Below are 53,742 nucleotides of genomic sequence, written 5' to 3'. Positions count from 1 at the left end.
AGGCCCTCCGCTCTGCCATGGCGCTCGCGGGCTTCCGCCCCGATGCCATCGCCGATGCCGAACTCGCGCTCGCCGAACTGATCGCCAACGCCTGGCGCCACGGCCGTACGCCCTCGCCCGTGGTCCTGGTCCTCATCCTCGGACGGACGCTCCGCGTCTCCGTCGGCGACGACTCCTCCGACCTTCCCGAGCACCGCACCCTCGTCGACCTCGCCGAATCCGGTCGGGGTCTCCAACTCGTCCAGGGCCTCACCCACCGCTGGGGCGCCGAACCCCAGAAGCTGGGCAAGCTGGTGTGGTTCGAGCTCGACCAGGCCGCGTGACCGTGCTGGGGCTGCTGATCCTCATCATCGCCGCGGCCGTCGTCGGCGCTGTCTGCCGTCTCCGGTCGGAGTTCCTCCACGACCGTCACCACGAGGACGACCCCCGCATACCCAAGTAGCCGGTCGCCCTGTCCGTGCGCGCCCGGCCTGACCGGCTGCCCGGTCGGCCAGGTCGGGGGCGCACCTCATCGTCCCCGCAGCCATGAGTCCCGTCCATCTGCCGATCGGCGGGAGCAGGCTCCTCCCCGAAGCGCAGGCGGAGCCCAGGCGGGCCGTGCTGTTAGCGTCCCGGCATGTCGAGAGCCATGAAGTACGCAGTCCCTGCGGTCGTGCTTTCCTTCTTTCTGGTGCCGCTCGGCCTATTCGCCCTGCGGGCCGTCCTCGTCGGACCCGCGCCGCCGAGCCCGGTCGGCCGGTGGGTCGGGCAGGGGGCGGACGGAACCCGGTTGGAGTTGGCGGAGGGTGGGCGGCTCGGCCCGTCCGTGATACCGGCCGCCGCCTGCCTCGAACCTGCGGCGGCCATAGGAGCGGACGACCGGTTGGAGGTGGCGAACGGCACCTGGACGGCCGGTTACGACCCGGACGCCGGGTACCTGGTGACGGTCTCCTTCGACACGCCCCGGCCGTGCAGGCTCACACTGGCAAGCGAAAGGCACCGGCTCGCCGTGAGCATGCGCACGGACCACCGCATCTGGTGGACCCTGGTCCGGCCCTGACGATAGCTCAGGACTCCGCGAGAATCTCCCGAATGACATGCCGGGCGTTCTCCGCCATCGCCGGGTTGGTCTCCCGGTAGTACGGCAGCGCGTTCAACGCCAGGGACAGCGCCCGCCCCCGCCCGCGCCGCCAGGTCGGGTCGTCCACGTCGAGGGCCGCGCGGTAGACCGCGCGCGCTTCGGCCGGCAGCAGGTTCCACGCGGGCATCAAGTCGCAGGACGGGTCGCCCGCGCCCGCGCACCCGAAGTCGATCACCGCGGTCAGCCGTCCGCCGTCGTCCACCAGCAGATTGCCCGGCATCAGGTCGGAGTGCAGCCACACCGTCCGCCCGTCCCAGGCCGGGGCGCCCAACGCGTCCTCCCAGACGGCGGTCACGGCGGCGCAGTCGACGCCCTCCTCGGGCAGCGCCCGCAATTCCCCGATCGCCGTCCTGGTCGCCTCGTCGAGCAGTTCGATCGGCCCGCCCCGGTAGGCGGGCGGGGCGTCCGGCAGGGTGAGCGACCGGATCGCGGTCACGAAGCCGGCGAGGTCCTCGGCCAGCCGCACCGGCTCGCGCAGCGCTCCCGGCCTCGGGTGGGCGCCGTCCTGCCAGCGGTACACCGACCACGGCCACGGGTACCCCTCGGCGGGGCCGCCCGCGCCGAGCACCTCCGGGACGGCGACGGGCAGGAGCGGCGCCAGCCTCGGCAGCCACTCCTGCTCCATCGCGACATCGGGTGCCCCCCAGTCCACCAGCGGCAGCCGGACCACCATCGCCTCACCCAGCCGGTACATGGCGTTGACGGTGCCGCCGGAGGGGAAGCGCGTCACCGGCAGCCCGGCCCACTGCGGGAACCGGGCGGCGACCAGGCGCCGGACGAGGTCCTCGTCGATCGGGTGCTGGCCGGGGTGCAGGTCCGCGGTGTCGCTGTTCATGGGGCACTATCCGACCGTCGTGCCGCCCGGCGGGGCAAGTGCTTTTCGACCCGCCGCCGCGCCTCAGCGGCCGGCGCCCCGCAGGGCCGACAGCGCGTCCGCCGCCGCCGGGGCCGCCCCGGCCGGTGCCGTCGGACCGCAGAGCGTCTTCACCGCGAGCGCGACGACCGCCGTCTCCAGCCCGGACTGGTCGGCGCCCTCGTACGGGTTGTACGACAGAGCCACCTGCCGCTTCCCGTCCGCCGTGCCGAACATCAGCGTCCCCCAGCCCGGCAGGCCCCCGTCGTGGCCCCACAGCGGGCCGCAGCCGAAGTCCGCCTTGGCCACGCCGAGCCCGTAGGAGCTGTGGCCCGACCCGGTCGGCACCGTGGTGGTGAGCGCGGCCTGCTCGGCCGGGCGCAGCAGCTTGCCGCCGAACAGAGCGGCGTGGAAGCGGTCGAGGTCGGTGGTGGTGGAGATGCCGTTGCCTGCCGCGTCGCCGACGGTCGGGTTCAGCCTGGTGATGTCCGCCGGCCCCTCCGGCAGCTTGGCGTAGGCGCGGACGTGCGGGCCGCGCAGCCCGGTCTCCGAGCCGGGGAACACGGTGTCGTCCAGGTGCAGCGGCCGGACGATCCGCCGCTCCACCTCGCTCTGCCAGCTGTGGCCGGTGAGCTTGTCGATCAGCATGCCGGCCAGGATGTAGTTGGTGTTCGAGTACTTCCAGCCCTGGCCCGGGGCGAAGTAGGGCGCGTGCGCGACACCGATCGCGACCAGCTGCTCCGGCCGGTAGTCCTGCCAACGGCGGTTCCCGAGCGCGTAGTCGCGCAGGCTCGCCTCGTCCTGGAAGAAGAACTGCGGGTCCTCCAGGTAGTCGTACAGGCCGCTGCTGTGGTTGAGCAGCTGGCGGACGCTGATCGCGCCGCCGTTGGGGACAACGCCCGGCAGGTGGCGCTCGATCGGGTCGTCCAGCCGCAGCCGTCCCTCCCCGGCCAGCTGCAGCAGGACCGTCGACACGAACGCCTTGGTGACACTGCCGATCCGGAACCGGCCGTCCGGCCTGACCGGCTGCCCGGTGGCCAGGTCGGACGTGCCCACCGCGTCGCGCCAGACCCGTCGGCCGTCCTCCCGGACCTCGGCGAACGCGGCCGTCGAGGAGCCGTCCGCGACGAACGCCTTCAGCTCCGCCCGCGCGTCGACCCCGCCCCGGCGGGCATCGGCCCCGGCGGGGGCGGGTGCCGCCACCGCGGCCGGGGCGAGCGTGCCGATGGCGGCGCCCGCCAGGGCGACGGCGGCCAGGCTCCTGCCCAGTCGCCGGTGCTTGCTCAACTTGCCCACAGAATACGAATTTTGACTTGACGTCATGGTGAACCCCTCCGGCCCGGACCTCGGGCCCTCCGGGTCCCAGGCTCGCAGTTGCCCCCGTCGACCCGCGTCATCCTGCGGACCGGCCTCGGCGGCCCCCGGCCGTCCGACGGGGGTAGCGGGTGCCCCGGTCGAACGGCGGGGGTCGGGGGGCGGCCGCTCGGCATCACCGGGCTTGACAGCGGGCGGCCCTGATGCGTGTCAACGCGGCTTCCACATGGGTGAGTTCGCCACTCCGGCACCCGACCGCGCGGTGGGCTACCGCAGCCGCGAGGAGGACAGGATCGAGGCCAGGTGCGCCACCACCATGCCCCAGGTGATCACCGCGATACCGGCCACCACCGCCCGGGTCGGGCCGATGCCGCCGACCGCCGCGTCCGCCACCGCCGCCGCCAGCAGCACCAGCGAGGCCTCGATGCCGTTGGTCACCCGGTGGATCTTGAACACGGACGCCAGCCGTCGCGCCGTCGCGATGCCCTGCGAACGCGGCTGCGTCGACTCCTCGTCCGCCGGAGCCAGCCCGCTGCGAGCCCGTGCCACGTCCACCAGATCGGTCGACGCCTTCAGCAGCACCACACCGAGCGCCGCCGCCAGGCCCACCGACACCCACAGCTCCGACCCGCCCCGGGCCGCCCGGACACCCGCGCCGACCATCAGCGCCGCGTCCGCCAGATACGCGCCGAGCCGGTCCACGTACACCCCGGCCGTGCTGAACTGCCGCTTCCAGCGGGCCACCTCGCCGTCGACGCAGTCGAACAGCAGGAACCCCTGGAACAGCACCGCCGCCAGCACCGCGCCCGGCAGCCCGGGGACCAGCAGCGCCGCCCCCGCCCCGACCCCGCAGACCACCATCAGCCAGGTCAGGGTGTTCGGCGACACCGAGGTCCGCACCAGCTGCCGGGTGACCCGCAGCGACACGGCGCGCATGTAGAGCCGGCCCGCCCAGTGCTCCCCGTTGCGGCTCGCCAGCTTCGCCCGCGGCTGACAGACCTCCCGCAACTCGGCCAACGCCGGCGCAGCGACCGCCATGACCCCACCCTTCCCTTCACCCGAGTCCACTGGGTCCACCTGTGTGATCGTTCCGGCCGACCGGCCCAAACGATCACACAGGCTAGAGCAGGCCGGGCGGCCCGCCCGACCCGACCCGGCCTCAGGCCAGCGCCGGAACCGCCGGCTCCGGCGCCCCGTCCCGGTACAGCCAGGCCCGCTCGGCCGCCGTCCAGGTGCTGGTGGTCAGCAGGTAGACCGCGGCCGCCAGCGGGACGAGCGCGGCGAACAGCACGGTGCCGAAGGAGAGGTACGGCAGGAGGGCGAGCGCGGGCTGCGCCTGCGCGCCCTGGGCCTGCGCCGGGGTCTGGGCCGACTGCGCGGCCTGCTTGGCCTGGGCCCGTCGGGCCCGCCGGAAGTTGACGTACCCCAGCGCCGCCAGCCCCGCGTACAGCACCGCGAACACCGCCCACTCGCCCGCACCGTGCGCCGAGCCCACGTGCAGCCCCAGCGGGGCACCGAACAGGGTGTGGCCGAGCAGATCGTTCGGCGTGGTGAACAGCCGGTACATCACCGAGAAGAACGGGATCTGCACCAGCATCGGCAGGCAGCCCGCGAACGGCGAGGCCTTCTCCTCCCGGTACAGCTCGGCGAGCGCGGCCTGGAGCTTCTCCGGACGGCCCTTGTGCTCGCGGTTCAACTCGGCGATCCGCGGCGCCAGCCGGGCCCGCGCCTTCTCGCCGCGCGAGGCCGCCCGCGCCAGCGGGTGCAGCGCCAGCCGGACGCAGACGGTGAACAGGACGATCGCGAGCGCGGTCGGGACGACCTGCGCGAACGCGGCGACGACATCGTGGGCCAGGCCGACGGCCGGGTCGAGGATTGCGAAAACGGACATGGTGGAGCGAGCCCTCCGGGGGTCTCGGGGTACGAGTGATCGACGGAGGACGGCCGCGACGGGCCGGTGGTGAAGGAATCCCCGGTGCTACGCGGCCGCCGGGACCGCTCCCGGGGCCCTCGGGCGCTGACGGCCCCGGGCATCCGGATCACGCTGCGGAAGGAAGGCCGTCCGGAACGCGCGCCTGCGCAGCACCCCGGCCCGCACACTCGCCGGCGCCCGCGCCCCCAGCGTCCGCGCGACGACCAGCGCCCCCGCGACCGCCCCGGTCACCAGCACCACGGCGGCCGCGGCCGCCACCGACGTCAGCGACCCGCCACCCTCGGCGAGCCACTCCCCACTCAGCACCCGGAGCAGCCCGAGCAGCATCGCGACCACGGCCACGTCCCTGCCTCCTCTGCGCTCCGGACCAGTACTGCTACTGATGATGCCAGACGTGGAGACCGGCCGGGCCGGGGTTTCAGGGGGTGTGGACAGCGCTGACCCACACCTGGTTCGTCCCGTCGTGCCGGGAGGCGACGCAGACCCTGGTGCCGATGTTCTTGGCCTTGCCGGGAGTGTAGAAGTCCCCGCAGGTCAGCGGAGAAGTGGTCGAGGGAGCGGGGGCGCCGATGTGTTGGAAGCCGTCGAGGTCGATCTGCGGGACGTACTTGGTGTCGGCCCACCCGGAAGCGGCGAGGGAGCCTTTGTATTCCTCCAGCTCGCCCTGTGGGATCCGGAACGCGAGAACGGCGAAGTCGTCCTGGAAGCCGTTCTGGTAGCCCCACCGGACATCCTCCGCGGACACCGGGACCGTCACGTGGGCGAACCCGGACACCTCGTCCCGGTCGACGGTCATCCAGGCACCCGGTCGCCCACTGTCGGCCTTCGGATGGCGCAGATCGTGGTCAACCCAGTAGAGCCCGGCCATCCCGGCGGCCAGGAGCAGGAGGAACACCGTGAGCAAACCGAGCAGCAGCCTTCTCCGGGAGCGTGGGGCCGCCGGGGCCAGGCGCGTCGTGGAACTCATCGGGTCTGCCTCCCGGGGTCGGTGGGACCGCCCTCGCGATCGCTGTAGCGCTCACCCGTGCCCGCCGGTACGACCGGTGCGCCGCCGCTGACTGCTCGGTCGTACGGAGTGCTCCGGCCGCTCAGGTTGTACTCCTGCGCCAGGCCGGTCTGATGGAGGCCCTGCATGTCCGAGTCCGAGACGCGCACACCGACGATGTTGGTGGTCTTGCCCGCGTCCCAGTTGTACCGGTCCCACACATTGACCTGGTACTTCATGGACACCGAGGGATTGCCGTCGGGGCCGGGCCGCACCGTGACCACGCCCGACAGCACGCATGCCTGACTGCCCACGGCGGTGAACCAGTTCGCTTGACTGCCCTCCGGGAACGTGTAGTCGTTGGTCTTGGTACGCGGAGTCTCCACGGGGACGGCGACCGGAGCGCCGCCCGAATTCTGGTAGGCGGCCAGTGCGGTCTCCCGCCACTGGGCGTCGTTCGCGGTGAGCAGGGTCGCCACATGGTCGCGGAACTGCGGGTCGTCGCGAAGCATCCGGTCCACGTCCACAGTCAGCGGCTCTCCGGTCCCGTCGAGGAAGTGCTGCAGATTGCGGGCCGCGTCCGTGCGGCCCGCGAAGGTGCCGCCGGCCATGAGCAGCCCGGCGAACGCGCGGAACGAGTGTTCGCCGATGCCGGGTTCGCGGGAGTAGAACGGGCCCGCCCCGCCGTCCGGAGCCGTCCACACATAGGTCGGGTCGAGGACCCCGGCTTCGAGCAGGCGGCCCGGTGCCAGCTCCAGCAGCTGCGCGCGGACGGCGGGGTCCACCGTCGCCCACCAGGCCGGAATGTCCTTGCGGTCCTTCGGCATGCCGACCGCGCCGATCAGATCGGCCTTGGCCGCCGCCACCGCCCCCGGCCGGGTCGCCGGGTCGACCTCGGCCGGGTCGAGGGTGCGCAGTGCCGTCGCGGCCGCCGCATCGGCCTCGGTGGCGGCCGCGACCGCCTTCCGCATCGCCTCGACGTGCTGCTGGAGCTCCTCCCACTGCCGCCGCCGGTAGGCGATCGCGTCGGGGTCGTTGCGGTCCTCGGGCGGGAGCGGGGGCAGGGTGACGGTGCCGTCGGCGGTGACGGTGGCGCCGAGGGCCTCGGCGTCGCCGATGGCGCGCAGCAGGTCCTGCTGGGCGTGGGTGAACGCGGACGCGGCGCGGCGCAGGGCGGCGGTGACGGCGAGGGCCTCGTAGTGGAAGGCGGTCAGCTCGTCGGCGAGCAGGCCGATCTCCCGGGTGGCCTCGTCGGCCGCGACACCGCTCCAGGCGCGGGCACCGGCGGTGGCGAGGGGGCTCGGCGCGGCCCCGGTGAGCGGTTGGAGGACGCCGGAGCGCACTTGGCCGGCGAGCTGTTCGGCGTGCCCGGCGAGGCCGTTCCAGGTGTCCCCGGCCCGGTCGAGCGGGGCGAGGGCGGCGTGCCGGAGCCGGTCGAAGGTCACCACGGCTCAGGGCGCCCGGAACGCGGAGGCGGCGCCGGTGTCGGCCGACCGGTAGGCGGTGGCGGTGGCCTCCAGCCGGTCGGCGGCGAGGCCGAGGCGCTGGTCGAGGCTGGTCCAGCGGGTCTTCCACCAGCCGAGGACCTGGGTGAGCGCGGCGCCGGTGGCGAAGCCGTCGGCGGTCAGGGCTCGGGCGGCGGCGCCGGTGTCCGGTTCGGCGTGGCCGACGGCCTGCCGCAGTTCGCCCTGGAGGCGGCGGGAGGCGGTGGCGGCGAGCCGGAGCGCGGGCGGTTCGACGTGGACGGGTGCGCCGGCCGAGGGGCCGTTCGCCCAGGGGCCCGGTCCGGCGGCGGGGCGCGGGATGCCGGGCGGTGGGCCGTCCTGGCCGTGGAGCCACGGATTCTGCTGTGCTTCGGCGGTCGTGTCGGCCACGGTCGGAGCCCCCCCAGCGTGATCGGTCGATGTCGTACGGTAACGCGGCGGCGGGTCCGGGGGCGGTGGATTTTCGACGGATCGGTGCGCGGGGCGTAGCCGCAGGTGCTACACGGGGCTACCTTGGAAAGCATGAAGACGATTACCCAGCGGGAGTTCCGGAACAACTCCGCCGCGGTGATGGACGCGGTGGAGGCGGGGGAGATCTTCCACATCACCAGGAACGGGGTCGAGGTCGCGGAGCTGCGGCCGGTGGCGGGGCGCCGGCGGCTCACGGCCGAGGAACTGGTGGCGCGGCACGTGAAACTGCCGCGGGTGGACTACCAGCAGATGCGCAAGGAGTCCGAGGAGTACTTCGGGCCGGAGGAGCTGGTCGGGGACGAGGACGGCGACCCGTTCGAGCGGCCGCGTGGCTGAGCGGCGGCGGGCGGCCCGGCGGCGGCCCGCCGGGGTGCTGGACACGTGTGTCTACATCGACCTGGCGCTGCTGAGCCCGGCCGATCTGCCGGCGGTGCCGGAGCTGACCGCGATCACCTTCGCGGAGCTGCAGCAGGGTGTGTCGATGGCCCGTGACCCGGTCAGCCGGGCGGCGCGGCTGGAGGTGCTGGGCGCGGCGATGGCGGACTTCGAGCCGCTGCCCTTCGACGGGGCCGCCGCCGCCCGCTACGGGACCCTGGTGACGCTGACGATCGCGTCCGGGCGGCAGCCGCGTCCGCGGCGGATCGATCTGATGATCGCCGCGATCGCCTCCGCGCACGGGCTGCCGCTGTACACGCGCAACATCTCGGACTTCAAGGGGCTGGGCTCGGCGGTCGAGGTCATCGGGATCTGAACGGCCCCGTGCCCGTGCCTGCGCCAGGGCGCGGGCACGGGCGGCCGACGGGGCCGGACGGGCTCAGGCGGGAACGGCGTCGAGCCGGACGGCGGTGCCGGTGGCGGCCGAGGCGCGGGCGGCCTCCAGCACGGTCAGGGTGGCGACGGCGTCCTGCGGGTCGACCGGCGGCGGGGTGCCGGGGGTGGCCAGGGCGGCGGCGACGCCCGCGTAGAAGGCGGGGTAGTCGCCGGGGTCGGTGGGCAGCGGGGTCGTGGACGCGTCGGTGCCGAGGGTGCCGTACTGGGCGGGGTCGTCGGCGCCCCAGGCCATGGTGCCGTCGGGGCGCAGGCCGGTCCGGAGGGCCGCCTCCTGCGGGTCCATGCCGGGCTTGACGTACCCGGCGGCGTCGCCGAGGACCCGCAGCCGGGGGCCGACGAGCGGGGCGATCGCGCTGGTCCACAGGTGGGAGCGGGTGCCGTTGGCGTGGGTGAGGGCGAGGAAGGCGTCGTCGTCGACCACCGCGCCGTCGCGCCGCACGTCGATCTCCGCGTAGACCGTGTCGACCGGTCCGAAGAGGGTGAGCGCCTGGTCGACGAGGTGGCTGCCGAGGTCGTAGAGGGTGCCGCCGACCTCGGCCGGGTCGGCGAGCTCGCGCCAGCCGGGCTTGGGCTTGGGCCGGAACCGCTCGAAGCGGGACTCGAAGCGGTGCACCCGGCCGAGCGCGCCCTCGCGGACCAGGCGGGCGGCGGTGAGGAAGTCGCCGTCCCAGCGGCGGTTCTGGAAGACGGTGAGCAGGGTGCCGCTCGATCCGGCGAGCGCGCAGAGTTCGCGCGCCTCGGCGGCGGTGGCGGCGAGCGGCTTGTCGACCACGGTGGCCAGTCCGGCCCGCAGGGCGGCGCGGGCGAGCGGGGCGTGGGTGCGGTTGGGGGAGGCGATGACGACCAGGTCGAGCGCGTCGGGGTCGGCGAGCAGCTGCTCGGGGGTGTCGACGGCGCGGGCGTCGGGGTGCTCCTGCCGCAGCTGGGCCCGGCGGTCGGGGTTGGCGGTGACCACCGCGGCGAGCCGGAGTCCGGGGGTGGTGGCGATCAGGGGGGCGTGGAAGGCGGAGCCGGCCAGGCCGTAGCCGATCAGACCGACGCGGAAGGGCGGGCGGGAGCCGGGAGCTCCGGGGGCGGCGGGGCGCGCGGAGGTGGTCATGCGCCCTACTCAACCACGATGCGCCCGGTTGGCCCCGGTTTCGGCGTCGGAGCCGGGGATTCGGAACGGGAGGGTGCGGGACCGGGAGGGTGCGGGACCGGGGCGTCCGGACCGGTGCCGGCAGTTCGGTCGTTCAGGTGTTGCCGCCGCCGCGGTGGGGGGCGCGGCGGCGGCAGACCCGGGTGGAGACCGACGGTGGTGGCCGCCGGGGCCGGTGTGGGGGACCCGGCGTGGCGCTCACGTTAACCGCGCCGGGCCGCGCCGCTGAGGGTCATCGGTGCGGTTAGGGGCGGCTTAAGGAGTCCTTGAGGAGCGGCCGGACCGGAGCGGCCGGACCGGAGCGGCCGGACCGGAGCGGCCGGACCGGAGCGGCCGGACCGCTCCGGGCGGCCGCCGCCACGGCGACGGCCCTCCCGCGCCGGAAGCGGGAGGGCCGTCGAGGTGCCGCGGGACCGAGTGTCGTTGACCGGGCCTCAGATCAGGTCGACGAGGTCCGCGATCGAGTCGACCACCTGGGTCGGCCGGTACGGGAAGCGCTCCACCTCGCTGGCCAGGGTGAGGCCGGTGAGGACCAGGAAGGTCGACATGCCGGCCTCCATGCCGGAGACGATGTCGGTGTCCATCCGGTCGCCGATCATCGCGCTCCGCTCGGAGTGGGCGCCGATGGCGTTCAGGCCGGCGCGCATCATCAGCGGGTTGGGCTTGCCGACGAAGTAGGGCTCCACACCGGTGGCCTTGGTGATGAGGGCGGCGACCGAGCCGGTGGCGGGGAGCGCGCCCTCGGCCGACGGGCCGGTCTCGTCCGGGTTGGTGGCGATGAACCGGGCGCCGGCGTTGATCAGGCGGACGGCCTTGGTCAGGGCCTCGAACGAGTACGTCCGGGTCTCGCCGAGGACGACGAAGTCGGGGTCGGTGTCGGTGAGCACGTAGTCGACGTCGTGCAGCGCGGTGGTCAGACCGGCCTCGCCGATCACGTACGCGGTGCCGTTCGGGCGCTGGTCGGAGAGGAACTTCGCGGTGGCCAGCGCGGAGGTCCAGATGTGCTCGGCGGGGACGTCCAGGCCCATCCGGGAGAGCCTGGCGTGCAGGTCGCGCTGGGTGTAGATGGAGTTGTTGGTGAGCACCAGGAACGGCTTGCCGGACTCACGCAGCCGCTTGATGAAGGCATCGGCGCCGGGGATCGGCACGCCCTCGTGGATGAGGACCCCGTCCATGTCGGTCAGCCAGGTGTCGATGGGCTTGCGGTCTGCCACGGTGGTGTCTCCTAGGTCTTGCGATGGTTCGAAAATCGCACCGGACCGGACACCAGCGGCCGGCCGGGCGCCAATGGCTGCCCCAACAGCGATCAGCCTAGTCGTCCCGGGCCGCCGCCCGTAGGGGCCGCCGACCGGTGGACCGGGGCGGTGCGTCGGGGCGGGCTGGTCTAGCCTCTGCACTGCTGTCGAGGGCCCCGCACCGGCGTTCCGGGCGGGCCCGTTCGCTGTGTGCATCGAGGAGGGGCGGATGAGCACCACGGGGGAGCTTCCGGCGGGGGCCGAGGAATCGGCGGTCGGGACGGGGGAGCGGTCGGCGGGGAGACAGCCGGACGCGAAAAGGCCGGAAGGGAATCGGCCGGACGAACGGCAGGTGGGGGAGCTGCCGGAGAAGCGGGTCACCTGGGCGGAGTTGTACTTCGACCTGATCTTCGTCTTCGCGATCACGCAGGTGTCGGGCCTGCTGCACCACCGGCACGACCCGGTCGGGATCGTGCAGGCGCTGGTGGTGTTCGTGCCGGTCTACTGGTGCTGGGTCGGCACCACCGTGCAGGCCAACATCCGCGACGTGGACACCGCGCGCGACCGGCTGGGCATCCTGGCGGTCGGGTTCACCGGGCTGGTCATGGCGCTGGCCGTGCCCGGCGCGTACGGGAACCGGGGTGTGCTGCTCGGCGCCGGGTACTGGGCGGCCCGGGTGGTGCTGCTGTTCCTGCTGGTGCGCGTCCCGGGGGTCTGGCGCGGGCCGTACGGGGTCGGTGTGCTGGTCAGTGGGCCGCTGCTGGTGGCGGGCGGGTTGCTGCCGGAGGGGCCGAGGGTCTGCCTCTGGGCGCTGGCGGCGCTCTGCGACCTGTCCGGGCCGGTGGTGTTCCGCCGCAAGCTGGCCGCCGTCGCCTACCACCCGTCGCACATGCCGGAGCGGTTCGCCCTGTTCCTGCTGGTGGCGCTCGGCGAGTCGATCGTCGGGATCGGTGCCACCGCGGCCTCGGTCCGCCTCGACGCGGCCGAACTCCTCGCGGTCACGGCCGCGTTCACCATCTCGGCCGGTCTCTGGTGGCAGTACTTCGTCTTCGCGGCCGATGCCATGCGGCACGCCGTCACCGTCGCCGACTCGCGCCGGGACATGGTCCGCCGGGTCTTCCAGTACGGGCACCTGGCGCTGGCGGCCTCGGTGATCGCGGTGGCGGTGGGCTTCGGCGAGACGGTGGCCGATCCCCGCCGGGCGCTGGGCGCGGCCACGGTGGGGCTGCTGTACGGGGGGTGCGGGCTGTATCTGCTGACCTTCGGCTACACGCGCTGGATGATGTTCCGATCGGTCGCCACCACCCGGATCGTGGCGGCGGCGGTGGTCCTGGCGCTCGCGCCCGCGATGGTGCGGTGGCCGGCGCTCGCCGCGCTGGTGACGCTCGCGGTGGTGCTGGTGGTGCTGAACGTGGTCGAGCACCGGCGGGTGAACGCGGCGGCGGCGGTCGCGGAGCGGGCCGGGGAAGCCGCCCCGGAAGCGGTCGGGGACCCGGTTGTCGGTGGGCCTGTGTAGCGTTCGGGGTGAAAGAGGGCGTACGGCGCGAGGGGCGCGATATGCCCGCAGGTCGGGGCGGTTCCGCGGTGAGCGGCCGTTCGGTGGGAGGTAGATGTCGTCGTGACGGACACGGTCGAGGCGAGCGTGGGCGGGGCCGAATCGGGAGCCGGTCTGGAGCTGCCGGAGTCCTGGCGGGAGGTGCTGGGCGCGGAGACGGAGAAGCCGTACTTCGCCGAGCTGGCGGCCTTCGTGGCGGCCCAGCGGGCGGAGCACCAGGTCTTCCCGCCGAGCGGGCAGGAGTTCTCCGCGCTGGAGGCCACGTCGTACGAGAAGGTCCGGGTGCTCGTGCTCGGGCAGGACCCGTACCACGACGACGGCCAGGCCCACGGCATGAGCTTCTCGGTGCTGCCCGGCACCAGGACGCCGCCCTCGCTGCGCAACATCTTCAAGGAGCTGGACGCCGACCTCGGCATTCCGGCGCCGGACAACGGTTACCTGATGCACTGGGCCGAGCAGGGCGTGCTGCTGCTCAACGCGGTGCTCACGGTCCGCGCGCACGAGGCCAATTCGCACAAGGCCAAGGGCTGGGAGAAGTTCACCGACGCGGTGATCCAGGCGGTGAGCGCGCGCGAGGAGCCGGTCGTCTTCGTGCTCTGGGGCAACTACGCCAAGAAGAAGCTGCCGCTGATCGACACCGAGAAGCACGTGGTGGTCCAGGGCGCGCACCCGTCGCCGCTGTCGGCCAAGCTGTTCTTCGGCAGCCGCCCGTTCTCGCAGATCGACACCGCGCTGGAGGGCTTCGGGGTCGACCCGATCGACTGGCGGATCCCGGACCTCAAGCAGGCCTGAGCCGAGCCCGGTCGCCCCGGGCCGAGCCGTCCGGACCTGGTCCGTCCTGACGGTCCGTCTCCGCGCCTCGGGCCGCCCGCCGTTCACCTTCCGGTGGACGGCGGGCGGTACCCGGTGTGCGAAGCTGGGGCCGGACCGGGTCGCCGGGCCGGATCTGGGAGGGGCGGTACGTGCGCCGAGTTGGGCGAGGGGCTGGGTTCCGGCCGGCCGTGGGGGCGGCAGTGCTGGGGCTTGTGGCGGGGGTTGCGGGCTGCGCCGGGGGGAGCCCGACGGGAGCGGTCGTTCCTGCCACCGCACCCGCGGCGGCCACCACACCCGGGGCGGCGCCGGGAGGAGCGACCGCGTCCGGACAGCCGGTGCCCGGCGCCCGGCCGCAGCTCCCCGGCCAGACCTTCTACGTCTCCGACCGGACCGCCGCCGCCCAGCAGGTGACCGCGCTGCGCGGTCAGGGCCGGACGGCGGAGGCGGACACCCTGCTGCGGATCGCCTCCCGGCCCTCCTCGCAGTGGCTGACCGACCAGTCCGCCCGGGCCACCGCCGAGCAGGTGAGCCGGCGCGCCGCCGAGGCCGACCGGACGCCGGTCTTCGTCGCGTACAACATCCCGCACCGGGACTGCGGTCTCTACTCGGCCGGCGGCGCCACCGACGCGGCCGCCTACCGGGCCTGGGTCACCGGCCTCGCGGAGGCGCTCGGTGACCGCCGGGCCTGGGTGGTGCTGGAGCCCGACGCGGTCGCGCACACCCTGGACGCCTGCGGGGTCCAGGGCGACGCCGCCGCTGAGCGCTACGGCCTGCTGGCCTTCGCCGTCCAGGAGTTGAAGAAGCGTCCGCAGGTGCGGGTCTACCTGGACGCGGGCAACCCCGGCTGGGTGCAGGACCGGGCCGCACTCGCGGAGGCCCTGCGCAAGTCCGGGATCGCCGCGGCCGACGGCTTCGCGCTGAACGTCTCCAACTTCTACGCCACCGACCGCAGTACCGCGTACGGGGCCCAGCTGTCCGCCCTGTTGGACGGCAAGCACTTCGTCGTCGACACCAGCCGCAACGGCAACGGCCCGCTGGGCGCGGAGGCGTGGTGCAACCCGCCCGGCCGCGCGCTCGGCACGCCGCCCACCGCGGAGACCGGGCAGCCCGGGGTCGACGCCTTCCTCTGGATCAAGAACCCGGGCGAGTCGGACGGCGAGTGCGGCCGGGGCGAGCCCCGGGCGGGCGAGTTCTGGCTCCCGTACGCGCTGGGCCTGGCGACGGCCGCCCCCGCCGCCGGGTAGGCCGCCGCCGGACGCCCGCAGGTACGGGAGGAACGGCCCTACCCGGTCGTGCCGAGGAAGCTCTCCCAGCCGTTGGCCGGCGCCTGCCCCACGTTGAGGGTGCGCAGCTTGCGGAGGGTGGACTGGTCCTGCACGTCCAGCCACTCGACGAACTGCTTGAACGAGACCAGCCGGACCTCGGGCTTGCCCGCGATCGTCTTGAGGGTCTCCTCGACGGCGTCCATGTAGATGCCGCCGTTCCACTGCTCGAAGTGGTTGCCGATGAAGAACGGCGCGCGGTTGCCGTTGTAGGCGCGGTCGAAGCCGGCCAGGTAGGAGTCCCTGGCCTGGGTGCGCCAGTCGTTGAACTTGGCCGGGTCCCCGTTGGTGACCTTCGACTGGTTGGCCAGGATGTTGTAGTCCATGGAGAGCACCTGGAAGGTGTGCCCGGGGAACGGGATGCTCTGCAGCGGGAGGTCCCAGACCTTCCCGTCCTGAACCTTCTGGGGCCAGATCTGCTGGCCGCCCTGGGAGCTGGCGTCGTACTTCCAGCCGAGCGCGGCGGCCGTCGGCAGCAGGGCCTTCTGCCCTTCCAGGCACGGGGTGCGGCCGCCGATCAGCTCCTTCTTGTAGTCGAAGGGCAGCGGGTCGACGTCGGTGAAGCCGGTGTTGGTCCGCCACTGGGTCACGAAGCCGACGGCCTGGTCGATCTCGCTCTGCCAGTCCTGCGGGCTCCACTTGTTGACGCCGTTGCCGTCCGAGCGGGTCGAGCAGAAGTGGCCGTTGAAGTGGGTGCCTATCTCGTGGCCGGCCAGCCAGGCCTGGCTGACGAGCTTGATGGTGTTCTTGACCGCGCCGTCCGACAGGTAGGGGATGTCGGAGGCGCCGACCGAGTGCAGCGGCGGGTGGTACAGCTCGGACCTGCCCTTCGGCAGGGTGTATATGCCGGAGAGGAAGAAGGTCATCGAGGCCTTGTGCTCCTCGGCGAGCTTGAGGAAGCGGGGGAACTGGCCGTCCTCGGTCGCTCCGGCGCCGTCCCAGGAGAACACCACGAACTGCGGCGGGCGCTCGCCGGGCTTGAGCTTCTCCGGCTTGGGCTGGTTGGGCTGCGGGCCGGTGTCGGAGGTCGAGCCGTCGCCGATCGGCTTGCCCTTGGTCGGGGTGCCGCTCGGGGTGACGCCGGTTCCGGTGCTCGCCCCGCCGGTGGTGGGAGCGGGGGCGGGGCCCGAGCCGGAGCCGGAGGCGGAGGCCGATCCCGAGCCGCCCCCGGAGCAGGCCGTCACCGCTCCGAGGGCCGCGGTCGCGGCGGTGGCTGTGAGCACGGTCCTGCGCGAGATGCTGCCCATCGTCTCCCCTGGGGTCGTTCCGGACCGGGTGCGGCCGCAGCCGTGCCCGCATCACTCAATTCGGACAATTGAGTGATTATCCGTCGTTAGGATTGCATGCGAACACACGGGTCACCAAGGAACCGGGGGTCGCCGACCATGGACACGCTCGGCACGCCTGTACGGGATGCGAAGAAATGTCTTCTGTTGCCGTCCTGTGACGCTTCGCCCGATTCGAGGGGCGTGCCGTCGCGGCGTCAGCCGAGCGGGATCCGGCGGTTGCGGCGCACGATCCGCGCGATGGCGGTGCTCACCGCGGTGGCCGCGGTGCAGGAGACCGCGAGGCTCAGCCAGGCGGTGTCGAACCAGTGGCTGTTGAGCCAGCCCAGGGTCACGATGTAGGCCGCCCAGATCATCGCGGCCAGCGCCGACCAGCGCAGGAAGCGGTGGGGGTGCGCGGGGGAGTGGCCGATGGCCAGGTCGAGAACGGTCCGCCCGGCCGGGACGAAGCGGGCGACCACGACCATCACGGCCGCCGCCCGTGTGGTGCGTGAGTCCAGCGCGTGCTGGACCCGCGCCACGCTCGCCGCGAGCTTCGGCCGGTGTTCCAGCCGCCGGTTGACCATGGGCGCGCCGCGCCGGGCCAGCTGGAGCAGCAGCAGATCGCCGAGGAAGGAGGCGGTGGCCACGCCCAGCCCGAGCAGGAGGGGCGCGCCGTCTATCTGTGCCGTCTTGAGTACGGCGAGTATGACGAGCGTCCCGCTCGGGATGAAGGGGAGGAAGGCGTCGCCGAGCACGGCGCAGAGTGCCAGGGCGCAGATCCACGAGGATCCGGCCAGTGTCGCGATGTCCATGTGCTTCCTCCCTCCAGGCTGCCCGGAGGAGCAGTGGTTGCAAGGGACAACGCTAGCGCCTCGACTTTTCATGCCATGAAGCACCCCGGCTGTGCGCCGGCTCACAGGGCCCGCGCCGCACCGGCCCGGAATGGCGCGGGCACGGGCGCCGGCCCGGAATTGGCACGAGCCCCCGGGGCGGGGTGCCGCTCCGGGGGCTCGCGGGGATCGGTCGGCGCTGGTCCAGCCCGACGACCTTGCTGTTGAGTGCGGATCCGGTTGGGTGATCCGCCGGGAACCAAGCCTGCCGGACGCCGGACACCGCCCGCGAGCCCTCCGGCTGGCGACTTCCCGCGCTGGCGTGAAGTCGCCACGGGTGTTCGTCCGCTGCCTCTGCGTCAACCGGGACCCGGGCCCCGAGGGGCCTGCGGCGACGGACGGGACGGGCGTTCGCGAACGGGTCGGCCGGGGCGCGGCCGGGCCCGGGCCGGGGAACAAGGGGGACCTCGGCCGGGGTTGACCACAGTCGGCACCGGCGGCGGCACCGGCCGACCCGGTGGCCGGCACCGGTGCACCGCACCGGCGGACGGAACGACCACGGCCAGGAGGACGGACGGTATGACGACCGAGGACAGGCGGGCGGAGCAGCGGGAGGACGGGAACGCGGCACCCGCCCCGGACGCGATCCGGGGCACGGCCCGGGGGACGGCGCCCGCCCCGCTGTCGATTCTCGACCTGGCCACCGTCGGGGTCGGCCACACCCCCTCGCAGGCACTCGCCGCGACCACCACCCTCGCCCGCAGCGCCGAGGAATGGGGCTACCACCGCTTCTGGGTGGCCGAGCACCACGGCATGCCCGGTGTCGCCAGCTCCACCCCGGCCGTCCTGCTGGCCCACCTCGGCGCCCACACCACCACCCTGCGGCTCGGCTCGGGCGGCGTGATGCTGCCCAACCACGCCCCGCTGGCGATCGCCGAGCAGTTCGGCCTGCTCGAAGCCCTCCACCCCGGCCGGATCGACCTCGGCCTCGGTCGGGCCCCCGGCACCGACGCCGCCACCGCCCGGGCGCTGCGCCGGGGCCTCGGCGAGGGCGCCGACGACTTCCCCCGCCAGCTCGCGGAGCTGACCCACTTCCTCGACGGCAGCTTCCCGGCCGAGCACGCCTACGCCCGGTTGACCGCCGTGCCGAAGGGCGAGGGGCGGCCGCCGGTCTGGCTGCTCGGCTCCTCCGGCTTCAGCGCCCAGCTGGCCGGCCGCCTGGGGCTGCCGTTCGCCTTCGCGCACCACTTCAGCAGTGTGAACACCCTCCCGGCCCTCGACCTCTACCGCTCGGAGTTCCGCCCCTCGGCGGTCCTGGACGAGCCGTACGCGCTGATCGGGGTGGGCGCGGTCGCGGCCGACGACCGGGACGCCGCCCGCCGCCTCGCCCGCTCGGCGGCCCTCGGCATGCTCCGGCTGCGCCGCGGCAACCCGGGCCCCATCCCCACGCCCGAGGAGGCCGAGTCCTACCCGTACAGCCCGATGGAGGCGGACTTCATCGACGAGTGGCTGGGCAATGTCGTGCTGGGCTCGCCGGGCGAGGTGGCCGACGGGCTGGAGGCGCTGCGCAAGCGGACCGGGGTGGAGGAGCTGATGGTGACCTCGCACATCCACGGCCACGAGGCGCGGCTGCGTTCCTACGGGCTGATCGCCGAGGCGTACGGCCTGACCGGGCCGGCCCGGACCTCGGCCGGCTGACGATCCCTAGCGGCTGTCCCGGCTGTCCCGGCCGTCCGGGCTGTCGTGCCCGTCCCGGCTGTCGCGCCCGTCCCGGTTGTCGCGGAGTATGGCCGCCACGAGTTCCGCCTCGCCCGGGCGGGCGAAGTACCAGCCCTGGGCGGTGTCGCAGCCGGTGAGCCGCAGCCGTTCGGCCTGGGCGGCGCTCTCGATGCCCTCGGCGGTCACGGTCAGGCCGAGGGTGTGGGCCAGTTGCACCATCGCGCCGACGATCTGCTCGTCCGCGTCGCTCCGCCGCGCGCCGGACCCGGGGAGCTCCGCCCGGGAGCCGGTCGGCGAGGGGTCGCGGAAGCCCTCGATGAAGGTGCCGTCCAGCTTCAGTACGTGCACCGGGAGCCGGGAGAGGTAGGCGAGGTTCGAGTAGCCCGTCCCGAAGTCGTCGATCGCGATCCGGACGCCCATGTCGGCGAGCGCCTGGAGGGCCTGGAGCGGGCGCCCGCCGGGGCCGAGCAGGGCGCTCTCGGTGATCTCCAGCTGCAGCAGCCGGGCCGGCAGCCCGGTGCGTTCGAGGGCCTGGGCGACATCGGCGACCACGTCGGAGTCCCAGATCTGGCGGGCGGCCAGATTGACGCTCACGAAGGTCTCGGTCTCGGGGAACTCGGTGAGCCAGCGCCGCGCCTGGCGGCAGGACTCCTCCAGTACCCACTTGCCGAGCGGCACGATCGCCCCGGACTCCTCGGCGAGCGGGATGAAGCGGTCCGGCGAGAGCGTCCCGTAGCGGGGGTGGCGCCATCTGACCAGGGCCTCGGCGCCGTGCACGGTGCCGTCGGCGAGGCCGACCAGCGGCTGGTACTCGATGGTGAACTCGCCGCGCTCCAGCGCCGGCCGCAGCGCGGTCGCGAGCAGCTGGCGGGTCAGCTGGTGGGCGCCCCGGTCGGGGTCGTAGAGGGTCCACCGGGCCCGGCCGTCGGCCTTGGACCAGTACAGGGTGGCGTCGGCGTCCTTGACCAGGTCGGTGGGGGTGGTCTCGCGCACCGAGCGTTCGACGACGCCGACACTGGCGGTGACCACCAGGCGGTGGCCGGCCACGTCGAAGGGCCGTTCCAGGGCTTCGAGGATCCGGGCGGCCAGGTCGGTCAGCTGGTCGCTGCCCCGGCTGTCGGTCACCAGGACGGCGAACTCGTCACCGCCCATCCGCGCCACCAGCCGGTCGCCGTGCGCGGAGAAGCCGCGCCGCAACCGGGTGGCCACGGCGATCAGCAGCTGGTCGCCGATGTGGTGGCCGAGCGTCTCGTTGATCGCGGCGAACCCGTCGAGGTCCAGGTAGCAGACGCCGACCCGGGGGCCGTCGGCCTCGTCCCCGACGGCCGGGGCGGCGGGCGCGGGCGCCGGCAGGGGCGCCGTCGACCGGTCGGCGGTGAGGCAGGCGGCGTCGAGGCGTTCGAAGAAGTACGTCCGGTTGGGCAGGCGGGTCAGCGGGTCGTGCAGGGCCTGGTACTCCAGCCGGTCGCCGAGCCGGCGCTGCTCGGTGATGTCCTCGACCAGGGCGAGCGTGTAGAGCGGCCCGCCCGAGGCGTCCCGGATCAGCGAGACGGTCAGCTTGCTCCAGACCGTCCGGCCCTCGCGGTGCTTGAGCTGCTTCTCGACCCGGAGCCGGTCGCGCTCGCCGTCGACGAGGGCCGGGAAGAGCCGGTGCGGCATGCCCTCGGGGTCGACGATCTCGTGGATGTGGGTCTGCGCGAGTTCGCCGACGCTGCGGCCGACGAGCGTGGCGAAGGCGGGGTTGACCTCGATGATCCGGTCCTCGGGGTCGATCAGGGCCATGCCGATGCCGGCGTCCCAGAAGGCGGCCCGCAGTCGGGCCTCGCTCACCCGCAGGGCGTCCAGCAGCCGGTCCTCGCCCTCGGTGGCGGCCGGTCCCGCCCCGGGGGTCCCGCCGCCGGGGCTGTCGTCCGCCGTCCGGTGGGCGTCGTCGGAGAGCGGCCGCGCGCAGGTCGGGCAGAGCAGGGCGCCGTCGGCCACGGCGGCCACGGCGTCCAGGACGGCCTGGGTGGTGCCGTTCGTGGTGCCGTTCGTGGTGCCGTTGGTGCTGCCGGGGCCGCTGCCGGCAGGGCGGACGGCGGGCGGTGGGAGGCGGTGGTGCGCCCGTGGCTCCTCGCGCCGTACGCCGGGGCGGTGAGCGTCGGCCCCCTCGTTCTGGCCCGGCACGGCATGCTCCCGTCCGCTGCTGACGCTTGACGCTGGTCCGGCCGGTCACCCGACTGCGGCGGCCGGCTCCGCACCCTGCCGGGCTCCGGGGAGGCGGGCGGCGCGGCGGAACGCTCGGGACGGAGCGGGCCGGGACGAAGCCCGTCTGAGGAACCGTGAGGAACAGGGTGCTGCGGCCGATCATAGGACGCGACGGCAACGCGCGGTGACCGCCGCCAGGGTGATTCGTCGGCTTTGGGGGCAAGTACGGCGATACATGCGGACGCCCCCGGTACACATCACATGATGTGCACCGAGGGCGCGTGCTCCGGCAGTGCGCCCTCGGGCCCCGGCGGAGCGCCGAACACGCGCCCCACCAGGGCCGAGGAACACAAGGAAAGGAGCGGAAGGACCGGACGGTCAGCCGGCCAGCGAGGCCGTGAGGGTGATGGTGGTGCCGGTCAGGGCCTGGCTCACCGGGCAGTTCGCCTTGGCGTCCTCGGCGGCGGCCACGAAACCGGCCTCGTCCAGTCCGGGCACCTCACCGGTGACGGTGAGGTGGATGCCGGTGATGCCGGTGCCCGGCTGGAAGGTGACATCGGCCTGGGTGTCGAGCTTGGTGGGCGGGGTGCCCGCGCCCGTCAGGCCGTGCGAGAGCGCCATCGAGAAGCAGGCGGAGTGCGCGGCGGCGATGAGCTCCTCCGGGCTGGTCAGCCCGTTCGGAGCCTCGGCGCGGGCCGGCCAGGACACCGGGAACTCGCCGATGCCGGACGACGCGAACGCCACCTGGCCCTTGCCGTCGACCAGGTTGCCTTCCCAAGCGGTGCGGGCGGTGCGGGTGGTTGCCACGATCTGTACCTCCAACGAATGAGGAACTGCTGGGTCGTCACGTCCGGTCATGCCGCCGCCCAGCCTACGTGCAGGTCGGGGGCCTGCCACAAGTAGCGCCTCGGTCTGCCGAGTCCGAAAATCCCTCGGAGGCCCGGGCGGGCGCGCCTTCCGGAGGCCGGGCCCGGGCAGCTCGGAGCGGCGTCCGGCGGTCGGTCCGTGTGCCGTCCATATCGTGGACCGATCGGCCAAATGGTGCGGGCCCGTGCCGGGTGCCCTGTTAGATTTGCCCGGGCCCGGGCCCGGCCGCCGGACGGCCGGGCGCAAGACCGAGAGAGCCGCGGAGCCTGCCCGATGACCGACCACCCCACGACCCCCGATGCCGGACTGCCCGAGGGGGTCGACGCCGCCGTGCGGGCCGAGCTGACCAGCCTGCGCGAGAGCATCGACAACATCGACGCCGCGGTGGTCCACATGCTGGCCGAGCGCTTCAAGGCGACCCAGCGGGTCGGCCGGCTCAAGGCCGAGCACAAGCTCCCCCCGGCCGATCCGGCCCGCGAGCGCGCCCAGATCAAGCGCCTGCGCGAGCTGGCCGCCGGTGCGCACCTGGACCCGGTGTTCGCCGAGAAGTTCCTCAACTTCATCATCGCTGAAGTGATCAGGCACCACGAGGCGATCGCCTCTAAGCCGCTGACCAGCGAGGTGAGCAGTCAACCTGAGGGCTGAAACCTCGAAACCATGATCATCTGGGGGAAATTCGGGAGATCATTTACTGAGCCTCCCAGATCCGGTCCCAGCCCAGCGCCTTCATCGTCCGCTCGTACCGCCGCTCGAAGGCGGCGAGCCGATGCCTCCGCATGGACGGCGTGGGGTGCTGGTACACGCCCTTGATCCCAGGGTACTTGTGCCCGGCTTGCTCATGCTGGAGCAGCGGGTGCACGTCCTCCTCGGCCTGCCAGGTGTCGTGGGTGTGCCGGAGTCGCCGCATCGTCAGTCCTGGGTGGAGGGGCTCCCACTCCTCGCATGCCGGCCGCCCCCTTCCGGGCGGCCGGGCAGGACGGCCGTCGGCGGCCGGGCGGATGATCTCGTACCACGCGTTGCGCCACCACCACTTGCCCTTGGCCGTGCTGAAGACGTAGTCGTACGGCCTGGCGTCCAGGTGCTGTTGGAGGAGTTCTGCGAGGAAAGGCGGCAGGTCGATGTCTCGGGCGGACTGAGGGTTCTTCAGCGGTTCGATCCCTCGGAACGCCTTCCGCTTGCCCGTCTCCGGGTCGCGCTTGGCGTACTCGGCCAGGGCGCCGATCTCGGCGTCGATCCGGATGATCGGGCAGGTGAACATGCCCCCGTGCTCGTCAGCCTCGGTGCGGGTCAGCAAGGCGTTGTCGCGGTGGAGCCCGACGAGCTCCTCCCAGCGGGGGCCGGCGAACGCAGTGGTGAGCACGTGCAGCCCGTAGAGCGGGCCGAGTCGTCGGGCGAGCCGCAGGACGGTCTCCGTGGTCGCGAACGGCACTACTGGTGGCTTGACCTCTGCAGTGGCCGCCTGGAGTCCGCGCCGCGCGCCTGAGGCAGCGTCTACACCCGTCAGGCGCCGGTTGTAGAGGTGATTGACCGGGATCCGCCGCGCGTCCACGGCGCCGGTGAGGATTCGGGAGAGCAGCCCGACCGCGTCCCGGATCGTGCTCTCCGCCACGGTGCCAGCGAGCCTGCGGGCCCAGGCCTCGACCTCGAACCAGTTGAACGCGATCAGTGCCGTGTCCCGCCATTGGGGGAGGATGTGGGACTCCAGCAAATTCCACCGGTTGTCGGTGGTCCGGCCGCGGGGGGATTGTGCCTGGAGCCACTCCAGCGCCCATTCTCCGAACCGGACTCGTCCAAGCTTCGGATCGATCCAGGTGCCGGCGCGGATGGCGGCCTCCTGCTCCTGGCCGTATTCGAGCGCGGTGTTTTTGGTGGGAAATCCCGGTTCGCTGTCCCAGCTACCGTCGGGTTTTTTGAAGCGTGCTCGCCAAGTGGCTTTTCCCTTTTTCCCCTTGGCTTGGCTCAAGCGTTTTTCTGCATACGCCACAGCGTTCCCCTCTCGTCGTCTGGCAGGCGGGGCCAGTCATGAGGATAGGGCCCCGCCGTGCCGGACGGGTGGCGCTGTGCGAACGGCCGGGCCCCAGTGATCAGCGGGTCTCCGGAGGGCCGTCCAGCCTCTGGGCCAGCAAGATTGCCTGCTCCTCCGAGTAGACGTTCTCGTCCAGCCAGACGGTGGGCTCGCTGTCCGCGCTCCTTTCGACGTAGACGTCTCCGTAGGGCATCTCCGGTACGAGCATGATCCGCATGAGGCAGCCCCTGTGCACCTGTGATGGGCGACCCCCCACTCAGGTAAACGGAATCCAATCACATGACTGGGTGTAGGCAAAGGGGATTTAAGAACCTGATTCGTCGTCAGAAAAGATCTGTCGGGCTGCCCGTTGGAGCTGGCTCCATTTCCGCAGATCTTCCCGCATCCGCTCAGGGCTGGCGGGCGGTCGGGTGGCGCCGCGCTTGAGGATCAGCACGGCCACCGAGTCGGGGTCGTCTGGAGCCAGGTCGATCACGTCACCGTCTACGACCTGCCCGCCGAGCAACGCCAGACGCACCCGCTCGGACAACTCGTCGAGGACGCTGTCGAGCTCTGGCGTCGTAGGCGGAGGGGAATGCGCGCCGACGGCGCGGTCTGGCTCGCTGCCGGCGAGCACAGCCTCCACGCTGTCCGCAGTCCATCCGACTCGCTGGGCGAGCGCGCGATGGGTCGGGGTGACCTTGCCGTATTCGTGCCCCCTCTCGATCTTCTGGACCGTCGCCCGAGCGAGGTCCAACTCGCTGGCCATCTCGCCCTGTGTCAGGCCGGCGGCCTTCCGGGCTGCGGCGAGCATGCGCCCCAGCCGAACCCAATCTCTGTCCATGGTGCTCATGATGCACCACCCTCATGCAACCAACGAGGTCCGATCCGGCCTTTTGGCCTGCGTTAAGGCTCGCATTGGGTTGCATAGAGGGCGCACGCGGTCGGATGAGCGCCGAAGCAGCCCGCAACGTGAGCATGCATGAGGATCGCAACGTAGTCATAATGACGCCAAAAAGCTTGCAACGCATGCCTGCCTGTGGTTCTGTTTACTCGTGACACCGAATGGCACGGCGATCAGGGTCATCCGTAGGGCTTGCAATGTGAGCCTGCGCCAGCTTGCGACGCGGGCTGGCCTCGACCGCTCCTTCATCTCGCGTATTGAGCGCGGTGAGTCGGGGGCGAGCGAGAGAAGCCTCCGCGAGATTGCGGCAGCTCTGGAGGTCCCCGTAGCGGCCATCAACCGAGAGGAGATGTCGTGAGCACACTCGTCAAGGCAATCAAGGCCCCGGCCAGGGCGAAGTCCAAGACCGGCACGAAGGGCGACGCGGGAGAGACGGCGCCGCTCACCGAGGCGGCCGTCCGCCACTACACCGCCGAGGAGATCGAGACGCTCCGTCTTCTGCCCTGCACGGCGCGCTGGCTGAAAAAGGAGGCGTACGCCCGTCGGGTCCCCTTCACCGGTGTCGCCGGGAAGCTCACCTGGCGCCTCGACCAGATCCTCGCCATCAGCCAGATGTTCGACTCCGCGCCGATCGGCGCCCGACGCACGGCCTGACGCGTCGCCGCAGATCACCATCAGCCCGGAAGAGAGCTCCGTTGACCAGCACCACCCTGCGCGACGCCGCTCGCGACCTCCACGCCGCCGGCCTGTGTGTCCTGCCCATCAAGGCGGACGGCAGCAAGGCACCTGCGGTCAGCAGTTGGACGCCGTACAAGACGACCCGATCCACTCCGGAGGAGCACGACCGCTGGTTCGCCCCCGGCCGGACCGCTGGCATCGCCGTCGTCTACGGCAGCGTGTCCGGCGACGTCGAAATGATCGAATTCGAGGGGCTCGCGGTCCGTGAGGGAGTCCTCGACGAGGTCACCGCGGTCATGGACGCCTCCGGCCTCGGTGAGGTCTGGGCCTCCATCCGGACGGGCTGGGCCACCGAGTCGCCGTCCGGCGGCGTCCACTACCGGGTCCGCGTCAAGGGCGCCCCGGTCCCCCCGAACACGAAGCTTGCTCAACGCTTGGCGCGCGAAGACGAGTACACCCCAGAGGAGCGCCAGCGTCTCGCCGAGAGGCCGACCAGCCGCATCGCCCGCGTGCTCATCGAGACACGCGGCGAGGGTGGATACGGACTCACCGAGCCGTCCGATGGGACTGTCCACGCCTCCGGCCAGCCGTACGTTCGGATCGGCGGAGGGCCGGCCACCATCCCTATCGTCGACGCCGACCACATGGAGGCCGTCCGTGACGTCTGCCGGATGGTCGACGCCCTGCCGAAGCCCGAGACGGCGGCAACTGCGCCGGGGGCCCGACGCCCTCCGCTTCCCCGTGGCGGCCTGCGACCCGGCGAGGACTTCGAGCAGCGCGCGTCCTGGGAGGAGATCCTGCACGGCACCTTCCGCCCGATCAGGACCAGCGGCCGCACCACCTACTGGGGATGGGCCGACGGCACCCGCGGCGCCAAGGCCACCACCGGCCGCGACCCAGCTGCTGACCGCCTGTACGTCTTCACCACCTCCAGCGAGTTCACTCCGGAGGTGCCGTACACCAAATTCGGCGCCTACGCCCTGCTCAACCACAACGGCGACCACAAGGCGGCCGCAGCCGGCCTCCGCAGCCAGGGCTACGGGTCTGAGCCGGAGCGTCGCCGTCTCGCGCCAGCCCGGCCGGTCGAGATGTGGTCCGACGGATCGGCCGCCCTCGACCCCGCGTACGAGCCGGAGGCAGGCGAGGCCCCGGAGCGGCACCTCCAAGCCGTCCCCGACCGACCGCAGCTCGACATCACCAACGAAGCCGACGGCATCGACGGCATCCTCGCGCTCATGGCTGCTGGCCGCCTGCCCGACCTCTACAAGCGCTCGTCGGGCCCGTGCTGGGTACACCTTGACGACCTGGGCGACCCCGTCGTCCACCAGCTGGCGACGGACAACCTCCGCGCCTACCTCGCGGACCACGTCACCACCTACATGGTGAAGAAGGACGCGGACGGCGTCCTGACCGAGGAACGCGAGCTCCTGATGCCGAAGAGTTGCGGCACGATCCTCGGCCGGAAGGACTGGGCGCTGCCGCCTCTGCGCGGCATCGTGACGTCCCCCGTGGTTCGGCCGGATGGCACGCTGCTCACGGACCCCGGGTACGACCCCCGGACTGGTCTCTACCTCCAGCCTCGGGTGCCGGTCCGGCGACTTCAGTCGACTGTCACCTCCGAGAGCCTGGACCGGGCCCGTCAGATCGTCCTGAGCCAGGTACTCGCCGACTTCCCATGGGTCGCCGACTCCGACCGGGCCCACTACCTGGCCGCGCTGCTGACACCCATCCTGCGCCCCTACTTCCATGGCCCCACACCCATGTTCGTCATCACCGCGACCGCATCGGGCTCCGGAAAGTCCCTGCTGAAAGACCTGCTGGGGCACTGCTACGGGGTCGCGGGCACTCCCTGGCCCGAGAACGACACCGAGCTTCGGAAGTCCATCACGACGCAGCTCTACACCACCGGCCAGCCCGTGGTGGCGTTCGACAACCTGCCCACCGGCCACGTCATGAAGAGCCCCGTCCTGTCCGCCCTGCTCACGGACGAGCAGTGGGGCGACCGTGTCCTCGGCGCCACCGGCAGGGTGGTCATGCGCAACGACCGGGTGTGGGTTGCCACCGGCAACGCCCTGCGCACCAGCGGCGACAACCGACGCAGAGTCTTCTGGGTGCGCCTGAACCCCAACTGCCCGGATCCGGACCAGCGCGACGGCTTCACGATCGGCGACCTCCGGCCCTGGCTCCGCGCCAACGCCTCCACGCTCGTCGCCGCGCTCGTAACGCTCGTACGAGCCTGGCTCGCCGCAGGGGCCCCACTGATCCGGACCCGGAAAGGTGACTACTCGGAGTGGGCCACGATGATGGCCGGCTTGCTCGGCTTCCTCGACGTCCGCGGCTTCAACGACGACCAGGACAACGCCCTCGACCAGGACGACGAGCTCGCTGAGTGGACCGCGTTCCTGGAGATGTGGCGCGAGCACCTTGGCGCCGATCCCGTCCAGGTCGGGAGGGTGATCAGCAGTCTCCCGGACCACGTCCCGCGCCTAAGGGACGGTGACGTCCCGTCAACGAAGCAGCTCGGTCTCTGGCTCAAGGCGCGCGAAGGCCGCTACTTCGGTACCCACAAGTTGATCCGGGTCTTCGACTCTCACCGCAAGGTGAACCTCTGGCGGGTCGACGTCCACGCCGGCTGACCCGTCCTGCGGGGAGTGCGGGTGTCTCATCCGCACGTGCGGGGAGTTCACAGGGCCCCCGCGGAGACCCTGACCAGCGCAAACGCGGGGGTGCGGGGAGATGCGGGGAGTTGGTGACCCCTCCTTCTACCGCACGCGCATCACACATCCATCGCGAATCACATGCGACGTACCGATTACGACGACTCGAAAACGGCTCCGTCACAAGGGGGTGAAGAAAACTCCCCGCAACTCCCCGCACACCCGCAAAACCCCAGGCCAGGACCCATGCGGACCCGGCGCGGAACACCCGCATGCGCTCCCGCACTTCCCGCACTCCCCGCAAACGCCCAGCACAGAATCGAGGTGTCCCATGTCCTTCGACCTCCGCCCGTACCAGCACGAGGCCATCACCAGGCTCATCGACGGCTGGCAGGCCGCCGACTCGAACCGGCTCGCCGTCGTCTTGCCGACCGGCGCTGGCAAGACCGTTGTCCTGTCCCACCTGATCAGCCGCATGTACCAGCAGACCGGCCGCCGGGCCCTGGTCATCGCCCACCGCGAGGAGCTCATCCAGCAGGCTGCGGCGAAAATCCGCGCGATCGCTCCGCATCTGAAGGTCGGCGTCGTCAAGGCGAGCCGGAACGAGCACCGCGGCGTAGACGTGATCGTCGCAAGCATCCAGACGTTGGCCGTCCGCAAGCGCCGGGCCGCGATCACCGGCGTGGGCTTGGTCGTCGTCGACGAGTGCCACCACGCCGCCGCCAGCTCCTACGTCGAGGTCCTCGACCACTTCGGTGCGTGGGCGGGCGTGCCGGTCGCCGGCTTCACCGCCACCATGACCCGCACCGACGGAGGACTCGCCGACGTCTGGCAGGACATCGTGTTCAAGCTCGACATCCTCGACCTGATGGCCGACGGGCACCTCGTCGACGTCCGAGGCAAGCGCGTCCGAGTCGGCGGCCTCGACCTCGACAAGGTCAAGACCCGCGCCGGCGACCTCCAGGACAGCCAGCTCGGACAGGCCCTGGAGGACTCCGGCGCCGCGCGGGTCGTCGCCGACGCCTACGCCGAGCATGCCGCAGACCGGCCCGGGGTGGTCTTCACCCCGACCGTCGCCACCGCCCACGGCATGGCCGACGCCCTCACCGGCGTTGGCATCCCCGCAGCCGCCGTCTGGGGCGACATGCCCCGCGAGGACCGCGCCGCCGCCCTCGACCGGTACAAGGCGGGTGACCTCCAGGTCCTCACCAACTGCATGGTCCTGACCGAGGGATTCGACGCACCGTGGGCGTCCTGCGCGGTGATCGCCCGGCCCACCAAGTCCCCCGGCCTGTACGTCCAGATGGTCGGCCGCGTGCTCCGCCCGTCACCCGGCAAGAGCGACGCCCTGGTCCTCGACGTGATGGGCAGCTCGACCCGGCACAAGCTCGCGTCCATCGTCGACCTCACCGGCCGGGACGTCGCCGTGCTGCGTGAGAACCAGTCCCTCGCCGAAGCCGCAGCCGAGCCCGCCGGGGCCGAGCCGACGAGGCCCGGGGTCGCGTTCGCGGTCGGCTGGGAGGACGTCGACCTGTTCCACCACTCCCGAGTGCGGTGGCTCCGGACCGGCGGCGGCCTGTGGTTCATCCCGGCCGGCCGCGCGTTCTACTTCCTCGTGCCGAGTGCGGCCAGCGTCTACCGGATCCGCCGATGGTCCGACGACGGCGGCATTCAGCCTCCGACGCTCGACCACGACTTCACCCAGGCCGACGCGATGCGGTGGGCCGAGATCGGCGCCCGCAGCCGCGAGGGGCGCGCTCTGACGTTGCGCGACTCCGCGTGGCGGGCCCGCCCGGCATCCCCGAAGCAGCTGGCCATGTGCCGCTACCGGCGGGTGCGGGTCGGCCCCGGCTGGACCGCCGGGGACGTCTCCGACGCGCTCGACATCGCCCAGGCCACCGCGCTGCTTGACCCGTGGGTCCGGTTGTCCGCCGTCGCCGCCTGACCTGGGCGGGCCCACCCCTAGTAGGCCCGCCCGGCTCCCATCCAACCACCCAGAGAGGAGAACCCGATGGCCGCGATCACCCCTGGAGCGGCGCGTGCTGCGTCCCCGCTGCCGCTGAACGTCGACGACCTGACCTTGCCCTGCCGCACCACCGACCCGGACCTGTGGAACTCGCCCATCCACGCAGAGCAGTTGGTGGCCGCAGACCTCTGCCACGACTGCCCGTACATGCTCGCCTGCCGGGCCTGGGCCCGGGCCACCGGCCAGGCCGGTGTATGCGGAGGGGAGACCCAGGCCGAACGCCGACGCGCTCTCCGGGCCAGCGCTGCTGGGGCCGCCGCATGAACACCGTCCCGCCGAACGCGGACCAGCTTGACCACCTGCTCGGCACCGCTGACCGGCGCCGCCTCACCGTGGAAGAGGCCGCGCTTCTCCGCATGGGCGTTCGCCATCTGGCGGCCCAGCTCACCGGGGCTACCCCGCCACGCCCCCGCCACGCCAACCATCACGGAGACCCGATGACCAAGCGCACTGCCCGCCAGGAGATCGAGCGGGCGTTCCACGTCAGCTTCAAGCTCCCCGAGGAGGCCGCCAAGCTGCTCGACGCATACCGGGACGAGGTCCGCGAGGAGGTCGCCCAGGAGATCGACGCCGCGGGTCTGCGGAACCGCGCCGAGTACCCGGACCTCGACGCCATCCTCGACGCCGCCGACCAGGACGGCTGGTGGACCATGCCCCGCCCGCAGGTCGAGCAGCTGATCGCCGAGGTCCGCCGGCTCCAGGCCGACCGCGACGAGATGGCCCACCTCCGAGACGCGGCCCTCCGCGCCCTCCACCGCGACGACATCGACACCAACCTCGACGTCGAGCGTGCCATCGCCGACAACCTGTGCGGCCCCGGCTGGTGGGACGACGACACGCCCAGCAAGGTCGCCCGCGAGCTCACGCCCGTGATCCGGCCCGCACTCGCCAAGGCCACCCAGCAGCGCGACCAGGCGCTCGCCCGCGTCCGCGAACTGGAGACCCAGCTGACCAAGTACGTCGCGCTCGACCTCGAAGAACCCGACGGCCGGATCTCCGCCACCTGCCCGGACGCCGCCCTCGACGCCTACCGGGCCGAGGTGCTCGCCGAGGGCGCCGCCCTGATCCGCGACCAGGTGACCAGCCACACCTACTGCGCCGACCGCCTCACCTCCGCCCGCACCCCGGCCAGCTGAGGGGCCCGCCATGGATCCGCTCCTCGTCACCTTCGACTGCGTCTCCCACCCCACCGTGGACGGCGAGCCCACCCTCGTGTGCCTCACCGCCGACGTCGACGGCCACCCCGTCGCCCTGCTCCTCGACGAACACGAGCGCGCCGACCTCATCCAGCAGCTGACCCGCCCGGCCGACGGCCTCGCCCCGGGACGGCCCGGGCGCCGACGCCGAACCCTGCTCGTCCGCCGCACCGGGGCCACCGCGTGAGCGTCGCGACCTACGCCGAGATCCGGTGCGACGGCCCCGACGAATGCGGCAACGCCACCCACCTGCCGTACTCGTCGACCGCCGCCGAAGTCCGCGCGGTCCGTCGCGAGTCCGGCTGGCACGCGCGGCCCGGCGGCCGGGACATCTGCCCCGCCTGCTGGACCGCCGGCCACCGCTGACCCGACCGTCCGACCCGCCGCCCGCACCCCGCAGGCGGCCAACCCGAAGGACACCACCGTGAGCAAGATCGACGTCGACCAGATCCAGTGGGCCCTCATCCGCACCGAGGACTGGGGCGGCGGACCCGAGCACACCTACCGCGCCGAGAACGTCGAGCACGCCGACTGCGGCGGCGACGTTCACCAGGTCCACCTGCACGACGCCATGGGCGGTCTTCTCAAGGCCCACTCCCGGTGCGCGAAGTGCGGCGAGGACCTCACCTCCTGATCCGCCCGCCTGCCGCCCCGCCCCGGGCGGCAGGCCAGCGCCCCGCTCCACCAGCCACGCCCAGGAGGTACCCATGGACACCTGCCTCTCCTGCAACACCCTGACCCAGTACGGCGCCTATCTGTGCCGGACCTGCACCGTCCGCACCGACGGCTACCTGCGGGAGCTGCCAGGCCTGTACGAGGTCCTGGAGGACTGGTTGCGCCCGTCGTCCCAGGTGTCCACCGCAGTGGGCACTCGAAGCGCGAGCCCGGACGCGCCGATGCCGGTGGCGGAGGAGGTGCTGGACATCCGAGGCCCGGGCGGGATGGTCACCGTGCTGGAGCAGTGGCGGCAGGCCTGGTGCGAGGACGCCGGGATCCGGTGGCCGGCCCCGTTCGGGACCTATCGGGGCCGCCTGCTGCGCGTGGTGCGGGCCCTGCGCGAGCAGCTGCCTGCCATGGCCCAGGCCTGGCCCGAGGCCGGCCAGTTCGTGGACGAGGTCCGGGAGCACCACGCCGCCGCACTCAGCATCGTGGACCCCCGCGGGCGCACGGTGCGCGCCGGCAACTGCACGGCCAAGATGGAAGGCGAGGTGTGCGGTGCGGTCCTTCGGGCAGTGCCCGGGGTGCCGGAGATCCGGTGCGCCTGGTGCTCGACGACCTACCCGCCGTCGACATGGCTCGGCCTGGCTGAGGTCGCCTGATCAGCCGGAGGGGCGCTCGACTTCTTGAGCTGGACGTTCGGGGCGCTGAGCGCCCGGGCGGTGGACGTACCACTCGATGAACTGCCTGACCTCGGCAGAGCGATCGCTCTCCGCGTTGGCGGTGGCGGTGGCGAAGTCCGCCCACAGGTCGTCATCGATGCCGCGCAGGCCCCGTACTGGGTGCTTGTGCTGGTTCGCCATAGCTCGATCCTCCCAGGTGGTTGACCACCTGTCCAGAAGTGTGCAGACTAGAGGTGGTCAACCACCCGTGAGGTGGTCACCACGCAGAACAGCCCGGCAGGGGGCTCTGACCTCCCCTGCCGGGCCTGACCGAACCCTTGCGTCCACAAGGAGCACGGCTGTGATCAATCCTTCCATGCCTGCGGCCACCACCGCGACCACCTCCCGCCAGGAGTTCGAGGTGATCTACCGGACCCACGCCCGGCAGATCACCACGTACATCGCCCGGCGGCTCTTCCGCACCGACCACGCCCTCGCCGAGGACCTCGCCAGCGAGTCGTTCCTCAGCCTCTGGCGCGGCCTGGAGAGCGGGCTGCGGGTCAAGTACCCCCGTGCCCTGCTCCAGACCATCGCCCAGCGCACCATCAGCGCGCACTTCGAGCGGCGCTCCGCCTGGGAGTCGGCCACAGACTTCACCGCGTCGACCGTGAGCGACATCGCGGCCGGCCCCGCCTTCACGCCGCACCTCGGCGCGCTGCTGGACGAGGTCGAGCAGGCCGAGCAGACCCTCACCGAGGCCTGCACCGACTACAAGACGCTCACCCAGCGCTACGCCGCCGCGTGCGGCGCGCTCGCGAGCGCGACGGACCCCGAGGCGATCACCCGGGCGAAGATCCGCCGTGACCGGACCTCCCTTCTGCGCCAGGCCGCGCTCGACAACTTCGCCGCGGCCGCGCTCGCCGCCGCCCGGGCCCGCGCCGAGTGGAACGCCGAGGCCACGCTCGCCGCCGTCGAGCCGCTTCCGCAGCGCGAGCCCGGCAAGACGCTGCGCCGCACCCCGGCGACCGTCAGCCGGCCGAAGCCGGCCCCGGCCCGGACGGCGGCGGCCGCGTGAACTTCGACGACCACCGCGCCGCCTACTCGGCCGGCCACGACGCCGTCGGCCAGTTGCTGACCGTCCTCACGCCGCTGCCGACCGGGATCACGGTCAACTGCCCTACGTGGTCGCACTTCGAGCCGACGATCGACGTGCGCCTCCACCGGGACCTGCCGGGCCTGGAGGCCTGGGCCGCGATCCTCGGAGCCACGCTCACCTCCACGTTGCACAGCAACGGATGGATCCACTGGAGCCTGACCACCGAAGTCAACGGCGTCCCGGTGGAGGCCTGGACGCTCATCGACGCGCCGGACGCCGCCGCGTGAGCGCCCCGTGCCCGTGCGGCTGCGGCGGCAACTGGCGCAAGCACACGCCGATCCGCTGACCTGACCCACCCCTGGCGGAAGCGCCAGCGCCCCCGCGCGCCGTGGTCACCGCCCCATCACCGCCCGGGGCCGAGGTGCAGACACCCCTCGGCTCCGGGCCACCACACCCTTCGGAGCCACCGTGCCCATCCTCACCCGCACCGTCACGTGCGAGCGCCCCATCACCTGGACCGCCCCTGACGGCACCACCCGCACCGACACCGAGACCTACCCCGTCCAGGTCCCCCGGGACTGGCGCCGCGGCGGCCTCGCCGTCGCCACCACCGGCACCGGCATCCTCCTGGCCGTCGCCGTCGCCTGGTCTACCGCCTCGATCGGGGACCTCCTGGCCGGCGCCGTCGACCCCGTCATCGCTTACAGCGCGGCCGTGGCCTTCGACGGCGCGTGGATCATCTGCATGCTCCTGGAGTGGCTCGCCCGCGACGAGCCCGACAAGGCCCGCGCACCGCGCACGTTCGGCTGGCTGGCCCTGGTCGCCGCGATGGCTGCCGTCTGCGTCCACGGCTGGCTGTCCGCCGTCGAGCACGGCTTCGCCACCGGCATCATCGGCGCCGGCGTCTCCGCGATCGCCAAGACCGTGTGGAGCCTGGTCATCAGCCACACGGCGAAGGAGCTGTCGCCCGTGGCCCAGGCCTGGGTGCGCGAGCGCCGCGAGAGCGTCGACGCCGAGCTGCTCGACGCGCGCCTGGACGTCGAACTGCTCCGCGCTCGCGCCCGGATCGGGGCGTACCGCGCGGCCTACGCCGCCGCGCCGGCTATCGAGACCGTCCCGGACCCGGACAAGCCGTCCGGACAGCCCGCGCCCGTCTCGCCGACCGTCCGCTCCGCTGTCCGCGCCGCACTGGAGGTCAGCCCGGGCGCCTGGCCCGAGGACATCGTCGAGCAGCTCGCCCGCATCGGCATCGAGACCGACGCGGACACGGTCCGCCACCTGTCCGGACAGCACCCGGACACGCAGGACAGCAGCTCAGGGGACGTGCTGAAGCTCGTGCCCCACAGCCCGGACGACACCATCACGGACAGCGTCCGCGCCGCTGTCCGGACGCACGGGAGCGACGTGGACGCCGTCCTGTCCGCTGTCCGCCGCGTCCACGGACCCGACGTGAAGCGCGACACCGTCCGCCGCCTCGTCGACCGGGTCGCCGGTTGAAGGACCGCGCCGGGCGGTCGGGACCCTCCCGCCCGCCCCTGGCCCCGCCTCCTCCTTCCGCACCACTTCGACTCCGTCACCTGGAGAACGCCATGGCCTTCTGGTCGAAAAGCGCCAACCCCCCGGCCGCCGCCGGCGCGAGCCCGGCCAGCCGGACGCCCGCCGAGCGCCGCCGCCGCAACGACGAGATCCGCGGCGCAGACCGGCGCACCGCCGCCTGGCTCCGCTCCGGCGGACTCGCCCCCCGGAGGGACCGCTGATGGGCCTCCTCCTCATCCTGCTCTGCGCGGGCGCCGACGCCGGACTGGCCTTCTGGGGGATCCGCGAGCTCGCCCGGCGGTGGACCCGATGAGCACACCGCCGCCCCGGCCCGCCTACGCGCCGACCCCGGGCCTGGTCACCGACCCCTGGCACATCCCCGGCCAGCGGCCCCCGACCCTGCCGCCGGCCTTCACCACCCCGGCCGCGATCCGCGAGCTGCCCGCCGACCACCACCACACCATCGACTGGCCCCGGGTACGGTGCGCGGCCCGCGCCTGCTGCCGCCCGGCCGTCCTCGTCGGCCTCGCCCTGGCCCCGGCCTGGACCCGGTTCGCGCTGCCGCTCGCCGAGCAGCACGGGGCGGGCGCCGTGATCGGCCTCGGCTTCATGGCCTGCTTCTGGACCGGCGTCGCCCAGGCGACTGGCCGCGTCCACCGCGCCCTCACCACCGCCGTCCTGGTCGCCGTCGGCGCCGGGACCCTCGCCCTCACCCCCGCCGCCCTCGCCCACTACCTGCTGGAGAGCTGACCCATGGACCTCTTCACCGTCACCGACACCGTCAACCGCGCGGGCAGCGCGTTCGGCTTCTGCACCGCCCTGTGCACCGGCATGACGATCTACTTCAAGGACGGCCACACCCTGCGCGCCCTCAAGCCGCGGGCCGTGTGGCTGCCCTGGAGCGGCGCGGCCGTGACCACGATCCTGGCCTCCGCCGTCACCGGCGGCGCCGTCAACAAGGCCGCGGCCGCCGTCACCGGCTCCGGCAACCGGACCGGCCAGGACATCGGCTCCGTCGCCCTCGGCAAGGCCGACGCCGCGAAGGCGCCCGTCGCCGTGACCGAGGTCCTCTCCTACTCCGGCTCCTGGCTCGCCCTGGCCGCCGTCATCGGCCTCGGCCTGTCGATCTGGTACGCCAAGGGCTGGCGACCCCGCATCCTCGCCCTGTCCGGCTGCATCACCGGCGCCACCTGGGGCATCGCCTCCTCCGTCGGCGGCTGGACCGCCAAGGTCAGCATCCCGGTCGTCTCCTGGCTCGGGACCACGGTGATCGGCTGATGACCACCGCACCCGAGACCACCGAGCAGCACTCCGTCCCGAAGACCGGCACCCCGCCGACCATCGCCCGCACCGGCGCCGGCGCCGGACACATCGCCGTCGCCCTCGCCCACTGGGCCGGAGGCCACACCATCGGCCCCGAGGAGATCACCCGGCGCATCGTCAAGCAGCGTTCCGAGGCGCACCAGGCCGCCGTCGCCGAGCATGCCCGCGCAGCACGCGCCGCGCACAAGCGGGCCCGGCGCCTCAAGCAACGCGCGCAGATGAACGGCGGCCTGGTCGGCGCGGACCTCACCGCGCTGGCCGCCGCCGAGCAGCAGGCCGCCCACCACGACTCCGCCATGTCGGCCCTGGGCGAGTTCACCATCCCCGTGCTCGACCCCGGACAGATCCGCCACCACCGCCACCGCGTCGCCGCCGTGCGGTGCGTGGTCCTCACCCTGCCCGTCGGCGGCATCGTCGCCGGAAGCTGGCTGTGGACCGGGTCGGTGTTCCTGTTCTCCGTTGTCGGCGCCGTCGGCGCGTGCCTGGCCCGCGGCAACAGGCCGTTCGAGCTGACCGTGCGGTCCGTCCCGGCCGAGCTCATCGCCGCCACCCCGCACGTCCTGCCCGAGGCGCCGGCCGAACTCGTCGAGCCGGTTCCGGTCGGCACCGGCGCCTGGCGCGAGGAACTCCGCCTGTACGTCGAACACGCCGTCGCCCATGCCGACCTCGAAGGCCGGGCGAGCGTCCACGTCGCCGAACTCCTCCACGGCCTCCAGTCCTCCGGCCGGTTCCTCGGACTCACCACCAAGACCTTCCCTGCCAAACTCGCCGACGCAGGCATCCCCTACAGGGTCGCCAAGATCGGCGGCCAGAGCGGCAACGCCGTCCGGTACGACGCCCTCGCCCAGGCCCTCGGCCACCAGCCCCGGCTCCCCGCCCACCTGGTCCCCGACCACACCACCGACGAGCCGGGGGAGTCCCCCTCTCCGAACCGCTCCCCCGCCACCCAGGCCACTGCCGGGTAGCGGTAAACCAGCAGGTCAAAGGCTTACCGCTTACCGTTTACCGCCCCGTTTACCGCTCCCCGAGAGGGGATGTGGATCAAGGGTGAGCCGACGAACACGACCCACGAGGAGACGCCATGTACATCAAGCCCACGACGCGCACCGACCGAGGCGGAGCCAAGATCGGCAGCTTCCCCGTCGCCGCCGGCGACGCCGGAACCGGGACCGTGCTCAACGTCATCGCCTACAGCTACACCGACCCCCGAACCGGGCGACGGATGTTCACCTGGGAATGCGAGCTCTGCGGCGGGGAGGGCACCGACACCGACGACACCAGCGGCCAGCTCACCACCAGCGTGCAGCGGCAGACCCTGAGCGGCGCCAAGCGGCATGCGGAGGGATGCACGCTCTGACCGCACCCCAGGGTGACCAACCCGCCCCCCAGGCACACTGGTCGAGTGGAGTACCTCTCACTACCCCCCGGCTACCTCACCACCAGCCTCGCTGCCCAAGCCGCCGGCGTCAGGCCTGCCACCATCCGTGACTGGGTCCGACGCGGCATCCTCACAAGGTGCGGCGGCACCCCGATGCGCCCGATCTACCGCGTGACCGATGTCCAGGCCGCCCGCCACGCGGCCAAGCCCACCCGGCCCGGCCAGCGCGGCGCTTGACAAGATCGAACACCCGCGCCACGCTTTGAGCGACGCCGCATGCCCAGACGCACGCGGACCACAGACACCGAGGGCCCCACGGCAGCAGCCGCGGGGCCCTTCGTCATGCCCGGGAGGCACCGCGTGCAGCAGCCCACCATCGGACGCATCGTCCACTACACGCTCACCCAGGACGACGCCAACACGGTCAACCGCCGCCGAGCCGGACGCGCGATCCGCGAGCGTCTCGACGTCGCCTCGCTCGGCAACCGCGCCGCCGCCGGCGACGTCTTCCCCGCGACCGTCGTCCGCGTCGGGCCCAGGGACCTGTGCAACCTCCAGGTCGCCCTCGACGGCGCCGACGGACTGTGGGTGACCAGCCGCGCCGAGGGCACCGAGCCCGGCACCTGGGCTTGGCCGGTACGGACGTCCGTCCGCCTGCTGCTCAACGGCTGCGTGCCGAGCGACGTCCAGATGGTCGGCCCCGTCAGGCCTGCCGCCGCCTCCGGCGCCCCGGCCGCCGGATCGGACGAACAGTGAGCGCCCCGGTGGGCATCAGGTGGGCGGGCGCCGAGCTCGCCCTCGCCCGAATTCAGCGAGACCTGGAGACCGCGCTCGGCCGCACCTGGCGCGGGCGCCTCGTCCTCCGGCTCGCACGCTGGTACACGGCTTGGAGGAGCTGACGTGCCACTCCCCGCCGGCCTCCAGTCCGTCACAGTCCACCTTCCCTCCGGCATCCGGGGCGACGGCACCCCCCGGCGCGGAAGCATCCTGTTCGAGCCCGAGCCGGCCGTCATCACCGCAGCGACGGCTGGCGCCCTGATCGCCGGGCCCGTCGTCGTCCACTACGACGGCACGACCCCCGCCCCCATCACCCTGCTCGCCGTCGACTCCACCGGTATCCAGCCCACCGGCTGGACCTACCGCGTCACCGAGCACTGGCACGACGCCCCCGGCCGCAGCTACCCGCTCGCCCTTCCCGCAGCCACGCCCGTGGTCTACCTCGCGGCCATCACCCCGACCGCGCCAGCCGCCGGGGAGTACACGGTCGTCACCGGGCCCCGCGGCCCGCAGGGCGAGCAAGGGCTCCAGGGCCAGCAGGGGACACAGGGGCCGCAGGGCGAGCGCGGGCCCGCGGGCGCCGACGGGTGGGGGACGCAGGCCTCCTACGACGCGCTCGCCGCGCGGGTGTCCGCCGTCGAGTCGGGGTTCACCAGCGTCAACGCCTACATCACCGACGCCCTGAACCGGATCGCCAGCCTGGAGAGCAGGGTCACCGCGCTGGAGAACCCGTAGGCCGGCCGGGCCGCAAACACCCCCCACCCCCCTCGCACCCCCACCCCCCTCCCCGGGAGGAGGCACCCCCGTGGCCGGAGTCGGCCGTCACCGGAAGGGCCGCCCGTACCGGCGGGCCCGCCAGCAGATGTTCGCGATCTACGGCGACCACTGCCACCTGTGCGGCCACCCGGGGGCGGGCGACGCCGACCACCTGCGGCCCGTCTCGGTGGACAGCGACCAGCCGGTCGACCCGCACCTGATGCGCCCGGCGCACGGCGCCCTCTCTCCGTGCCCGACCTGCGGCAGGCACTGCAACCAGGAGCGCGGAGCAGGCCCGGTCACCCGTCCGCTCACGACCTCGGAGCCGTGGTGACGCACGGTCGCGCGCGAGAGGGCCGAGCGGGCGCCGACTTTTTAGGTGGGCACGGCCGGGAGGCCCCGCGCCCATTCCCCCGTCTCTCTCCCCGCGATTTCGAGTCGAGGTGATCATGAGCGGCGACGTGCTCGGAGCCGTCACGTCGGGTGACCGGCGGGCCGCCCTGGAGGCGGTGCGCGACAGGCTGGCCGCCGAGCTGGAGGAGTCCTCGGGCCCGGTGGTCGCCCAGCTGTCGAAGGAGTTGCGGGCGACGCTCGCCGAGCTGGAGTCCCTGCCAGGCGGACGGGAGGTGAGCGCGGTTGACGACCTCTCCGCCCGCCGTGCGGCAAGGCGCGCAGACGCCCAGGGTGGCGACCTACCCGCCGGCGGTGTCGAGCGCGGCACCTGAGTTCATCGACCTCGCCGCGTCGGCCGGCCTGCTCCTCGACCCCTGGCAGCAGTTCGTCCTCACCCACGGCCTGGGCGAGCGCGAGGACGGCACCTGGGCGTCGTTCAAGAACTCGATCTGGGTGCCGCGCCAGAACGGCAAGGGCGGCGTGATCGAGGCGCTGGAGCTCGGCTGGCTGTTCCTCACCAAGGAGCGGCTGATCCTCCACTCGGCGCACGAGTACAAGACCGCGCAGGAAGGCTTCCTGCGGATCAAGGAGCTGGTGCAGAACACGCCGGACCTGGACCGCCGGGTGAACCGGTACTGGCAGGCCAACGGCGAGCAGGGCATCGAGCTCACGAGGTCGGCGGGCGGCGGGCGGCTGCGCTTCCTCGCCCGCTCCCAGGGGTCGGGCCGCGGCTTCTCCGGCGACAAGAACGTGATGGACGAGGCCCAGGCGATCACACCCGAGCAGATGGCCGCCCAGCTGCCGACCATGGCCGCGCGGCCCGACCCGCAGCTTTGGTTCTTCGGCACGCCGCCGCTGACCCCGGACGCCTGGTGCTACGGGCTGCGCGCGGACGGCGAGTCCGGCGCGGACCCCAGGATGATGCACATGGACTGGGGCACCGACCTCGACCCGACCGACCCGGAGCAGCGCAGGGCGGCGGCCCGGGACGTGGACCTCTGGTACCGGTGCAACCCGTCCATGGGCCGGCGCATGGCCGAGGAGTTCGTCCGGGGCGAGTCGCTGCCGTCGGGCCTCGGCGAGAAGTTCATGATCGAGCGCCTGGGTGGGTGGCTGCCCCGCATCACCGACGGCGCCGCCGGCCCGCTGGACCCGCAGGCCTGGGAGGAACTGGCCGATGCCGACTCGCGCCGGGCCGGTGACGTCGCGTTCGCCGTCGACATCACGCCCTCCAGGGACTGGGCGTCCATCGCGATGTACGGGCTGCGCGAGGACGGCCTCGGTCACGTCGAGGTCGTCGACCGCCGCCCCGGGACGGACTGGTTGGTCGAGCGCCTGGTGCAGCTGCGCGAGCGGCACAAGCCGGTGGCGATCGGCCTGGACGCCAAGGGCCCGGCCGGGTCGCTGCTCGTCGAGCTGAGCAAGCGCGGCCTGGAGGCGCCCGACGACCCGGAGCACCCCGTGCGCGGGCAGCTCGCCCTGCCCGCCGCCCAGGACGTCTCGGCCAGCTGCGGCCAGCTGGTCGACGCCGTGAAGCAGGGCCGGCTGCGCCACATCGGCCAGGAGGAGATCACGGCCGCGATCCGCGGCGCCAAGACCCGCCCGCTGGGCGACGCCTGGGCATGGGCCCGGCGCGTGAGCACCGTCGACATCTCCCCGCTGGTGGCCGCCACCCTCGCCCGGTGGGCGTTCGAGTCGCGCGCCCACCTGGTGCACGACGACTACGAGGTACTCGACTCCGTGTTCTGAGAGGGGGCGTGATGCGCACCACCGTGACGACCCTGCTCGACGTCCTCGGCCTGCTGCTGCTCGCCGCAGGCGCGGCCGCGGCCGCCTGGCTGCTGATCGGCTGGACGTGCCTGGCGGTGGCCGGGGCGGTCGTCCTGGCCGGGTCCTGGCTCGTCGACCGGCGGGGAGGCGGCGCGTGAGCCTGTTCCGCCGCCGCTCACTGCCGGGCCCCACCGCCGAGCAGCTGATCCCGCGCCGGCCCGACGCCGTGCGCGGCACCGCCCGGGTGACGAACGAGACCGCGCTGCGGCACTCCGCGGTGTGGGCGTGCCTGCGGCTGCGCGCCAACATGATCTCCACCATGCCGGTCGACCTCTACCGCAAGGTCGACGGCATCCAGGTCGAGGTCACCAAGCCCCCCGTGCTGGTCACCCCCGGCGGCGACAAGGTCGACATGCAGGAGTGGCTGTACTCCAGCCAGTTCGACCTCGACCGCGCCGGCAACTGCTTCGGCCTCATCACCGCGAAGGACGGCCTGGGATTCCCGGCCCGCATCGACCTCGTCCCGCTCGGCGAGGTCACCGTCAAGGGCAGCGGCGGCGAGATCACCACGTACCGGATCGGCAGCACCGAGTACGAGCCGGCCGAGATCTGGCACGAGCGGCAGTACACCGTCGCCGGGTTCCCGCTCGGCCTCTCCCCGGTCGCCTACGCCGCGTGGTCCATCGCCGAGTACCTCAGCATCCAGGACTTCGCGCTGGACTGGTTCGGCACCGGCGGCATGCCGGCCGCGATGCTGAAGAACACCGCCAAGGCGATCAGCCCGCAGCAGGCCGCCGAGGTCAAGTCCCGGTTCAAGGCCGCGACGGCGAACAGGGACCTGTTCGTCGCCGGCGCGGACTGGGAGTACAGGATGATCCAGGCCGAGCAGGCCGGCTCCGCCTGGGTCGACGCCAAGCAGTTCGGCATCGCGGACGTCGCCCGGTTCTTCGACTGCCCCGGCGACCTCATCGACGCCGCGGTCGGCGGCACCTCGCTGACCTACGCCAACATCTCCCAGCGCAACCTCCAGTTCCTGATCATGAACCTGGGGCCGGCCGTGGTCCGGCGCGAGGCCGCGCTGAGCCGCCTCTCCTCCCGGCCGAGGTTCGTGAAGCTCAACACGGACGCCTTGCTGCGGATGGACCCGGCCACCCGCTCGCAGACGATCCGCACGCAGATCGAGGCCCGGATCCTCGCCCCGTCCGAGGCCCGCGCGCTGGAGGACCGGCCGCCGTTCACCGAGTCCCAGTACGCCGAGTTCGACCGGCTGTTCGGCAGCCGCAACCCGCCGCCCACCCAGGCGCCCGCGCCCACCGTCCCGCCCGGAGGTACCCCATGACCCAGCTGGCCGGCCTGCGGGCCGCCGCCGCCCAGTCCCGCGCCGAGGCCCGCCTGGCCCAGCGCACCCCGCCGCGCGACCGCCCCGAGGCCGCCGACGTGCGCTTCACCTCCCAGCTGCGCGCCAAGAAGGTCGTGCGGGCCGACGGCCTGGAGTACTTCCAGGTCGAGGGCTACGCGTCGGTGTACGAGCGCGGCTACGAGATGTGGGACTGGTACGGGCCCTACACCGAGGTCGTCTCCCTCGGCGCCGCCGAGAAGACCCTGGCCGCGCTCCCCGAGGTGGTGTTCCGCTTCAACCACGCGGGCACCCCGATGGCCGGCACCCGCAACGGCCGGCTGGAGCTGTGGGAGGACAGCCAGGGCCTGGGGCAGCGCGCCTTCCTCAACCCGAAGAGGTCGGACGTGCAGCTGCTCGTCCAGGCGATCGAGGACGACGACGTGCGCGAGCAGTCGTTCCAGTTCCGCATCACCCGCGGCGTCTGGTCGCCGGACTACACCGAGTACCGGATCGAGGAGTTCGACCTGGACCGCGGCGACGTCGGCCCCGTCACCTACGGCGCCAACCCGCACACCTCGGTGGCCGCCCGCTCGGGTGAGTTCCTCGCGTCCATCCCGAACCTGCCGCCGCTGGTGGCCCGCGAGGCCTACACCCTGCTCGGCCAGCGTCCCGACCTCGCCGCGCGCGTCCAGCCCGCGCCCGCCGCTCCGGCCCCGGCCGCCGCGCCCGCCCCGGCCCCGGCCCCGGCTGCGGCCGCCGTGCCGCAGGGCCGGTCGCTGTCCCTGCTGACCACTCAGCTCCTGGTCGCCAAGGCCGCGGACTGACCACCCCCCTCGACCACCCCGCCGTCCGGCAGATCGCCCGGAGGCACCGGCCCGCACACCGGCAGATCGCCCGGCCCGCGGCCGCCACACCCCACACCCGATCTGACCGAAGGACACCACCATGCCCGTCATCGACGATCTCATCGCCGGCATCGAGGTCGAGCTGGAGGCCGCGCAGAAGCGCGGCACCAAGGCCATCAAGGAGGTGGAGCTGATCATCTCCAAGGCCGGGCAGGAGGGCCGCTCCAACCTCACCCCCGAGGAGGACGAGCGCGTCAGCCAGTGCTTCGCCTCCCGCGACCAGGCCAAGGCCGACGAGGCCGGCATCAACGTGAAGCTGGCCAACGCCCGCAAGGTCAAGGCCGACGAGCAGGAGCGCGCCGAGGCCCAGCGCACCGTCGCCCCCACCGAGACCCGCCGCGCGGCCTACGACCAGGCCGCCCGCATCGGCTCCGAGGAGCGCACCTACCGCCCGGACACCGACCGCCGCGGCAAGCAGTTCCTCATGGACATCTCCCGCCAGTTCCTCTTCCAGGACGTCGAGGCGAGCGCCCGCCTGGCCCAGCACATGCGCGAGGAGCGCGTCGAGCGCGCCCAGTACATGCAGCGCGCGGTGGGCACCGGCAACTTCGCCGGCCTGACCGTCCCGCAGTACCTCACCGAGCTGTACGCGCCGGCCACCGCCGCCCTGCGGCCGTTCGCCGACATCTGCAACGTGCACCCGCTGCCCGAGCAGGGCATGTCCGTCAACATCTCCCGCATCACCACCGCGACGAGCGCCGGCCTCCAGGCCGCCGAGAACGACGCGGTGTCGGAGACCGGCATGGACGACACCCTGCTGACCATCCCGGTGCAGACCGCGGCCGGCCAGCAGACCGTCTCCCGGCAGGCGATCGACCGCGGCAGCGGCATCGAGGACGTCACCATGCAGGACCTGTTCAACCGGGTCGCCACCGTCCTCGACTCCACCCTCCTCAACCAGGCCACCACCGGCCTGAGCGCGGCGGCCGCGGCCACCACCTACACCGACGCCTCGCCCACCGGCGCCGAGCTGTACCCGAAGATCCTCGGCACGGCCGCCGGAGTGGAGGCCGCCCTGCTCGCGATGGGCAGCCCCACCCACGCCGTCATGCACTCGCGCCGCTGGTACTGGCTGTCCAGCCAGATGTCCAGCACCTGGCCGCTCATCAACTGGGCCGGCCTGCCGACCCAGGCCGGCGGCACCGCAGACCCGGCCAGCTCCTACGCCAGCGGCGTGCGCGGCGTCCTGCCCTCCGGCCTCAAGGTCGTCGTCGACAACAACGTCGCCACCAACCTCGGCGCGGGCACCAACGAGGACGAGCTGTACGTCGTCCCGTCCTCGGAGTGCCACCTGTGGGAGGACCCCGACGCGCCGATGTTCATCCGCGCCGAGCAGCCCAAGGCCGGCAACCTCGGCGTCCTGCTCGTCGCCTACTCCTACTTCGCCTACACCTTCGGCCGGTACGCCAACGGCACCGGCAAGGTGAGCGGCACCGGCCTGGTCACCCCCACCTTCTGACCGTCCGGCGGCCGGGCCCCACCCGGCCCGGCCGCCCCGCCCAGACAGGAGCCGGCCATGGCCCCTCGCCCCGTCCTCGCCGACCTCGCCCTCGCCCCGGCCGCCCGGACCGCCTCCGCCAGCAGCGGCCCGATCGCCGCCGCCGGCCAGGCGACCACCGTCCTGCTCGGCGTCCACTGCACCGCGGCCTCCGGCACCACGCCCACCCTGGACGTCGCCCTGGAGGAGTCCGCCGACGGCGCCTCCTGGACGGCCGTCACGGGCAGCGCCGCCGCGCAGCTCACCGCCGCCGGCAACCGCGTCGCGTTCGCGGCGGTCACCAAGAACTACGTCAGGGTCGCCGCGACGATCGGCGGCACCACCCCCAGCTTCACCTTCTCCGCCGCCGTTCACGTCCTGCCGAACTGAGGAGCCCCACCATGACCGACGACCGGATGATCGCCGCCCTGCGCCGCGAGCGCGACGGCTACGAGCGCCGCGGCCTGGACGAGCGCGTCGCCCAGGTCGACGAGCAGCTCATCCAGCTCGGCTGGGAACCCGACGCCGAGCCCCTCGCCCCGCCCGCCGGCGACGCCCAGGTCCCCGCCGGCCGCACCGCCGACAGCGGCCAGCAGAACGCCGCCCGGAGCGGCACCGCCGAGGCCCCGGCCGCCAAGCCCGCCCGCGGCGGCGCCCGCTCCGGCGCGGGCGGCGGCAGTGCGAAGAGCTGACCGTGGCCAACGAGTACGCCGACCTCGCCACGGTCAAGGCCGCCCTGAACCTCGCCGACGGCGACCCGACCTCGGACGCCATGCTCACCCAGGCGCTCGGCGCCGCCAGCCGCGGCATCGACCGCCTCACCGGCCGCCGGTTCTGGCTCGATGCGGCACCGGTCCAGCGCGTCTACCGCCTCACCGGGCGCGTGGCCGCCGACGACGACGGCGACCGCCTGGTCGTCGACGACATCGGCTCCCTCGACGGCCTGGTCGTCGAGACCGGCGGCGCCACCACCTGGAGCCCGGTCACCGGCTACCTCACCGCGCCCGACAACGCGCACCTCGACGGCGAACCCATCACCTCCCTCGTCCTGCCCCACGGACGCTGGGGCACCCGGGACAGCCGCACCCGCGTACGCGTCACCGCCCGCTTCGGCTGGCCCGCCGTCCCCGACGAAGTCGCCCAGGCCACCCAGATCCAGGCCCTGCGCCTCTACCGGCGCAAGGACTCCCCGGACGGGGTCACCGGCTCCGCCGAGTGGGGCGTCGTGCGGCTGTCCCGGGTCGACCCGGACGTCGCCGCGCTGGTCGAGCGCCTCCAACTGCCCGGCATGGGCTGACCCGCAAGGAGAGAGCCCGATGCAGATCGCCGCCGTCCGCGCCGCCATCGCCGACGCCGCCCGCACCGTCACCCTCCCGGCCGGCACCCGCAAGCTCACCGCCACCGGCTACACCCCCGACAGCGTCACCGAGCCGCACTTCTTCACCGGCGAGGTCGCTGTCGACTTCGACAGGACGATGGGCCGCGGGGTCGACGAGCTGGAAATCACCTGCCGGGTCCTGGTCGGCCGCGGCGACGACCGCGCCGCCCAGGCCGTCCTCGACGCGCTGCTCTCCGGCGCCGGGCCGGCCAGCCTCAAGGCCGCGATCGAGGCCGCGCGCGGCGCCCCCGGCGAACCGGCCCTCGGCGGCCTCGCCCACGACCTGCGGGTCGAGCGCGTCCAGGGCTACCGCTGGTACGAGCACGCCGGCGTCCAGTACGTCGGCGCCGAGCTGACCATCCGCGTCATCGGCGACGGGAGGACCTGATGACCTCCCAAGTCCTTACCGACGTGCGGCTGTTCGTCGTCGGCGCCGACCTCACCTCCACCTCCAACAAGGTCGAACTGACCTCGGAGGCCGAGGAGAAGGACCGCACCACCTACGGCTCCGGCGGCTGGAAGCAGGTCCAAGGCGGCCTGCGCACCAGCAAGGTGACCGCCGAAGGGCTGTGGGAGGCCGGCGACCCCGGCCTCGTCGACGACGCCACCTGGGCACAGCTCGGCGGCACCGGCCCCTGGACCGTCTGCCCCCACCTCGCCACCGTCGGATCCCTCGCCTACCTCACCCAGGCGCTGCGCACCGACTACACCCTCGGCGGCGCCGTCGGCGACCTCGCCCCCTGGAGCGGCAACGCCTCCGGGACCGGCGTGACGGCGCGCGGGCAGATCGCCCACCCGCCGGGCACCGCCCGCACCAGCAACGGCGCCGGCACCGCGCTCCAGCTCGGCGCCGTCCCGGACGGCCGCAGCCTCTACGCCGCGCTGCACGTCCTCTCCGCCGCCGGCACCACCCCGTCCCTCACGGTCCGCATCGAGTCCGACGACAACGCCGACTTCACCACGGCCACCACCCGGGCGACGTTCAACGCCGCGACCGGCCTCGGCGGCCAGGCCCTGGCCTCCGCCGGCCCGGTCACCGACGACTGGTGGCGCGTCGCCTGGACCGTCTCCGGCACCACCCCCTCGTTCACGTTCGTCGCCGCCCTCGGCCTCGCCTGAAAGGAGCCCCCCGCATGCCCACCATGGTTCTCACCGGCGTGTACCTCAGCCTCAACTCCAACGTCCTCGCCGAGTACACCCGGAAGGCCGAGGTCGCCGTCGAGGTCGAGGAGAAGGACGTCACCAACTACGCCTCCCAGGGGTGGAAGGTCGTCATCGGCGGCCTGAAGTCCGGCAACCTCGGCCTGGAGTTCCTGAACGACTTCGCCGCCACCAAGCTCGACAGCATCATGTGGCCGCTGCTCGGCGCCGTCGTCCCCTTCGAGATCCGGCCCGACCAGGCCGCCGTCAGCGCCTCCAACCCGAAGTACACCGGCAACGTGCTGGTGAAGGAGTGGGGCGCGATCTCCGGCAGCGTCGGCGACGAGGCCACCGTCGGCGTCACCTACCCCACCTCGGGCGCCGTCGTGCGCGCCACCAGCTGATGGCCGGCCGCAACCCCGTCGACGTCTCGGTCAGCCTCGAAGGGTTCGACACCCTGTCGGCCGCGCTGCGCGCCGAGGAGGACGGCAAGCAGCTGCGCAAGGAGCTGGCCAAGAACCTGCGCGACGCCCTCAAGCCCGCCTCCGAGCAGGCCAGGAGCGGCATCATGTCGATGTCCGCAGCCGTGTCCGAGTCGCCCGCGCTGCGCAGCACCATCGCCAAGAAGATCCGCCCCGAGGTCAAGCTCGGCGGGCGCTGGTCCGGCGCCCGCGTCAAGGCCCGCAAGACCCCCGGCCTGCGCGGCTTCGCCAACGCCGCCAAGCGCACCCAGGCCGCCGGCGGCTGGCGCACGCAGATCTTCGGCCGCGGCACCTGGCGCACCCAGCAGGGCAAGACCGACTGGTTCGACCGCGCCATGGACCCCGGCAGCGACCGCTACCGCCAGGCCGTCCACGAAGCGATGGAAGCCATGGCCCGGCGGATCGCCGACCGGGCCCGATAGGAGCCACCACCCATGTACCTCGTCTACCAGCCCGAGGGCAGCGACGAACCCCAGCGCTTCAAGTACCAGCCCACCAAGCTGATGTCCGCCGAGCGCGAGCGCCTGGAGAAGCTCACCGGCCGCGACTTCTCCGACTTCACCAAGGCCGTCCTCTCCGGCAACAGCTTGTGCCGCCGGGCCCTGCTGTTCGTCTTCCTCAAGCGCGAGCACCCCACGACCCGGTTCGACGACGTCGACTTCGCGTGGGACGAGCTGACGCTGGAGCACAGCAGGGCAGAGCTGGAGGAGATCCGCGCCCGCGCCGCCGAGGACGCCCCGGCCGACCAGCGTGCCGCCGTCCTCGCCGCGCTCGATGCCGAGATCGCCGACGCCTACGAGGAGCCCGAGGGAAAAGTCCTGCCGCCGATCGCCGGATGAGGCGACTCGGCGACGCCGCACACCTGCTCGGCGTCCGCCCCTGGGAGTGGCAGCTGCTCGACGTCGAGGAGACCGAGCAGCTGCACGCCTGGCTCGACGGCTACGAGAAGCAGGTCACCGAGGCCCAGCAGGCCGCGACCCGCAGAAGGTGAGGTCACACCGTGGCGTCGGACACCTCGCTCGTCTTCAACCTCGTCGCGAAGGACCAGGCCTCCGAGACTCTCGGGCGGATGAAGGAGAAGCTCAGCACCGCGGCGGCCGGCATCTCCGCAGGCGTCGCCGGGGCGCTCGGCGTCGGCGTCGCCGAGGCCCTCGACATGTCCGCCGCGAGCAGCAAGCTCCAGGCCCAGCTCGGTGTGGGCGCCGAGCGGGCCGCCGAGCTGTCCAAGACCAGCGCCGCCGTCTACAAGGCGGCCTGGGGCGAGTCGGCCGCGGACGTGAACGAGGCGATCAAGGGCGTCGTGCAGAACATCGGCGGCGACGCCGCGGGCGCCGGCCTGGAACGCATCACGACCAAGGCGATGGCCCTCGCCAAGACCTTCGACGTCGACGTCGCCGGATCCACAGCGGCGGCCGGTCAGCTCATGCGCACCGGCCTGGTCAAGAACGCCGACGAGGCGTTCGACATCATCACCAAGGCCATGCAGTCCGGCGTCGACAAGTCCGGCGACCTGATCGACACCGTCGGCGAGTACAGCACTCAGTTCCGCCAGCTCGGCCTCGACGGACACGCGGCCGCAGGCCTCCTCGCCCAGGGCCTCAAGGCCGGCGCCCGCGACGCCGACGTCGTCGCGGACAGTCTCAAGGAATTCACGCTCATCGCCCAAGGGGGAAACAAGGCCAGCGCCGAGGCGTTCGCGAAGATCGGCCTGTCGGGCAAGGAGATGCAGAAGGTCTTCGTCACCGGCGGGCCGGCCGCGGCCACCGCTCTCGACCAGGTCTTCGATCGCCTGCGCGCGATGAAGGACCCCGTCGAGCGCAACAACACCGCGCTCGCCCTGTTCGGAACGAAGAGCGAGGACGTCCAGAAGGCGTTGCTCGCCCTCGACCCGTCCTCGGCGAAGGCCGCCCTCGGCGAAGTCGCCGGGGCCGCCGACCAGATGGCCAAGACCGTCTCCGACAACCCGACGGCGGCCATCGAGCGCTTCAAGCGGGAGGCGACCGTCAAGCTGGCCGAGGTCGGCGCCACCCTGATCAGCTTCGGGCAGGAGCACTCCGCGTGGCTCCAGCCGATCGCGATCACGCTCGGCGTCATCGCCGGAGCCATCCTGCTGGTCCAGGGCGCCACCATGGCGTGGACCGCCGCCCAGACCGTGTGGGCCGGCGTCCAGGCCGTGAGCACCGCCGCCCAGTGGGCGTGGAACACGGCCATGGCCGCCAACCCCATCGGGCTGATCATCATCGCGGTCGTCGCCCTGGTCGCCGCCGTCGTCCTGCTCTGGCAACGGTCCGAAACTTTCCGCGACATCGTGACGTCCTGCTGGCAGGCCGTCTGGTCCGGCATCAAGTGGGTCTGGGACTGGGTCTCCCAGAACTGGCCGCTGCTGCTCGCGATCCTGACCGGACCCATCGGCCTGGCCGTCCTGGCCATCACCCGCAACTGGGACACCGTCAAGGCCGGCGCCAGCTCTGTCCTGGACTTCTTCGTCAGCCTGCCGGGCAAGATCGCCAGCGGGTTCGCGACGATCGGCGAGATCCTGACCGCGCCGTTCCGGTGGGGTTTCAACCAGATCGCGTCCCTGTGGAACCGAACGGCCGGGCGCCTGTCGTTCACGCTGCCGGACTGGATCCCCGGCGTCGGCGGCCAAGGGTTCTCCCTGCCCAAGATCCCGATGCTCGCCAAGGGCGGGCACATCACCGGCGCCGGCACCGTCCTCGTCGGCGAGGCCGGCCCCGAGCTGCTCAACCTGCCCGGCGGCGCGAGCGTCACTCCGCTCTCCCGCGCCGCCGGCGGCGCCACCGTGGTGCGGGTGGTGCTCGACGTCACCGGCGCCGACACACAGATGCGCCGCATGATGCGCAACATGGTCCGCGTCGACGGAGCCGGGTCCGCCCAGAAGGCCTTCACGTAGAAAGGGGGACCGCGTGGGCTTCCCCGACACACCCCTCGACGTCACCGTCCAGCTGCGCCTCGGCGACACCTGGACGGACGTCACCGCCGACACCTACCTGCGCGACCCGATCACCATCGAGCGCGGCCGCCACGACGAGGGATCCCGCATCGACCCGGGCAAGGTCGCCCTGACCTTCGACAACCGGAGCGGCACCTACAGCCCCCGCAACGCGTCGGGCCCGCACTACGGCCTCCTCGGCCGCAACACCCCCGTACGGATCGCCGTCACCGACCCCTCGATCCCCACCCACCTCGACCTGCCCGGCGCCGGCAGCTACGCCACCACCCCCGACACCGCCGCCCTCGACATCACCGGCGACCTGGACGTGCGCGTCGACCTCACCCAGGCCGCCGCACAGCCGGGCGCCGTCGTCGAGATCGCCGCCAAGTACGAGCTGACCGGCAACCAGCGGTCATGGCAGCTCACCCTGTTCAACGGCAACGCCACGCTGCGGTGGTCGACGAACGGGACCACCGTCATCGACGCGTTCTCGACCGATCCGTTCCCGTTCCCGGTCAGCGGGCGGATCGCCGTCCGGGCCGCCCTCGACGTCGACAACGGCGCCGGCGGGTGGACCGTGCGGTTCTGGAGCGCCCCGACCCTGGCCGGCCCGTGGACCCCGGTCGGCCAGCCGATCACCGGCGCCGGCACCACGTCCGTCTACGCCACGACCGCGCCGCTGACCGTCGGCGACAACCCCGGGCAGATCGTCACCCCGCTGACCGGCCGCATCCACGCCTTCGAACTGCGCAACGGCGCGGGCACGGTGGTGGCCGGGCAGGACTTCACCGCGCTCGCCCCCGGCACCACCACCTGGACCGATCCGGCCGGCCGCACCTGGACCCTCCACGGCGACGCCACTATCCCCGAGCGGATCAGCGGACGGATCACCGCCGAGATCTCGTCCTGGCCGCCGCGCCGGGACGTGTCCGGCACCGACGCCTGGGTCCAGGTCGAGGCCGCCGGCATCAAGCGCCGCCTGGGCCAGGGCACGGACCCCCTCGCCTCCAGCCTCCGCCGGTCGCTGACCGCCGCCGCACCGATCGCCTACTGGCCGTGCGAGGACGCCCGCGGCTCCACCCAGGCCTACTCCCCGGTACCGGGCGCCCCTCCGCTGCGCACCGGCGGAGGGGCGGAGTTCGCCTACGGGGACGGACCGACCGGGTCCCTGCCCCTGCCCCGCCTCGGCGAGGGCGTCACCCTCGCCGCGGCCGTCCCGGCCACACCGGACCTGCCCGACGGGTGGCAGGTCGAGATGGTCTACCGCCTCGACGAGCTTCCGCCGGCCGGCAGCTACCCGCAGCTGCTGCAGATCGCCAGCACCGGCACGGTCGTCCTGTGGACGATCAGCATCGCCGCCGACGTCGTCGCCGTCCGCGGCTACGACGTCAACGGCACGTTCGTCACCAACACCGGCTCGCCGCCGGGCACCACGGCCACCGGCGGGTGGGCCCGGCTGCGGCTCCAGGTACGGGAGAGCGCCGGCACCGTCAGCTGGGACCTGCGCTGGTTCCTCATCGGCCAGCCCGATTTCGAGCACACCTTCAACTTTCACACCGGGTCGGCCGGGCGCCCCACCGCGATCGACACCCGGATCGGCGCAGGCCTCACCGACCTCCAGATCGGCCACCTCAGCGTCATGCCGCTGGACACCGACGCCTACGCCCACGCCGACAACGGCCACGAAGGCGACCGCGGCAGCCAGCGTGTCGAGCGACTGTGCGCGGAGGAGGGGGTCCCGCTCGTCTCCCGCGCCGACGTCGAGTCCCAGGTCGCCCTCGGCCCGCAGCAGGCCGCGCCCCTGCTGGACCTCCTGGAGGAGGCCGCCGAGGTCGACGGCGCCCTGCTCGGCGAGGATCGGACCTCGCTGGCGCTGCGCTACCGGCCCGGCTACCAGCTCTACAGCCAAGCCCCGGCGCTGGTCCTCGACTACGCGGCCGGCGACATCGCCCCGCCCCTGGAGCCGGCCGACGACGACCAGACCGTCCGCAACGACATCGAGGTGACCCGACGCGGCGGGAGCTCGGCGCGCGCCACCCTCGACAGCGGGCCGCTGTCCGTCCAGCCACCCCCGAACGGCATCGGCCGCTACCCCGACTCGCCCGAGCTGAACCTCTACCGCGACGACCAGGCCGCCCAGCTCGCCAGCTGGCGCCTGCACCTCGGCACCTGGGACGCCGCCCGCTACCCCCGCGTGTGCATCGACCTCGCCGCCGCGCCGCACCTCATCGCGGCCGTCACCGCACTGGAGATCGGCGACACCATCCGGCTCGTCAACCTCCCGCTCGGCGACGGCCCGAGCAGCGTGGACCTCATCGTCCAGGGCTAC

67 protein-coding genes (2 of these 67 cut by a window edge) are annotated in these 53,742 nt (G+C 72.9%); 49 read left to right on the top strand and 18 right to left on the bottom strand.

The genetic code is table 11. The annotated features are described in order from the left end of the window. From OG715_RS16760 to OG715_RS16750, 3 genes are all read left to right on the top strand, one after another. On the top strand, positions 1-323 hold the 3' portion of the coding sequence (locus tag OG715_RS16760) for an ATP-binding protein (RefSeq protein ID WP_266269600.1). 40 nt of this gene lie to the left of the window's left edge; only the last 323 of its 363 coding nucleotides appear in the window; the start codon falls outside the window, past its left edge; it ends in the stop codon at positions 321-323. Beyond that, a complete protein-coding gene (locus OG715_RS16755) occupies positions 320-442 on the top strand; it encodes a hypothetical protein (protein WP_266269599.1) in 123 nt (40 codons plus the stop codon). The genes OG715_RS16760 and OG715_RS16755 overlap by 4 nt, the downstream gene beginning before the upstream one ends. 174 nt (positions 443-616) lie before the next feature. After that, the gene (locus OG715_RS16750) at positions 617-1,039 is read left to right on the top strand and encodes a hypothetical protein (RefSeq protein ID WP_266269597.1); all 423 of its coding nucleotides are present in this window, start codon (positions 617-619) and stop codon (positions 1,037-1,039) included. 7 nt (positions 1,040-1,046) lie between these two features. On the opposite strand, the gene OG715_RS16745 is transcribed toward OG715_RS16750, so the two are convergent. The 8 genes from OG715_RS16745 to OG715_RS16710 all read right to left on the bottom strand — a co-directional run bounded on the left by OG715_RS16745 (position 1,047) and on the right by OG715_RS16710 (position 8,079). After that, the gene (locus tag OG715_RS16745) at positions 1,047-1,955 is read right to left on the bottom strand and encodes an aminoglycoside phosphotransferase family protein (protein WP_266269595.1); all 909 of its coding nucleotides are present in this window, start codon (positions 1,953-1,955) and stop codon (positions 1,047-1,049) included. 63 nt (positions 1,956-2,018) lie between these two features. After that, a complete protein-coding gene (locus tag OG715_RS16740) occupies positions 2,019-3,260 on the bottom strand; it encodes a serine hydrolase domain-containing protein (RefSeq protein ID WP_266269594.1) in 1,242 nt (413 codons plus the stop codon). Positions 3,261-3,554: 294 nt separating this feature from the next. Continuing rightward, the gene (locus OG715_RS16735) at positions 3,555-4,325 is read right to left on the bottom strand and encodes a CDP-alcohol phosphatidyltransferase family protein (RefSeq protein ID WP_266269593.1); all 771 of its coding nucleotides are present in this window, start codon (positions 4,323-4,325) and stop codon (positions 3,555-3,557) included. A 121-nt stretch (positions 4,326-4,446) separates the two neighbouring features. Then, positions 4,447-5,178, bottom strand: a complete 732-nt coding sequence (locus tag OG715_RS16730) for a YidC/Oxa1 family membrane protein insertase (RefSeq protein ID WP_266269591.1) — start codon at positions 5,176-5,178, stop codon at positions 4,447-4,449. Positions 5,179-5,265: 87 nt separating this feature from the next. Continuing rightward, positions 5,266-5,562, bottom strand: coding sequence for a DUF6412 domain-containing protein (locus OG715_RS16725; protein ID WP_323182130.1), 297 nt, complete (start codon positions 5,560-5,562; stop codon positions 5,266-5,268). A gap of 76 nt (positions 5,563-5,638) precedes the next feature. Further along, the gene (locus OG715_RS16720) at positions 5,639-6,187 is read right to left on the bottom strand and encodes a hypothetical protein (RefSeq protein ID WP_266269590.1); all 549 of its coding nucleotides are present in this window, start codon (positions 6,185-6,187) and stop codon (positions 5,639-5,641) included. Further along, positions 6,184-7,650: a hypothetical protein gene (locus tag OG715_RS16715; RefSeq protein ID WP_266269588.1), complete on the bottom strand. Its 1,467-nt coding sequence runs from the start codon at positions 7,648-7,650 to the stop codon at positions 6,184-6,186. The genes OG715_RS16720 and OG715_RS16715 overlap by 4 nt, the downstream gene beginning before the upstream one ends. Before the next feature lie 6 nt (positions 7,651-7,656). Next, a complete protein-coding gene (locus tag OG715_RS16710) occupies positions 7,657-8,079 on the bottom strand; it encodes a hypothetical protein (protein ID WP_266269587.1) in 423 nt (140 codons plus the stop codon). A gap of 132 nt (positions 8,080-8,211) precedes the next feature. On the opposite strand from OG715_RS16710, the gene OG715_RS16705 reads away from it, so the two are divergent. After that, a complete protein-coding gene (locus OG715_RS16705; protein WP_030394189.1) occupies positions 8,212-8,496 on the top strand; it encodes a type II toxin-antitoxin system Phd/YefM family antitoxin in 285 nt (94 codons plus the stop codon). Next, on the top strand, positions 8,489-8,911 hold the full coding sequence (locus tag OG715_RS16700) for a type II toxin-antitoxin system VapC family toxin (RefSeq protein ID WP_266269586.1): 423 nt from the start codon (positions 8,489-8,491) through the stop codon (positions 8,909-8,911). Before OG715_RS16705 ends, OG715_RS16700 begins: the two co-directional genes overlap by 8 nt. A gap of 63 nt (positions 8,912-8,974) precedes the next feature. Here OG715_RS16700 and OG715_RS16695 read toward each other — a convergent pair whose 3' ends face one another. Together OG715_RS16695 and OG715_RS16690 are read right to left on the bottom strand one after the other, a co-directional pair. Then, positions 8,975-10,090, bottom strand: a complete 1,116-nt coding sequence (locus tag OG715_RS16695; protein ID WP_266269585.1) for a Gfo/Idh/MocA family oxidoreductase — start codon at positions 10,088-10,090, stop codon at positions 8,975-8,977. A gap of 473 nt (positions 10,091-10,563) precedes the next feature. Beyond that, entirely contained in the window at positions 10,564-11,343 is a 780-nt protein-coding gene (locus tag OG715_RS16690) for an HAD-IIA family hydrolase (RefSeq protein ID WP_266269583.1), read from the bottom strand. Between the two features lie 373 nt (positions 11,344-11,716). On the opposite strand from OG715_RS16690, the gene OG715_RS16685 reads away from it, so the two are divergent. The 3 genes from OG715_RS16685 to OG715_RS16675 all read left to right on the top strand — a co-directional run bounded on the left by OG715_RS16685 (position 11,717) and on the right by OG715_RS16675 (position 14,976). Beyond that, positions 11,717-12,880 carry a low temperature requirement protein A gene (locus tag OG715_RS16685; protein WP_266269582.1) on the top strand — a complete coding sequence of 388 codons (1,164 nt, stop codon included), beginning with the start codon at positions 11,717-11,719 and terminating at the stop codon, positions 12,878-12,880. Between the two features lie 102 nt (positions 12,881-12,982). After that, entirely contained in the window at positions 12,983-13,711 is a 729-nt protein-coding gene (locus tag OG715_RS16680; RefSeq protein ID WP_266269581.1) for a uracil-DNA glycosylase, read from the top strand. Between the two features lie 356 nt (positions 13,712-14,067). Continuing rightward, positions 14,068-14,976, top strand: a complete 909-nt coding sequence (locus OG715_RS16675; protein ID WP_266269580.1) for a glycoside hydrolase family 6 protein — start codon at positions 14,068-14,070, stop codon at positions 14,974-14,976. A 38-nt stretch (positions 14,977-15,014) separates the two neighbouring features. On the opposite strand, the gene OG715_RS16670 is transcribed toward OG715_RS16675, so the two are convergent. Both OG715_RS16670 and OG715_RS16665 read right to left on the bottom strand, forming a co-directional pair. Then, complete coding sequence (locus OG715_RS16670) at positions 15,015-16,301, bottom strand: polysaccharide deacetylase family protein (RefSeq protein WP_266269579.1); 1,287 nt, start codon at positions 16,299-16,301, stop codon at positions 15,015-15,017. Positions 16,302-16,537: 236 nt separating this feature from the next. Next, positions 16,538-17,134 carry a DedA family protein gene (locus OG715_RS16665; RefSeq protein ID WP_266269576.1) on the bottom strand — a complete coding sequence of 199 codons (597 nt, stop codon included), beginning with the start codon at positions 17,132-17,134 and terminating at the stop codon, positions 16,538-16,540. A 597-nt stretch (positions 17,135-17,731) separates the two neighbouring features. Here OG715_RS16665 and OG715_RS16660 point away from each other — a divergent pair. Beyond that, the gene (locus OG715_RS16660) at positions 17,732-18,850 is read left to right on the top strand and encodes an LLM class flavin-dependent oxidoreductase (RefSeq protein WP_266269574.1); all 1,119 of its coding nucleotides are present in this window, start codon (positions 17,732-17,734) and stop codon (positions 18,848-18,850) included. Between the two features lie 6 nt (positions 18,851-18,856). On the opposite strand, the gene OG715_RS16655 is transcribed toward OG715_RS16660, so the two are convergent. Together OG715_RS16655 and OG715_RS16650 are read right to left on the bottom strand one after the other, a co-directional pair. Next, a complete protein-coding gene (locus OG715_RS16655) occupies positions 18,857-21,037 on the bottom strand; it encodes a putative bifunctional diguanylate cyclase/phosphodiesterase (RefSeq protein WP_266269572.1) in 2,181 nt (726 codons plus the stop codon). A 399-nt stretch (positions 21,038-21,436) separates the two neighbouring features. Further along, positions 21,437-21,865, bottom strand: coding sequence for an OsmC family protein (locus OG715_RS16650; protein WP_045940640.1), 429 nt, complete (start codon positions 21,863-21,865; stop codon positions 21,437-21,439). Between the two features lie 333 nt (positions 21,866-22,198). On the opposite strand from OG715_RS16650, the gene OG715_RS16645 reads away from it, so the two are divergent. Further along, positions 22,199-22,570: a chorismate mutase gene (locus tag OG715_RS16645; RefSeq protein WP_266269571.1), complete on the top strand. Its 372-nt coding sequence runs from the start codon at positions 22,199-22,201 to the stop codon at positions 22,568-22,570. 43 nt (positions 22,571-22,613) lie between these two features. On the opposite strand, the gene OG715_RS16640 is transcribed toward OG715_RS16645, so the two are convergent. The 3 genes from OG715_RS16640 to OG715_RS16630 form a co-directional block, all read right to left on the bottom strand. Then, positions 22,614-23,909 (bottom strand): hypothetical protein, encoded by a 1,296-nt coding sequence (locus OG715_RS16640; protein WP_266269570.1) that lies wholly within the window; start codon positions 23,907-23,909, stop codon positions 22,614-22,616. Positions 23,910-24,009: 100 nt separating this feature from the next. Next, positions 24,010-24,144 carry a hypothetical protein gene (locus OG715_RS16635; protein WP_266269569.1) on the bottom strand — a complete coding sequence of 45 codons (135 nt, stop codon included), beginning with the start codon at positions 24,142-24,144 and terminating at the stop codon, positions 24,010-24,012. Between the two features lie 111 nt (positions 24,145-24,255). Then, a complete protein-coding gene (locus tag OG715_RS16630) occupies positions 24,256-24,783 on the bottom strand; it encodes a helix-turn-helix domain-containing protein (RefSeq protein ID WP_266269567.1) in 528 nt (175 codons plus the stop codon). A gap of 202 nt (positions 24,784-24,985) precedes the next feature. On the opposite strand from OG715_RS16630, the gene OG715_RS42410 reads away from it, so the two are divergent. The 10 genes from OG715_RS42410 (at position 24,986) to OG715_RS16585 (ending at position 32,710) form a co-directional block, all read left to right on the top strand. After that, a complete protein-coding gene (locus tag OG715_RS42410) occupies positions 24,986-25,192 on the top strand; it encodes a helix-turn-helix domain-containing protein (protein WP_353962750.1) in 207 nt (68 codons plus the stop codon). Continuing rightward, positions 25,189-25,488: a hypothetical protein gene (locus tag OG715_RS16625; RefSeq protein ID WP_266269565.1), complete on the top strand. Its 300-nt coding sequence runs from the start codon at positions 25,189-25,191 to the stop codon at positions 25,486-25,488. The genes OG715_RS42410 and OG715_RS16625 overlap by 4 nt, the downstream gene beginning before the upstream one ends. A 41-nt stretch (positions 25,489-25,529) precedes the next feature. Further along, a complete protein-coding gene (locus tag OG715_RS16620; RefSeq protein ID WP_266269564.1) occupies positions 25,530-28,148 on the top strand; it encodes a bifunctional DNA primase/polymerase in 2,619 nt (872 codons plus the stop codon). A 352-nt stretch (positions 28,149-28,500) separates the two neighbouring features. After that, positions 28,501-30,114 carry a DEAD/DEAH box helicase gene (locus OG715_RS16615; RefSeq protein ID WP_266269563.1) on the top strand — a complete coding sequence of 538 codons (1,614 nt, stop codon included), beginning with the start codon at positions 28,501-28,503 and terminating at the stop codon, positions 30,112-30,114. Positions 30,115-30,180: 66 nt separating this feature from the next. Further along, on the top strand, positions 30,181-30,459 hold the full coding sequence (locus OG715_RS16610; RefSeq protein ID WP_266269562.1) for a WhiB family transcriptional regulator: 279 nt from the start codon (positions 30,181-30,183) through the stop codon (positions 30,457-30,459). A 173-nt stretch (positions 30,460-30,632) separates the two neighbouring features. Further along, positions 30,633-31,331 (top strand): hypothetical protein, encoded by a 699-nt coding sequence (locus OG715_RS16605; RefSeq protein WP_266269561.1) that lies wholly within the window; start codon positions 30,633-30,635, stop codon positions 31,329-31,331. Positions 31,332-31,341: 10 nt separating this feature from the next. Next, positions 31,342-31,578: a hypothetical protein gene (locus OG715_RS16600; protein WP_266269560.1), complete on the top strand. Its 237-nt coding sequence runs from the start codon at positions 31,342-31,344 to the stop codon at positions 31,576-31,578. Then, complete coding sequence (locus tag OG715_RS16595) at positions 31,575-31,757, top strand: hypothetical protein (RefSeq protein WP_266269558.1); 183 nt, start codon at positions 31,575-31,577, stop codon at positions 31,755-31,757. Before OG715_RS16600 ends, OG715_RS16595 begins: the two co-directional genes overlap by 4 nt. A gap of 58 nt (positions 31,758-31,815) precedes the next feature. Further along, a complete protein-coding gene (locus OG715_RS16590; RefSeq protein ID WP_266269557.1) occupies positions 31,816-32,025 on the top strand; it encodes a hypothetical protein in 210 nt (69 codons plus the stop codon). A gap of 73 nt (positions 32,026-32,098) precedes the next feature. Continuing rightward, a complete protein-coding gene (locus OG715_RS16585) occupies positions 32,099-32,710 on the top strand; it encodes a hypothetical protein (RefSeq protein ID WP_266269556.1) in 612 nt (203 codons plus the stop codon). Here the strand turns inward: OG715_RS16585 and OG715_RS16580 are convergent, their stop codons facing one another. Beyond that, a complete protein-coding gene (locus OG715_RS16580) occupies positions 32,711-32,911 on the bottom strand; it encodes a hypothetical protein (RefSeq protein WP_266269555.1) in 201 nt (66 codons plus the stop codon). Between the two features lie 160 nt (positions 32,912-33,071). On the opposite strand from OG715_RS16580, the gene OG715_RS16575 reads away from it, so the two are divergent. The 29 genes from OG715_RS16575 to OG715_RS16435 all read left to right on the top strand — a co-directional run. Further along, a complete protein-coding gene (locus tag OG715_RS16575) occupies positions 33,072-33,785 on the top strand; it encodes an RNA polymerase sigma factor (protein WP_266269553.1) in 714 nt (237 codons plus the stop codon). After that, entirely contained in the window at positions 33,782-34,093 is a 312-nt protein-coding gene (locus OG715_RS16570; protein WP_266269552.1) for a hypothetical protein, read from the top strand. Before OG715_RS16575 ends, OG715_RS16570 begins: the two co-directional genes overlap by 4 nt. 181 nt (positions 34,094-34,274) lie before the next feature. Next, the gene (locus tag OG715_RS16565) at positions 34,275-35,303 is read left to right on the top strand and encodes a hypothetical protein (RefSeq protein ID WP_266269551.1); all 1,029 of its coding nucleotides are present in this window, start codon (positions 34,275-34,277) and stop codon (positions 35,301-35,303) included. Between the two features lie 92 nt (positions 35,304-35,395). Beyond that, entirely contained in the window at positions 35,396-35,563 is a 168-nt protein-coding gene (locus OG715_RS16560) for a hypothetical protein (protein WP_266269550.1), read from the top strand. 88 nt (positions 35,564-35,651) lie between these two features. After that, entirely contained in the window at positions 35,652-36,092 is a 441-nt protein-coding gene (locus OG715_RS16555) for a hypothetical protein (protein ID WP_266269549.1), read from the top strand. Positions 36,093-36,095: 3 nt separating this feature from the next. Continuing rightward, entirely contained in the window at positions 36,096-36,620 is a 525-nt protein-coding gene (locus OG715_RS16550; protein ID WP_266269547.1) for a hypothetical protein, read from the top strand. Continuing rightward, on the top strand, positions 36,620-37,630 hold the full coding sequence (locus OG715_RS16545) for a hypothetical protein (protein ID WP_266269546.1): 1,011 nt from the start codon (positions 36,620-36,622) through the stop codon (positions 37,628-37,630). Before OG715_RS16550 ends, OG715_RS16545 begins: the two co-directional genes overlap by 1 nt. 116 nt (positions 37,631-37,746) lie before the next feature. Continuing rightward, positions 37,747-38,022, top strand: a complete 276-nt coding sequence (locus OG715_RS16540) for a hypothetical protein (RefSeq protein ID WP_266269545.1) — start codon at positions 37,747-37,749, stop codon at positions 38,020-38,022. A 45-nt stretch (positions 38,023-38,067) separates the two neighbouring features. Beyond that, positions 38,068-38,280 (top strand): hypothetical protein, encoded by a 213-nt coding sequence (locus OG715_RS16535; RefSeq protein ID WP_266269544.1) that lies wholly within the window; start codon positions 38,068-38,070, stop codon positions 38,278-38,280. Positions 38,281-38,403: 123 nt separating this feature from the next. Continuing rightward, entirely contained in the window at positions 38,404-38,799 is a 396-nt protein-coding gene (locus OG715_RS16530) for a hypothetical protein (RefSeq protein ID WP_266269543.1), read from the top strand. Between the two features lie 144 nt (positions 38,800-38,943). Further along, a complete protein-coding gene (locus OG715_RS16525) occupies positions 38,944-39,555 on the top strand; it encodes a hypothetical protein (protein ID WP_266269541.1) in 612 nt (203 codons plus the stop codon). A gap of 70 nt (positions 39,556-39,625) precedes the next feature. Continuing rightward, positions 39,626-39,910, top strand: a complete 285-nt coding sequence (locus OG715_RS16520; RefSeq protein ID WP_266269540.1) for a hypothetical protein — start codon at positions 39,626-39,628, stop codon at positions 39,908-39,910. A 115-nt stretch (positions 39,911-40,025) separates the two neighbouring features. Then, positions 40,026-40,301 (top strand): hypothetical protein, encoded by a 276-nt coding sequence (locus OG715_RS16515; RefSeq protein WP_266269539.1) that lies wholly within the window; start codon positions 40,026-40,028, stop codon positions 40,299-40,301. Further along, on the top strand, positions 40,261-41,718 hold the full coding sequence (locus OG715_RS16510; RefSeq protein ID WP_266269538.1) for a terminase: 1,458 nt from the start codon (positions 40,261-40,263) through the stop codon (positions 41,716-41,718). Before OG715_RS16515 ends, OG715_RS16510 begins: the two co-directional genes overlap by 41 nt. 11 nt (positions 41,719-41,729) lie before the next feature. Then, the gene (locus OG715_RS16505; RefSeq protein ID WP_266269537.1) at positions 41,730-41,897 is read left to right on the top strand and encodes a hypothetical protein; all 168 of its coding nucleotides are present in this window, start codon (positions 41,730-41,732) and stop codon (positions 41,895-41,897) included. Then, positions 41,894-43,078, top strand: coding sequence for a phage portal protein (locus OG715_RS16500; RefSeq protein WP_266269536.1), 1,185 nt, complete (start codon positions 41,894-41,896; stop codon positions 43,076-43,078). The genes OG715_RS16505 and OG715_RS16500 overlap by 4 nt, the downstream gene beginning before the upstream one ends. Next, entirely contained in the window at positions 43,075-43,902 is an 828-nt protein-coding gene (locus tag OG715_RS16495; RefSeq protein ID WP_266269535.1) for an HK97 family phage prohead protease, read from the top strand. The genes OG715_RS16500 and OG715_RS16495 overlap by 4 nt, the downstream gene beginning before the upstream one ends. A 121-nt stretch (positions 43,903-44,023) precedes the next feature. After that, positions 44,024-45,442, top strand: a complete 1,419-nt coding sequence (locus OG715_RS16490) for a phage major capsid family protein (protein WP_266269534.1) — start codon at positions 44,024-44,026, stop codon at positions 45,440-45,442. Positions 45,443-45,499: 57 nt separating this feature from the next. Next, a complete protein-coding gene (locus tag OG715_RS16485) occupies positions 45,500-45,850 on the top strand; it encodes a hypothetical protein (protein WP_266269533.1) in 351 nt (116 codons plus the stop codon). Between the two features lie 11 nt (positions 45,851-45,861). Next, positions 45,862-46,152 (top strand): hypothetical protein, encoded by a 291-nt coding sequence (locus OG715_RS16480; RefSeq protein WP_266269532.1) that lies wholly within the window; start codon positions 45,862-45,864, stop codon positions 46,150-46,152. A 2-nt stretch (positions 46,153-46,154) separates the two neighbouring features. Continuing rightward, on the top strand, positions 46,155-46,757 hold the full coding sequence (locus tag OG715_RS16475) for a phage gp6-like head-tail connector protein (protein WP_266269531.1): 603 nt from the start codon (positions 46,155-46,157) through the stop codon (positions 46,755-46,757). A gap of 19 nt (positions 46,758-46,776) precedes the next feature. Further along, on the top strand, positions 46,777-47,226 hold the full coding sequence (locus OG715_RS16470; RefSeq protein ID WP_266269529.1) for a hypothetical protein: 450 nt from the start codon (positions 46,777-46,779) through the stop codon (positions 47,224-47,226). Then, complete coding sequence (locus OG715_RS16465) at positions 47,226-47,957, top strand: hypothetical protein (RefSeq protein WP_266269528.1); 732 nt, start codon at positions 47,226-47,228, stop codon at positions 47,955-47,957. The genes OG715_RS16470 and OG715_RS16465 overlap by 1 nt, the downstream gene beginning before the upstream one ends. A gap of 14 nt (positions 47,958-47,971) precedes the next feature. After that, positions 47,972-48,382 carry a phage tail protein gene (locus OG715_RS16460; protein WP_266269527.1) on the top strand — a complete coding sequence of 137 codons (411 nt, stop codon included), beginning with the start codon at positions 47,972-47,974 and terminating at the stop codon, positions 48,380-48,382. Beyond that, positions 48,382-48,882, top strand: coding sequence for a hypothetical protein (locus tag OG715_RS16455; protein ID WP_266269526.1), 501 nt, complete (start codon positions 48,382-48,384; stop codon positions 48,880-48,882). The genes OG715_RS16460 and OG715_RS16455 overlap by 1 nt, the downstream gene beginning before the upstream one ends. A gap of 12 nt (positions 48,883-48,894) precedes the next feature. After that, complete coding sequence (locus OG715_RS16450; protein WP_266269525.1) at positions 48,895-49,299, top strand: hypothetical protein; 405 nt, start codon at positions 48,895-48,897, stop codon at positions 49,297-49,299. Further along, entirely contained in the window at positions 49,296-49,451 is a 156-nt protein-coding gene (locus OG715_RS16445; RefSeq protein WP_266269524.1) for a hypothetical protein, read from the top strand. The genes OG715_RS16450 and OG715_RS16445 overlap by 4 nt, the downstream gene beginning before the upstream one ends. 9 nt (positions 49,452-49,460) lie before the next feature. Continuing rightward, entirely contained in the window at positions 49,461-51,371 is a 1,911-nt protein-coding gene (locus OG715_RS16440) for a phage tail tape measure protein (protein WP_266269523.1), read from the top strand. Positions 51,372-51,384: 13 nt separating this feature from the next. Next, positions 51,385-53,742, top strand: the 5' portion of a protein-coding gene (locus OG715_RS16435) for a hypothetical protein (protein ID WP_266269522.1). 372 nt of this gene lie beyond the right edge of the window; 2,358 of the gene's 2,730 nt are visible here — the first part of the coding sequence; it begins with the start codon at positions 51,385-51,387; the stop codon falls past the right edge of the window.

This window comes from Kitasatospora purpeofusca, assembly GCF_036010405.1.
Classification (GTDB): Bacteria; Actinomycetota; Actinomycetes; order Streptomycetales; family Streptomycetaceae; genus Kitasatospora; species Kitasatospora purpeofusca.
Note: the sequence above shows the minus strand (reverse complement) of the source record. Positions and strands in the feature narration are given on the sequence as shown.

What these genes read in the sequence shown, in the direction of transcription:
- OG715_RS16750 (WP_266269597.1), top strand. Translation starts at nt 617, where the DNA reads ATGTCGAGAGCCATGAAGTACGCAGTCCCTGCGGTCGTGCTTTCCTTC.
- OG715_RS16745 (WP_266269595.1), bottom strand. Translation starts at nt 1,955, where the DNA reads ATGAACAGCGACACCGCGGACCTGCACCCCGGCCAGCACCCGATCGAC.
- OG715_RS16735 (WP_266269593.1), bottom strand. Translation starts at nt 4,325, where the DNA reads ATGGCGGTCGCTGCGCCGGCGTTGGCCGAGTTGCGGGAGGTCTGTCAG.
- OG715_RS16730 (WP_266269591.1), bottom strand. Translation starts at nt 5,178, where the DNA reads ATGTCCGTTTTCGCAATCCTCGACCCGGCCGTCGGCCTGGCCCACGAT.
- OG715_RS16720 (WP_266269590.1), bottom strand. Translation starts at nt 6,187, where the DNA reads ATGAGTTCCACGACGCGCCTGGCCCCGGCGGCCCCACGCTCCCGGAGA.
- OG715_RS16705 (WP_030394189.1), top strand. Translation starts at nt 8,212, where the DNA reads ATGAAGACGATTACCCAGCGGGAGTTCCGGAACAACTCCGCCGCGGTG.
- OG715_RS16695 (WP_266269585.1), bottom strand. Translation starts at nt 10,090, where the DNA reads ATGACCACCTCCGCGCGCCCCGCCGCCCCCGGAGCTCCCGGCTCCCGC.
- OG715_RS16670 (WP_266269579.1), bottom strand. Translation starts at nt 16,301, where the DNA reads ATGGGCAGCATCTCGCGCAGGACCGTGCTCACAGCCACCGCCGCGACC.
- OG715_RS16665 (WP_266269576.1), bottom strand. Translation starts at nt 17,134, where the DNA reads ATGGACATCGCGACACTGGCCGGATCCTCGTGGATCTGCGCCCTGGCA.
- OG715_RS16660 (WP_266269574.1), top strand. Translation starts at nt 17,732, where the DNA reads ATGACGACCGAGGACAGGCGGGCGGAGCAGCGGGAGGACGGGAACGCG.
- OG715_RS16645 (WP_266269571.1), top strand. Translation starts at nt 22,199, where the DNA reads ATGACCGACCACCCCACGACCCCCGATGCCGGACTGCCCGAGGGGGTC.
- OG715_RS16635 (WP_266269569.1), bottom strand. Translation starts at nt 24,144, where the DNA reads ATGCCCTACGGAGACGTCTACGTCGAAAGGAGCGCGGACAGCGAGCCC.
- OG715_RS16630 (WP_266269567.1), bottom strand. Translation starts at nt 24,783, where the DNA reads ATGAGCACCATGGACAGAGATTGGGTTCGGCTGGGGCGCATGCTCGCC.
- OG715_RS16615 (WP_266269563.1), top strand. Translation starts at nt 28,501, where the DNA reads ATGTCCTTCGACCTCCGCCCGTACCAGCACGAGGCCATCACCAGGCTC.
- OG715_RS16610 (WP_266269562.1), top strand. Translation starts at nt 30,181, where the DNA reads ATGGCCGCGATCACCCCTGGAGCGGCGCGTGCTGCGTCCCCGCTGCCG.
- OG715_RS16605 (WP_266269561.1), top strand. Translation starts at nt 30,633, where the DNA reads ATGACCAAGCGCACTGCCCGCCAGGAGATCGAGCGGGCGTTCCACGTC.
- OG715_RS16600 (WP_266269560.1), top strand. Translation starts at nt 31,342, where the DNA reads ATGGATCCGCTCCTCGTCACCTTCGACTGCGTCTCCCACCCCACCGTG.
- OG715_RS16585 (WP_266269556.1), top strand. Translation starts at nt 32,099, where the DNA reads ATGGACACCTGCCTCTCCTGCAACACCCTGACCCAGTACGGCGCCTAT.
- OG715_RS16580 (WP_266269555.1), bottom strand. Translation starts at nt 32,911, where the DNA reads ATGGCGAACCAGCACAAGCACCCAGTACGGGGCCTGCGCGGCATCGAT.
- OG715_RS16560 (WP_266269550.1), top strand. Translation starts at nt 35,396, where the DNA reads ATGGCCTTCTGGTCGAAAAGCGCCAACCCCCCGGCCGCCGCCGGCGCG.
- OG715_RS16555 (WP_266269549.1), top strand. Translation starts at nt 35,652, where the DNA reads ATGAGCACACCGCCGCCCCGGCCCGCCTACGCGCCGACCCCGGGCCTG.
- OG715_RS16550 (WP_266269547.1), top strand. Translation starts at nt 36,096, where the DNA reads ATGGACCTCTTCACCGTCACCGACACCGTCAACCGCGCGGGCAGCGCG.
- OG715_RS16545 (WP_266269546.1), top strand. Translation starts at nt 36,620, where the DNA reads ATGACCACCGCACCCGAGACCACCGAGCAGCACTCCGTCCCGAAGACC.
- OG715_RS16540 (WP_266269545.1), top strand. Translation starts at nt 37,747, where the DNA reads ATGTACATCAAGCCCACGACGCGCACCGACCGAGGCGGAGCCAAGATC.
- OG715_RS16515 (WP_266269539.1), top strand. Translation starts at nt 40,026, where the DNA reads ATGAGCGGCGACGTGCTCGGAGCCGTCACGTCGGGTGACCGGCGGGCC.
- OG715_RS16505 (WP_266269537.1), top strand. Translation starts at nt 41,730, where the DNA reads ATGCGCACCACCGTGACGACCCTGCTCGACGTCCTCGGCCTGCTGCTG.
- OG715_RS16495 (WP_266269535.1), top strand. Translation starts at nt 43,075, where the DNA reads ATGACCCAGCTGGCCGGCCTGCGGGCCGCCGCCGCCCAGTCCCGCGCC.
- OG715_RS16490 (WP_266269534.1), top strand. Translation starts at nt 44,024, where the DNA reads ATGCCCGTCATCGACGATCTCATCGCCGGCATCGAGGTCGAGCTGGAG.
- OG715_RS16485 (WP_266269533.1), top strand. Translation starts at nt 45,500, where the DNA reads ATGGCCCCTCGCCCCGTCCTCGCCGACCTCGCCCTCGCCCCGGCCGCC.
- OG715_RS16480 (WP_266269532.1), top strand. Translation starts at nt 45,862, where the DNA reads ATGACCGACGACCGGATGATCGCCGCCCTGCGCCGCGAGCGCGACGGC.
- OG715_RS16470 (WP_266269529.1), top strand. Translation starts at nt 46,777, where the DNA reads ATGCAGATCGCCGCCGTCCGCGCCGCCATCGCCGACGCCGCCCGCACC.
- OG715_RS16465 (WP_266269528.1), top strand. Translation starts at nt 47,226, where the DNA reads ATGACCTCCCAAGTCCTTACCGACGTGCGGCTGTTCGTCGTCGGCGCC.
- OG715_RS16460 (WP_266269527.1), top strand. Translation starts at nt 47,972, where the DNA reads ATGCCCACCATGGTTCTCACCGGCGTGTACCTCAGCCTCAACTCCAAC.
- OG715_RS16455 (WP_266269526.1), top strand. Translation starts at nt 48,382, where the DNA reads ATGGCCGGCCGCAACCCCGTCGACGTCTCGGTCAGCCTCGAAGGGTTC.
- OG715_RS16450 (WP_266269525.1), top strand. Translation starts at nt 48,895, where the DNA reads ATGTACCTCGTCTACCAGCCCGAGGGCAGCGACGAACCCCAGCGCTTC.
- OG715_RS16445 (WP_266269524.1), top strand. Translation starts at nt 49,296, where the DNA reads ATGAGGCGACTCGGCGACGCCGCACACCTGCTCGGCGTCCGCCCCTGG.